General features: G+C 65.6%; 60 protein-coding genes, 1 tRNA gene and 2 rRNA genes (1 of these 63 running past the window's edge). 33 read left to right on the top strand and 30 right to left on the bottom strand.

All coding sequences use genetic code 11. The features are described 5' to 3' along the window. Positions 1-1,169, top strand: partial view of a 3,4-dihydroxy-2-butanone-4-phosphate synthase gene (ribB, locus tag SKA58_RS00680; RefSeq protein ID WP_009820403.1) — the 3' portion only. 121 nt of this gene lie to the left of the window's left edge; 1,169 of the gene's 1,290 nt are visible here — the last part of the coding sequence; the start codon falls outside the window, past its left edge; it ends in the stop codon at positions 1,167-1,169. Positions 1,170-1,180: 11 nt separating this feature from the next. Next, entirely contained in the window at positions 1,181-1,603 is a 423-nt protein-coding gene (gene ribH / locus SKA58_RS00675) for a 6,7-dimethyl-8-ribityllumazine synthase (RefSeq protein ID WP_009820402.1), read from the top strand. Positions 1,604-1,644: 41 nt separating this feature from the next. Here the strand turns inward: ribH and SKA58_RS00670 are convergent, their stop codons facing one another. Continuing rightward, the gene (locus tag SKA58_RS00670) at positions 1,645-2,727 is read right to left on the bottom strand and encodes an alkene reductase (RefSeq protein ID WP_009820401.1); all 1,083 of its coding nucleotides are present in this window, start codon (positions 2,725-2,727) and stop codon (positions 1,645-1,647) included. A 177-nt stretch (positions 2,728-2,904) separates the two neighbouring features. On the opposite strand from SKA58_RS00670, the gene SKA58_RS00665 reads away from it, so the two are divergent. From SKA58_RS00665 to SKA58_RS20450, 6 genes are all read left to right on the top strand, one after another. After that, positions 2,905-3,567, top strand: a complete 663-nt coding sequence (locus tag SKA58_RS00665) for a COQ9 family protein (RefSeq protein ID WP_009820400.1) — start codon at positions 2,905-2,907, stop codon at positions 3,565-3,567. Between the two features lie 82 nt (positions 3,568-3,649). Then, the gene (locus SKA58_RS00660; RefSeq protein ID WP_009820399.1) at positions 3,650-3,919 is read left to right on the top strand and encodes a FeoA family protein; all 270 of its coding nucleotides are present in this window, start codon (positions 3,650-3,652) and stop codon (positions 3,917-3,919) included. Continuing rightward, positions 3,916-5,781 carry a ferrous iron transporter B gene (feoB, locus tag SKA58_RS00655; RefSeq protein ID WP_009820398.1) on the top strand — a complete coding sequence of 622 codons (1,866 nt, stop codon included), beginning with the start codon at positions 3,916-3,918 and terminating at the stop codon, positions 5,779-5,781. The genes SKA58_RS00660 and feoB overlap by 4 nt, the downstream gene beginning before the upstream one ends. 56 nt (positions 5,782-5,837) lie before the next feature. Continuing rightward, positions 5,838-6,434: a single-stranded DNA-binding protein gene (ssb, locus tag SKA58_RS00650; protein ID WP_009820397.1), complete on the top strand. Its 597-nt coding sequence runs from the start codon at positions 5,838-5,840 to the stop codon at positions 6,432-6,434. An 18-nt stretch (positions 6,435-6,452) separates the two neighbouring features. Beyond that, on the top strand, positions 6,453-7,205 hold the full coding sequence (locus SKA58_RS00645; protein WP_009820396.1) for an SDR family NAD(P)-dependent oxidoreductase: 753 nt from the start codon (positions 6,453-6,455) through the stop codon (positions 7,203-7,205). A gap of 71 nt (positions 7,206-7,276) precedes the next feature. Next, positions 7,277-7,408, top strand: a complete 132-nt coding sequence (locus tag SKA58_RS20450; protein WP_009820395.1) for a hypothetical protein — start codon at positions 7,277-7,279, stop codon at positions 7,406-7,408. Between the two features lie 13 nt (positions 7,409-7,421). Here the strand turns inward: SKA58_RS20450 and SKA58_RS00640 are convergent, their stop codons facing one another. From SKA58_RS00640 to SKA58_RS19265, 3 genes are all read right to left on the bottom strand, one after another. After that, complete coding sequence (locus SKA58_RS00640) at positions 7,422-8,300, bottom strand: UTP--glucose-1-phosphate uridylyltransferase (RefSeq protein WP_009820394.1); 879 nt, start codon at positions 8,298-8,300, stop codon at positions 7,422-7,424. Between the two features lie 89 nt (positions 8,301-8,389). Further along, on the bottom strand, positions 8,390-8,851 hold the full coding sequence (locus SKA58_RS00635) for a hypothetical protein (protein ID WP_009820393.1): 462 nt from the start codon (positions 8,849-8,851) through the stop codon (positions 8,390-8,392). Between the two features lie 170 nt (positions 8,852-9,021). Continuing rightward, complete coding sequence (locus SKA58_RS19265) at positions 9,022-9,195, bottom strand: DUF1674 domain-containing protein (protein WP_009820392.1); 174 nt, start codon at positions 9,193-9,195, stop codon at positions 9,022-9,024. Positions 9,196-9,296: 101 nt separating this feature from the next. Here SKA58_RS19265 and htpX point away from each other — a divergent pair, with 101 nt between their 5' ends. The 11 genes from htpX (at position 9,297) to SKA58_RS00580 (ending at position 21,466) form a co-directional block, all read left to right on the top strand. Next, positions 9,297-10,250, top strand: coding sequence for a zinc metalloprotease HtpX (gene htpX / locus SKA58_RS00630; protein ID WP_009820391.1), 954 nt, complete (start codon positions 9,297-9,299; stop codon positions 10,248-10,250). Between the two features lie 126 nt (positions 10,251-10,376). Beyond that, a complete protein-coding gene (locus tag SKA58_RS00625) occupies positions 10,377-11,699 on the top strand; it encodes an RsmB/NOP family class I SAM-dependent RNA methyltransferase (protein ID WP_037541953.1) in 1,323 nt (440 codons plus the stop codon). A gap of 61 nt (positions 11,700-11,760) precedes the next feature. After that, the gene (locus SKA58_RS00620; RefSeq protein WP_009820389.1) at positions 11,761-12,252 is read left to right on the top strand and encodes a hypothetical protein; all 492 of its coding nucleotides are present in this window, start codon (positions 11,761-11,763) and stop codon (positions 12,250-12,252) included. Between the two features lie 90 nt (positions 12,253-12,342). Continuing rightward, a complete protein-coding gene (gene rpe / locus SKA58_RS00615; RefSeq protein ID WP_009820388.1) occupies positions 12,343-13,005 on the top strand; it encodes a ribulose-phosphate 3-epimerase in 663 nt (220 codons plus the stop codon). Beyond that, positions 13,002-14,768 (top strand): heparinase II/III family protein, encoded by a 1,767-nt coding sequence (locus SKA58_RS00610; protein ID WP_009820387.1) that lies wholly within the window; start codon positions 13,002-13,004, stop codon positions 14,766-14,768. The genes rpe and SKA58_RS00610 overlap by 4 nt, the downstream gene beginning before the upstream one ends. Before the next feature lie 51 nt (positions 14,769-14,819). Continuing rightward, positions 14,820-15,386: a DUF1993 domain-containing protein gene (locus tag SKA58_RS00605; protein ID WP_009820386.1), complete on the top strand. Its 567-nt coding sequence runs from the start codon at positions 14,820-14,822 to the stop codon at positions 15,384-15,386. 86 nt (positions 15,387-15,472) lie between these two features. After that, positions 15,473-17,062 carry a bifunctional phosphoribosylaminoimidazolecarboxamide formyltransferase/IMP cyclohydrolase gene (purH, locus tag SKA58_RS00600; RefSeq protein WP_009820385.1) on the top strand — a complete coding sequence of 530 codons (1,590 nt, stop codon included), beginning with the start codon at positions 15,473-15,475 and terminating at the stop codon, positions 17,060-17,062. Between the two features lie 175 nt (positions 17,063-17,237). Beyond that, positions 17,238-17,570, top strand: coding sequence for a UrcA family protein (locus SKA58_RS00595; RefSeq protein ID WP_009820384.1), 333 nt, complete (start codon positions 17,238-17,240; stop codon positions 17,568-17,570). 216 nt (positions 17,571-17,786) lie between these two features. After that, the gene (locus SKA58_RS00590) at positions 17,787-19,310 is read left to right on the top strand and encodes an NAD(P)/FAD-dependent oxidoreductase (RefSeq protein ID WP_009820383.1); all 1,524 of its coding nucleotides are present in this window, start codon (positions 17,787-17,789) and stop codon (positions 19,308-19,310) included. 4 nt (positions 19,311-19,314) lie between these two features. Beyond that, positions 19,315-19,722 carry a GtrA family protein gene (locus SKA58_RS00585; protein WP_009820382.1) on the top strand — a complete coding sequence of 136 codons (408 nt, stop codon included), beginning with the start codon at positions 19,315-19,317 and terminating at the stop codon, positions 19,720-19,722. Then, entirely contained in the window at positions 19,685-21,466 is a 1,782-nt protein-coding gene (locus tag SKA58_RS00580) for a hypothetical protein (RefSeq protein WP_232209340.1), read from the top strand. The genes SKA58_RS00585 and SKA58_RS00580 overlap by 38 nt, the downstream gene beginning before the upstream one ends. Here SKA58_RS00580 and msrB read toward each other — a convergent pair. The 3 genes from msrB to SKA58_RS00565 are packed head-to-tail and all read right to left on the bottom strand — an operon-like array spanning position 21,447 to position 24,119. Next, a complete protein-coding gene (msrB, locus tag SKA58_RS00575; RefSeq protein WP_037541951.1) occupies positions 21,447-21,923 on the bottom strand; it encodes a peptide-methionine (R)-S-oxide reductase MsrB in 477 nt (158 codons plus the stop codon). The two genes, SKA58_RS00580 and msrB, sit on opposite strands and share 20 nt — an antisense overlap. A gap of 19 nt (positions 21,924-21,942) precedes the next feature. Next, on the bottom strand, positions 21,943-23,133 hold the full coding sequence (locus tag SKA58_RS00570) for an ABC transporter permease (RefSeq protein ID WP_009820379.1): 1,191 nt from the start codon (positions 23,131-23,133) through the stop codon (positions 21,943-21,945). After that, positions 23,130-24,119, bottom strand: coding sequence for an ABC transporter ATP-binding protein (locus tag SKA58_RS00565; protein ID WP_009820378.1), 990 nt, complete (start codon positions 24,117-24,119; stop codon positions 23,130-23,132). The genes SKA58_RS00570 and SKA58_RS00565 overlap by 4 nt, the downstream gene beginning before the upstream one ends. Before the next feature lie 43 nt (positions 24,120-24,162). Here SKA58_RS00565 and queG point away from each other — a divergent pair, with 43 nt between their 5' ends. Together queG and SKA58_RS00555 are read left to right on the top strand one after the other, a co-directional pair. After that, entirely contained in the window at positions 24,163-25,203 is a 1,041-nt protein-coding gene (gene queG / locus SKA58_RS00560) for a tRNA epoxyqueuosine(34) reductase QueG (RefSeq protein ID WP_009820377.1), read from the top strand. Positions 25,204-25,317: 114 nt separating this feature from the next. After that, on the top strand, positions 25,318-26,112 hold the full coding sequence (locus tag SKA58_RS00555; protein ID WP_009820376.1) for a hypothetical protein: 795 nt from the start codon (positions 25,318-25,320) through the stop codon (positions 26,110-26,112). A 441-nt stretch (positions 26,113-26,553) separates the two neighbouring features. Here the strand turns inward: SKA58_RS00555 and SKA58_RS00550 are convergent, their stop codons facing one another. Together SKA58_RS00550 and SKA58_RS00545 are read right to left on the bottom strand one after the other, a co-directional pair. Further along, a complete protein-coding gene (locus tag SKA58_RS00550) occupies positions 26,554-26,922 on the bottom strand; it encodes a hypothetical protein (protein WP_037542381.1) in 369 nt (122 codons plus the stop codon). Then, on the bottom strand, positions 26,922-27,578 hold the full coding sequence (locus SKA58_RS00545) for an EI24 domain-containing protein (RefSeq protein WP_037542378.1): 657 nt from the start codon (positions 27,576-27,578) through the stop codon (positions 26,922-26,924). Before SKA58_RS00545 ends, SKA58_RS00550 begins: the two co-directional genes overlap by 1 nt. 107 nt (positions 27,579-27,685) lie before the next feature. Between SKA58_RS00545 and SKA58_RS00540 the strand changes: the two genes are divergently transcribed. Further along, positions 27,686-28,687 (top strand): adenosine kinase, encoded by a 1,002-nt coding sequence (locus tag SKA58_RS00540; RefSeq protein ID WP_009820373.1) that lies wholly within the window; start codon positions 27,686-27,688, stop codon positions 28,685-28,687. A 34-nt stretch (positions 28,688-28,721) separates the two neighbouring features. Here SKA58_RS00540 and SKA58_RS00535 read toward each other — a convergent pair whose 3' ends face one another. Genes SKA58_RS00535 through tsaD form a run of 3 tightly spaced genes read right to left on the bottom strand, consistent with a single transcriptional unit; the run spans position 28,722 to position 32,293 of the window. Continuing rightward, entirely contained in the window at positions 28,722-30,242 is a 1,521-nt protein-coding gene (locus SKA58_RS00535) for a lipopolysaccharide biosynthesis protein (RefSeq protein ID WP_009820372.1), read from the bottom strand. 31 nt (positions 30,243-30,273) lie between these two features. Continuing rightward, positions 30,274-31,245 carry an NAD(P)H-dependent glycerol-3-phosphate dehydrogenase gene (locus SKA58_RS00530; RefSeq protein WP_009820371.1) on the bottom strand — a complete coding sequence of 324 codons (972 nt, stop codon included), beginning with the start codon at positions 31,243-31,245 and terminating at the stop codon, positions 30,274-30,276. A gap of 13 nt (positions 31,246-31,258) precedes the next feature. Beyond that, positions 31,259-32,293, bottom strand: a complete 1,035-nt coding sequence (gene tsaD, locus SKA58_RS00525; protein WP_037542375.1) for a tRNA (adenosine(37)-N6)-threonylcarbamoyltransferase complex transferase subunit TsaD — start codon at positions 32,291-32,293, stop codon at positions 31,259-31,261. Positions 32,294-32,337: 44 nt separating this feature from the next. Between tsaD and hemC the strand changes: the two genes are divergently transcribed. From hemC to SKA58_RS00510, 3 genes are read left to right on the top strand one after another with little or no spacing between them, the layout of a single operon-like run. Next, positions 32,338-33,279, top strand: a complete 942-nt coding sequence (hemC, locus tag SKA58_RS00520) for a hydroxymethylbilane synthase (RefSeq protein WP_009820369.1) — start codon at positions 32,338-32,340, stop codon at positions 33,277-33,279. Then, entirely contained in the window at positions 33,276-33,959 is a 684-nt protein-coding gene (locus SKA58_RS00515; RefSeq protein ID WP_009820368.1) for a uroporphyrinogen-III synthase, read from the top strand. Before hemC ends, SKA58_RS00515 begins: the two co-directional genes overlap by 4 nt. Then, a complete protein-coding gene (locus SKA58_RS00510; RefSeq protein WP_009820367.1) occupies positions 33,956-34,843 on the top strand; it encodes a hypothetical protein in 888 nt (295 codons plus the stop codon). The genes SKA58_RS00515 and SKA58_RS00510 overlap by 4 nt, the downstream gene beginning before the upstream one ends. 7 nt (positions 34,844-34,850) lie before the next feature. Here SKA58_RS00510 and pgeF read toward each other — a convergent pair whose 3' ends face one another. Next, positions 34,851-35,612 (bottom strand): peptidoglycan editing factor PgeF, encoded by a 762-nt coding sequence (gene pgeF / locus SKA58_RS00505; protein ID WP_009820366.1) that lies wholly within the window; start codon positions 35,610-35,612, stop codon positions 34,851-34,853. Positions 35,613-35,743: 131 nt separating this feature from the next. On the opposite strand from pgeF, the gene SKA58_RS00500 reads away from it, so the two are divergent. Next, positions 35,744-37,324, top strand: a complete 1,581-nt coding sequence (locus tag SKA58_RS00500) for an amino acid permease (protein ID WP_009820365.1) — start codon at positions 35,744-35,746, stop codon at positions 37,322-37,324. 40 nt (positions 37,325-37,364) lie between these two features. Here the strand turns inward: SKA58_RS00500 and SKA58_RS00495 are convergent, their stop codons facing one another. After that, the gene (locus tag SKA58_RS00495) at positions 37,365-38,555 is read right to left on the bottom strand and encodes a multidrug effflux MFS transporter (protein WP_009820364.1); all 1,191 of its coding nucleotides are present in this window, start codon (positions 38,553-38,555) and stop codon (positions 37,365-37,367) included. A 266-nt stretch (positions 38,556-38,821) separates the two neighbouring features. On the opposite strand from SKA58_RS00495, the gene SKA58_RS00490 reads away from it, so the two are divergent. Beyond that, positions 38,822-39,118 (top strand): hypothetical protein, encoded by a 297-nt coding sequence (locus tag SKA58_RS00490; RefSeq protein ID WP_009820363.1) that lies wholly within the window; start codon positions 38,822-38,824, stop codon positions 39,116-39,118. A gap of 4 nt (positions 39,119-39,122) precedes the next feature. Here the strand turns inward: SKA58_RS00490 and SKA58_RS00485 are convergent, their stop codons facing one another. From SKA58_RS00485 to SKA58_RS00465, 5 genes are read right to left on the bottom strand one after another with little or no spacing between them, the layout of a single operon-like run. Beyond that, positions 39,123-40,256, bottom strand: a complete 1,134-nt coding sequence (locus tag SKA58_RS00485) for a GNAT family N-acetyltransferase (protein WP_037542373.1) — start codon at positions 40,254-40,256, stop codon at positions 39,123-39,125. Further along, positions 40,249-40,971 (bottom strand): glycerophosphodiester phosphodiesterase family protein, encoded by a 723-nt coding sequence (locus SKA58_RS00480; RefSeq protein ID WP_037541945.1) that lies wholly within the window; start codon positions 40,969-40,971, stop codon positions 40,249-40,251. The genes SKA58_RS00485 and SKA58_RS00480 overlap by 8 nt, the downstream gene beginning before the upstream one ends. After that, the gene (locus tag SKA58_RS00475) at positions 40,955-41,416 is read right to left on the bottom strand and encodes a RidA family protein (protein ID WP_009820360.1); all 462 of its coding nucleotides are present in this window, start codon (positions 41,414-41,416) and stop codon (positions 40,955-40,957) included. The genes SKA58_RS00480 and SKA58_RS00475 overlap by 17 nt, the downstream gene beginning before the upstream one ends. Further along, positions 41,413-42,066, bottom strand: a complete 654-nt coding sequence (locus SKA58_RS00470; RefSeq protein WP_009820359.1) for a hypothetical protein — start codon at positions 42,064-42,066, stop codon at positions 41,413-41,415. The genes SKA58_RS00475 and SKA58_RS00470 overlap by 4 nt, the downstream gene beginning before the upstream one ends. Next, positions 42,063-42,362, bottom strand: coding sequence for a DUF3572 domain-containing protein (locus SKA58_RS00465; RefSeq protein ID WP_009820358.1), 300 nt, complete (start codon positions 42,360-42,362; stop codon positions 42,063-42,065). Before SKA58_RS00465 ends, SKA58_RS00470 begins: the two co-directional genes overlap by 4 nt. Before the next feature lie 62 nt (positions 42,363-42,424). On the opposite strand from SKA58_RS00465, the gene SKA58_RS00460 reads away from it, so the two are divergent. Both SKA58_RS00460 and SKA58_RS00455 read left to right on the top strand, forming a co-directional pair. After that, complete coding sequence (locus tag SKA58_RS00460; RefSeq protein ID WP_009820357.1) at positions 42,425-42,787, top strand: response regulator; 363 nt, start codon at positions 42,425-42,427, stop codon at positions 42,785-42,787. Between the two features lie 144 nt (positions 42,788-42,931). Beyond that, the gene (locus tag SKA58_RS00455) at positions 42,932-44,797 is read left to right on the top strand and encodes a PhoX family protein (RefSeq protein WP_009820356.1); all 1,866 of its coding nucleotides are present in this window, start codon (positions 42,932-42,934) and stop codon (positions 44,795-44,797) included. Positions 44,798-44,977: 180 nt separating this feature from the next. Here the strand turns inward: SKA58_RS00455 and rpmG are convergent, their stop codons facing one another. After that, positions 44,978-45,145 (bottom strand): 50S ribosomal protein L33, encoded by a 168-nt coding sequence (gene rpmG / locus SKA58_RS00450; RefSeq protein ID WP_007687342.1) that lies wholly within the window; start codon positions 45,143-45,145, stop codon positions 44,978-44,980. A 188-nt stretch (positions 45,146-45,333) separates the two neighbouring features. Here rpmG and SKA58_RS00445 point away from each other — a divergent pair, with 188 nt between their 5' ends. From SKA58_RS00445 to SKA58_RS00435, 3 genes are all read left to right on the top strand, one after another. Further along, positions 45,334-45,648, top strand: coding sequence for a hypothetical protein (locus SKA58_RS00445; RefSeq protein WP_009820355.1), 315 nt, complete (start codon positions 45,334-45,336; stop codon positions 45,646-45,648). A gap of 10 nt (positions 45,649-45,658) precedes the next feature. After that, on the top strand, positions 45,659-46,225 hold the full coding sequence (locus SKA58_RS00440) for a TMEM165/GDT1 family protein (RefSeq protein ID WP_009820354.1): 567 nt from the start codon (positions 45,659-45,661) through the stop codon (positions 46,223-46,225). Positions 46,226-46,327: 102 nt separating this feature from the next. Then, on the top strand, positions 46,328-46,819 hold the full coding sequence (locus SKA58_RS00435; RefSeq protein ID WP_009820353.1) for a Dps family protein: 492 nt from the start codon (positions 46,328-46,330) through the stop codon (positions 46,817-46,819). 70 nt (positions 46,820-46,889) lie between these two features. Here the strand turns inward: SKA58_RS00435 and SKA58_RS00430 are convergent, their stop codons facing one another. From SKA58_RS00430 to SKA58_RS00400, 7 genes are all read right to left on the bottom strand, one after another. Then, complete coding sequence (locus tag SKA58_RS00430; RefSeq protein ID WP_009820352.1) at positions 46,890-47,360, bottom strand: GreA/GreB family elongation factor; 471 nt, start codon at positions 47,358-47,360, stop codon at positions 46,890-46,892. 53 nt (positions 47,361-47,413) lie between these two features. After that, positions 47,414-49,240 (bottom strand): cobaltochelatase subunit CobT, encoded by a 1,827-nt coding sequence (cobT, locus tag SKA58_RS00425; RefSeq protein ID WP_009820351.1) that lies wholly within the window; start codon positions 49,238-49,240, stop codon positions 47,414-47,416. Then, a complete protein-coding gene (locus SKA58_RS00420; protein ID WP_009820350.1) occupies positions 49,237-50,013 on the bottom strand; it encodes a tyrosine-protein phosphatase in 777 nt (258 codons plus the stop codon). The genes cobT and SKA58_RS00420 overlap by 4 nt, the downstream gene beginning before the upstream one ends. Further along, a complete protein-coding gene (locus tag SKA58_RS00415) occupies positions 50,010-50,432 on the bottom strand; it encodes an OsmC family protein (RefSeq protein ID WP_009820349.1) in 423 nt (140 codons plus the stop codon). The genes SKA58_RS00420 and SKA58_RS00415 overlap by 4 nt, the downstream gene beginning before the upstream one ends. A 39-nt stretch (positions 50,433-50,471) precedes the next feature. Beyond that, positions 50,472-51,479, bottom strand: a complete 1,008-nt coding sequence (cobS, locus tag SKA58_RS00410; RefSeq protein ID WP_009820348.1) for a cobaltochelatase subunit CobS — start codon at positions 51,477-51,479, stop codon at positions 50,472-50,474. A gap of 87 nt (positions 51,480-51,566) precedes the next feature. After that, on the bottom strand, positions 51,567-52,859 hold the full coding sequence (locus tag SKA58_RS00405; RefSeq protein ID WP_009820347.1) for an Hsp70 family protein: 1,293 nt from the start codon (positions 52,857-52,859) through the stop codon (positions 51,567-51,569). Positions 52,860-52,923: 64 nt separating this feature from the next. Then, complete coding sequence (locus SKA58_RS00400) at positions 52,924-53,541, bottom strand: J domain-containing protein (protein WP_037541938.1); 618 nt, start codon at positions 53,539-53,541, stop codon at positions 52,924-52,926. A 45-nt stretch (positions 53,542-53,586) separates the two neighbouring features. On the opposite strand from SKA58_RS00400, the gene SKA58_RS00395 reads away from it, so the two are divergent. Beyond that, on the top strand, positions 53,587-53,874 hold the full coding sequence (locus SKA58_RS00395) for a BolA family protein (protein ID WP_037541937.1): 288 nt from the start codon (positions 53,587-53,589) through the stop codon (positions 53,872-53,874). A gap of 233 nt (positions 53,875-54,107) precedes the next feature. Here the strand turns inward: SKA58_RS00395 and SKA58_RS00390 are convergent. From SKA58_RS00390 to SKA58_RS00380, 3 genes are all read right to left on the bottom strand, one after another. After that, positions 54,108-54,184, bottom strand: a tRNA-Met gene (locus tag SKA58_RS00390). A 205-nt stretch (positions 54,185-54,389) separates the two neighbouring features. Continuing rightward, positions 54,390-54,504, bottom strand: a 5S ribosomal RNA gene (gene rrf / locus SKA58_RS00385). A 131-nt stretch (positions 54,505-54,635) separates the two neighbouring features. Next, positions 54,636-55,469, bottom strand: a 23S ribosomal RNA gene (locus SKA58_RS00380); the annotation flags it as partial.

The raw sequence follows: 55,469 nt of genomic DNA, 5'->3' as shown, positions 1-55,469 counted from the left end.
ACTGGAATCCCACGGCCGACACGCTGGGCAAGCTCGAAGCCTATCTGATGAAGCGCGAAGGCGGCACCGCGCTCGCCAGCCCCGAGGAAATCATCAACGAAGCGCGCAACGGCCGCATGTTCATCTTGGTCGATGACGAGGATCGGGAAAATGAAGGCGACCTCGTCATTCCCGCGCAGATGGCGACGCCCGATGCGATCAATTTCATGGCGACTCATGGGCGCGGGCTCATCTGCCTCGCCATGACGCGCGACCGGGTCGAACATTTCGGCCTGGAACTGATGAGCCGCAACAACGGCACCCGGCATGAAACCGCCTTCACCGTATCGATCGAGGCGCGCGAGGGAGTCACCACCGGCATCAGCGCCGCCGACCGTGCCCGCACCATCTCCGTCGCGATCGACGGGTCGAAAGGGCGCACCGACATCGTGACGCCGGGCCATGTCTTCCCGCTGGTCGCCAAGGATGGCGGCGTGCTCGTGCGCACCGGTCATACCGAAGCGGCGGTCGATGTGGCCCGGCTCGCCGGTCTCAACCCGTCCGGCGTCATCTGCGAGGTGATGAAGGATGACGGGACCATGGCGCGGCTGGACGACCTCATCCCCTTCGCGCGCAAGCACAGGATGAAAATCGGCACCATTCGCGATCTCATCGCCTATCGCCGCCGCCACGACCATATGGTCGAACGCCGCGCCGAAACCAGCTTCACCAGCAAATGGGGCGGCGAATGGAAAGCGATCAGCTTCTACAATCGCGCGACCCGCACCGAACAGATGGTGCTGCAAAAGGGCCATGTCCTGCCCGACCAGCCGACCCTGGTGCGCATGCACCAGCTGTCGCTGATGGACGATATCTATGGCGCGCAAGGCAAACGCAACGACCTGCTCGCTCGTTCGATGGAGCTCATCGGTCACGAAGGATCGGGCCTGGTCGTCCTGCTGACCGGTTCGGACGAAGGCGATTTCTTGTCAAAGTCGATCCTGCGCTATGCGGCCAAGGGCGCATTGCCCAGCGACATGGACGAATTGCGCAACTATGGCGTGGGCGCGCAGTTGCTCGCGGAACTGGGCGTGCATGACATGGTCCTGCTGACCAACAGCCAGCACAGTCTGGTCGCGCTTGACGGCTATGACCTGGCCGTGGTTGGGCAGCGTTCGATCACAGTGTAAGGATTATCGACATGGCCAAATTCCTGATCGTCGAGGCGCGCTTCTACGACCATCTCAACGACCTGCTGATCGAAGGGGCCAAGGCGGCGCTGGACGAACAGGGGCACCGCTATGAGGTGGTGACAGTGCCTGGCGCGCTTGAGATTCCCGGTGCCGTGGCGATGGCCGCGGAGACCGGCCGCTATGACGGCTTTGTCGCGATCGGCGTCGTGATTCGTGGCGAAACCTATCATTTCGAAGTGGTGTCGAACGAAAGCGCGCGCGGCCTGATGGCGCTCAGCATGGACGGCATCGCCATCGGCAATGGCATTTTGACCGTCGAAAATGAGGAGCAGGCGCTCGTGCGCGCGCGCCCCGATCAGAAGGACAAGGGCGGAGAAGCGGCCAAGGCCGCCATCGCCATGCTGGCCCTGCGCGACCGCTTCGGGGCATAAGCAGGAAAAAAGGGGCTCCGTCGCAGGAGCCCCTCTTCATCTCACGCCACCTTTTCCAGTGCGGGATAGTCGGTGTAGCCCTCCGCCCCCTGGGTGTAGAAGGTCTTGGGGTTCCACTCGTTGAGCGGCGCGTCGATGCGCAGCCGCTCAACCAGGTCGGGATTGGCGATAAAGGGCCGGCCAAAGGCGATGCCGTCCGCCACCCCGCTGTCGATCGCGGCCTGCGCACTGGCCTTCGTATAATCGCTGTTGAGGATCAGCGGCCCCTTGAAATGCTGGCGGATGAGCGGCGACTGGCGCGGCACCTCGCTGCTGCCATAGGTGCCGGTCGGTGTCAGTTCGCGCAGTTCCAGAAACGCGATGCCCAGCGCATCCAGCGCCTGCGCCGCGACCGGGAACAGGCTTGCCGGGTCGCTGTCGTCCGTGCCCTGCGTCTCGCCATTGGGCGACAGGCGCACCGCAGTCCGGTCCGCGCCGATCGCATCGACAACGGTGCCGGTCACTTCCCGCAGCAACCGCACGCGATTGTCCGCGCTGCCGCCATAGTCGTCGCTGCGCTGGTTGACGCCGTCGCGCAGGAATTCATCGATCAGATAGCCGTTCGCCGCATGGATCTGGACGCCGTCGAACCCGGCCGCGATCGCGTTGCGGGCCGTCTGAGCATAGGTGTCAAGCAAATGCGAGATTTCGGAAACCTCCAGCGCGCGAGGCGTGGGATAATCCTTGTTGCCCTCATAGGTATGCGCATGGCCCGGCGCTGCAATCGGGCTGGACGACACGGCATCTTCGCCCGTCACGGCCGGATGCACCAGCCGGCCCATATGCCACAGCTGCGCGACGATGCGACCGCCGGCCTCATGCACGGCGTCAGTGACCGGCTTCCACCCTTCGACCTGCTCCTGACTCCACAAGCCCGGCGCATAGGGCCAGCCCAGCCCTTGCCGCGAAATGCCCGTCGCTTCGCTGATGATGAGGCCGGCCGAGGCGCGCTGGCGATAATAATCGACCATCAGCGGCGTCGGCACATGATCGCGAGTCGCGCGGGCGCGGGTCAGCGGCGCCATCAGAATGCGGTTGGGCGCGGCAATCGCGCCAAGCTGGATAGGATCGAACAGGCTGGTCACTCAAACAATCTCCTTCGTCACATTGGTTTCATATTGAAACCAAGATGGATGCGTCCCGCCACTTGGGGAAGGGATTGCCCCGCTTCAACCCTTGGCGCTGTCTTTTCCTCGAACCCTGGCTAACGAACGGCCCGGCAAATGGTTGTGCGCCGTGCGCGCGCGTCCTAGATTGGCGGCATGAGCGATACCCAGGACCTCACCCTTGACGAGATTCGCGCGCTGCTGGCGCCGGTCCTCCCCCGTCACGCCGCCTTCGATGGCTGGCGGCCACAGGCAGTGGCCATGGCCGCGCAGGAAAAGGGTGTGGACGTCGATATTGCGCAGCTCGCCTTTGCCGATGGCGCGATGGGCATGATCGACGCGTGGTTTGCCAGCATCGACGCGGCCATGCTGGACGCCCTTCCCGCCGAAGGTCTGTCGGCCCTCTCGATCCGCCGCAGGATCATCGCGCTGGTCGAAGCGCGGCTGGCCCTGCTCGCCTCCGACCGGGACGCCTTGCGCCGGGCGCTCGCGATCCTGGCGATGCCGACCCATGTCGTGCAGGCGGGCAAGCTCGGCTGGCGCGCTGCCGACGCGATGTGGCGGGCGGCGGGTGACAGCACCACGGACCTCAACCATTATTCAAAGCGCATGACGCTATCGGCCGTCTACGCCTCTACCCTGCTCGTCTTCGTCAATGACGACAGCGCCGATCATGCCGACAGCCGCGCCTTCCTCGCCCGCCGGGTCGAGGATGTGATGCGCTTTGAAAAGACCAAGGCGAAATTCCGCAACGCGGGCGGTGGCGAGCGGCTCAGCCTCGCCCGCTTCGTGGGTCGCCTGCGTTATCCCGCCATCTGATCGGGTCCCCCAATCGATTATGCTGGCCATCGCGCATCGGTATTGATAGTCACTCGCAAAATCGTTTGATGAGTGTCTCTCCTTGCGCCTGACTGACCTGCCGCTGCGCCAACCCGCTTATGTCGACCTGATCGACTGGACCAGCCTGCCTGCCAGCGACGCCCAGCGGCTGCGGGAATTCGGTCTGTGCGAAGGCGCCAGCGTAGAAGCGCTGCACCATGGCGGCTTGCTCGGCCGCGGGCCGATCGCCTGCCGCGTCGGTCGCATGACCATCGCGATGCGGCGCGCCCATGCCGCCGCCGTCACCGTGCGCACGGGACCGGAGACTCTCGGATCGGAGTTGGGGGCATGAGCGCCCTGCCGCTGGTGGCTCTGGTCGGCAATCCCAATGCCGGCAAGAGCGCGCTGTTCAATGCGCTGACCGGCGCGCGCCAGAAGCTGGGCAATTATCCCGGCGTCACCGTGGAGCGCAAGGCGGGCCGCCTCTCGCTCACCGACGGCCGGCCGCTCGAACTGGTCGACCTGCCCGGAACTTACAGCCTCGACCCCGCCAGTCCCGATGAACAGGTGACGCGCGATGTCGTCATGGGGCGCCAGGCCGGCGAAAAACGGCCCGATGCGCTGGTCATCGTCGTGGATGCCGCCAATCTCGACAATCATCTGCGCTTCGCCCTCGAACTGATCGCGCTGGGCCTGCCGACCATCGTCGCGCTCAACATGGTGGACCTGGCCACCCGCGACGGGCTGGAGCTGGACGCCGACGCCCTGTCCCGCGAATTGGGCGTACCCGTCATCGCCACCGTGGCGGTGCGCAAGCGCGGCCTGGACCATCTGCGCACCGAGATGGAAGGGCTGCTGAACGGCGCGCCCTCCCCCTATCCCGCCCCGGCGTCCGCCCCGCGTGATTTCGAGGCCACGCGTCAGGAAGCGCGGCGCATCGCCCGCGCAGGCGTCATCCGCGAAACCCCATCGCGTCGGTTGACCGCCGCCGTCGATCGTGTCGCGCTACACCCGCTCGCCGGCCTTGCGTTACTGCTTGCACTGCTGTTCGTCATGTTCCAGGCCGTCTATGCTTGGTCCGAAGCGCCCATCGCAATGATCGAGGGTCTGGCCGAAGCCGCCGCCACGCTGGTCCGCGATGCCCTCCCCGACGGTATCCTGCGCTCCTTTCTGGTCGATGGCGTCATCAACGGCGTCGGATCGGTGGTCGTCTTCCTGCCGCAGATCCTGATCCTCTTCTTCTTCATCCTGATGCTCGAAGCGACCGGCTATATGGTCCGCGCCGCCTTCCTGATGGATGGCATCATGGCGAAGGTCGGCCTGTCTGGCCGCGCATTCATCCCGCTTCTGTCTTCCTTCGCCTGCGCCATTCCCGGCATCATGGCGACCCGGACCATTTCCGATCCCAAGGACCGGCTCACCACCATATTGATCGCGCCGCTGATGACCTGTTCGGCGCGGCTACCGGTCTATGCCGTCATCATCGGCGCCTTCATCCCGGCCCGCGACATCGGGTTTGGCATCGGGCTTCAGGGCTTTGTCCTCTTCTGCCTCTATCTGGCGGGGATCGTCGGCGCGATGTTCGTCGCGCTGATACTGCGCCTCACCGTGACCAAGGGCGCGAGCGGCAGCTTCCTCATGGAAATGCCCAAATATCAGTGGCCACGCCCGCAGGACGTCCTGCTTGGCCTGTGGCAACGCGCTGTGATTTTCCTCAAGCGCGCCGGGACGATCATCTTCACCTCTACCGTCATCCTGTGGCTGCTGCTCAGCTTCCCACGCGTGCCCGACGGCGATCCCGCCAGCCAGGTCGATCATTCCATCGCCGGCCGAGTCGCCAGTGGCCTTAATGTCGTTCTGGAGCCGATCGGCTTCAACCGCGACATATCGCTGGCGCTGATCCCGGCCATGGCGGCCCGCGAAGTCGCGGTGTCGGCGCTCGCCACCGTCTATTCGATCGACGCGGGCGATGATGAAGCCGCGCTGGAACAGAGTCTGGGCGACCGGCTGAAGGGGCAATGGCCGCTGCCAACCGCGCTTGCCTTCCTCGCCTGGTTCATCTTCGCGCCGCAATGCATTTCCACCATTGCGGTGACGCGGCGGGAAACCAACGGATGGAAATGGCCGCTGTTCATGGTCGGCTATCTCTTCGCCCTCGCCTATGTCGCGGCGGGCGTGACCTACTGGACCGCCACGGCTTTAGGTCTGGCTTAACGCTTGAAGGGCTGGAGCCGCGCTCTATAACGGCCGATCAATCTATCGGAGGTAACATGGCAGGCTCGGTCAACAAGGTCATTCTGGTCGGCAATCTGGGCGCCGACCCGGAGGTCAAGAGCTTCCAGAATGGCGGCAAGGTGTGCAATCTGCGCATCGCCACGTCCGAAAGCTGGAAGGACCGCATGACCGGGGAGCGCAAGGAGCGCACCGAATGGCACAGCGTCGCGATCTTTTCCGAAGGGCTTGTCGGCGTCGCCGAACGCTTCCTGCGCAAGGGCTCCAAAGTCTATATCGAAGGGCAGCTTCGCACCCGCAAATGGCAGGACCAGTCGGGCAATGACCGGTACACGACCGAAGTCGTGCTCCAGGGCCTCGGCTCTGTGCTCACCATGCTGGACGGCGCACCGGGCGGTGGCGGTCAAGGTGGCGGCTACGCCGGTGGCGGCGGCGGCCGCTCGCAGGGCGTGAGCGACTGGCAGGGCGGATCGGGCGGCTTTGGCGGCGGCGATTATGATGATTTCGGCGGCGCGTCCGGCGGATCGAGCGGTGGCGGCTATGGCGGCGGCAACCGGTCGCAGGGCGGTGGCAATCGCGGCGGCGCGGGCAGCCCCAATTTCGACAATGATCTGGACGACGAAGTCCCGTTCTGATCCGGCGGGGGACCAGCCATGGCGATCTTTGATGATCTGAACGGCAAGCGCGCGCTCGTCACCGGCGCGTCGAGCGGCCTTGGCCGGCATTTCGCGCTGCTGCTGGCGCGCCACGGCGTCGCGGTCACGCTGGCCGCGCGCCGGCCCGACAGGCTGGAGGCCGTGGCAGCCGAGATCGCCGCAACGGGCGCACAGGCCGACTGCGTGCGCATCGACGTGCGCGATCCCGCCTCGGTGAACGCCGCCTTCGACCGGCCGGCCTTTGACATTGTCATCAACAATGCCGGCGTGGCGCAAGGCGGCCCGGCGCTCGCCATGGATGAAGCGAGTTGGGGCGATGTGATCGACACCGACCTGTCCGGCGTCTTCCGCGTCGCGCGCGCGGCCGGACGGGCCATGGTCGCCGCCCAGCAGGGCGGCAGCATCGTCAACACCGCATCGATCCTGGGTCTGCGCGTGTCGACCTATCTTGCCGCCTATTCCGCGGCCAAGGCGGGGGTGGTCCAGCTCAGCCGCGCGCTGGCGCTGGAATGGGCGGGCCAGGGCATCCGCGTAAACGCACTTTGCCCCGGCTATTTCGAAACCGACATCAATCGCGGTTTCCTCGCCAGCAAATCGGGCCAGGCGATGGTGGCGCGCATTCCCCAGCGCCGTGTCGGCCAGTTTGAGGATCTGGACGGCGCCCTGCTGCTGCTCGCCTCGGACGCGGGCCGCTATATGACTGGCACGGAACTTGTGGTCGACGGCGGCCATATGGTGTCGACGCTATAATCGCCTCACACGATTATCTTGACTGATATAATCGACGCGACCGGTGCCATCGCCGCGCCTATATCATCGACATGTCCAGGATCGAACACAGCATCGCCCTTCCCATCCGTCGCATGGTGAACCCCGCCCAGCTGGCATTGGGGAGCGCCATCGCCGTCAGCGGACTGGCCATCCTGCTGCATGGCGCACTGGCGCTCTCCTGAGCCTGCGCGCCCTCTAGCGCGCCAGTTCCTGCTGGGCGAAGGCGCGAATATGGTCCTTCAGATCCTCGCGCTCCAGCGACAGCGCCAGATTGGCTTCGATATAACCCGCCTTTGACCCGCAGTCGAAACGACGCCCTTCGAACGTCACGCCATGGAAGGGCTGGGTGCCGATCATTGATGCCATCGCGTCGGTCAGCTGGATTTCCCCGCCCGCGCCCTTGTCCTGCGTTTCCAGGATCTTCATGACCTCGGGTTGCAGGATATAGCGACCCGGCACGATCAGGTTGGATGGCGCGGTGCCGAGCTTGGGCTTTTCAACCAGCCCCTTGACCTGCGTCAGCATGCCGTCCCGCGCGCCCGGATCGATGACGCCGTAGCTGGGCGTTTCGTCCATCGGGATTTCCAGCGCGCAAACCAGATTGCCGCCGACCTTGTCATAGGCATCGACCATCTGCTTGAGGCACCCATTGCCCTTCGCGCCCTTCATGAATTCGTCGGGCAACAGGATGGCGAAGGGTTCGTCACCGACGATCTCGCGCGCGACCCAGATCGCATGGCCCAGGCCCAGCGGCTCCTGCTGGCGGATGAAGACGGCGTTGCCGGGCATCAGCCGCGTGCCTTCCAGCGCGCCAAGGTCTTTGCCCCGCTCACGCTGGGTGGCCTCGGTTTCATAGGCAATGTCGAAATAATCCTCGATCGCTCCCTTGCCGCGACCGGTGACGAAGATCATCTGCTCAATCCCCGCCTCGCGGGCCTCGTCCACCGCATATTGGATCAGTGGCCGGTCAACGACGGGCAGCAATTCCTTGGGCACGGCCTTGGTGGCCGGCAGGAACCGGGTGCCAAGGCCGGCAACGGGGAAGATGGCTTTGCGAATAGGCTTGTTGGACATGCTGCTCCATTCTCGCTGCAACGCGGAAAGACGTGCCTGACTTCGCGGGCGCGGCCGCAAAGGTCAAGCATTTGCGCACGCCTAACGCATCACACCGCCAGAAGTCTCTGCGCGACCTCCTCCAGAGCGGAAATTTCGCTGTCCAATTGATCCAGGGAAACATGAATTCGGTTATTGCGCGGATCGCGGCAGGCAAAGCCGCCAGCCTCGGGCTGCTGAAATCCCTGGATGATGAGCGCGCGGAACCGGTCGATCCGCTGCATGTCCCGCTCGATCGCCGATATTTCCATAAGCGCGCTGGCGTTGCGCCGGTCGCGCATCGCGACCATGGTGCGCAATTCCGTCATGAGCTTGGACATGCTGGGCCGGGTGCGCGCGCCCACGGTGCGCACATCGCCCATGCCCTCGCGCATCAGCCCGACCTTGGCCTCCAGGCTCTGTTCCAGCATGGTCCAGGCGCAGATCAGCCGCCCGACTGAACAGAGCAGCGCCGCATCCTCCGGCGCATAATCCGAAACCGGTTTCACATTTACGTCAGATACAAGATGCACACCCACGCCCCATAGTCTCCTTTATGAGGCTGAGTCCTGCACCCCGCAAAGGCGCGAGGCCAGTGTCGGGGCGTCATGCTCCTCGCTTCTGCCGCACGGATCACCGGCAGCCGTGCAGGAAGGGCGGCGAATCGTGCGCGTGTCCCAGCTTTCCAAGGATCGCCGGTCGCTCAGAAATCGATGGCAATGCCCTTGCGCTCCCAGTCGCCATAGCGGACCGGGCTCATCGCCTCGTCATGCGGGGTCGGATTGTCGATCGGATCGGGCTCGGGCACCGGCGGGCTTTTCGACAGATGCCTGGGCGGCGTCACATGCGCGGGACGCTTGCCGTTGAAGGTTCCCATGAAGCGGCCTTTCGATTGGGGGCGGGCAATTGCGGGCAGCGCTGATCCACCCCATATTCATCTCTGCCCCACTATCTGGGCGGGCAAGGAGCATTTGGCAAGTGAACGGCATCAAGACGACGATGTTGCTGGCGGCGCTGACGGCGCTGTTCATGGCATTGGGTTACACGTTGGGCGGCAGCGGCGGCGCGGTGATCGCGCTGCTGGTCGCGGCGGGGATGAACCTCTTCACCTTCTGGAACGCCGACAAGATCGTCCTTAAAATGCACAATGCGCGCGAGGTGGACGAACGCAGCGCCCCCGATTTCTACCGGCTGGTGCAGCAGTTGGCGCAGCGGGCCAACCTGCCGATGCCGCGCGTCTATCTGATCGACCAGGACGCGCCCAACGCCTTTGCCACCGGGCGCGATCCCGACCATGCCGCCGTCGCCGCGACCACCGGGTTGCTGGCGATGCTCAGCCGCGACGAAGTGGCGGGCGTGATGGCGCACGAACTGGGCCATGTGAAGAATCGCGACACGCTCATCATGACGATGGTCGCGACCATCGCGGGCGCCATTTCCATGCTGGCGCAGTTCGGCCTCTTCTTTCGCGGCGGCCGTGACGAAGGCCATGGCAATATCCTCGCCACCCTGCTCGCGGTGATCGTCGCGCCCTTTGCCGCGATGATCGTGCAAATGGCGATCAGCCGTACGCGCGAATATGGCGCCGACCGCGCCGGCGCGGAAATCAGCGGCAATCCCCATGCGCTCGCCTCCGCCCTCGCCAAGATTTCCGGCGCTGCGCAGGCGATTCCCAACCCGGTCGTCGCGCGCAACCCTGCCACGGCGCAGCTCTACATCGTACCGACCCACGTCAGCGAACTCTTCTCCACTCACCCCGCGACCGAAAAGCGCATCGCCGCGCTCCACGACATCGCCAGCGACATGGGAGCGGGTGAAGGGACCGCGCCCAGGCCGATCGCCGATTCCCGCGCCTCGGCCCTGTCGCCGATCGCTTCCACCCCTACGCCTCCGCGCCGCCGCAGCGCGCTCGATCCGCACGGGCGCTCCTAAGGGCGATAATCGCCGTTCGTTTCGAGCGCAGTCGAGAAACGCAATCAAGCAGTGCGCTACCCACGTCTCGACGCGCCAGGCGCGAACGGAGGTTGCTTTTACGCGCAATGGGCCTAACCGCCTTCCATGCCCCCTCGTCCGTCTTCCCGTCCGTCCCGCCCCCGTCCCGATGATGTCCCCGGCCTGCCAGCGCGCCGCGCGGCGTTGCGACTGCTGGACGCCGTGCTGCGCCGGGGCGAGCCGCTCGAACTGGCGCTGCACGGCGCGGCGCAGGGATTGCCGCGGGAGGATCGCGCGCTCACCCATGCCATCGCTGCCGAAGTCTTGCGCCATTTGCCCGATCTCGACGCTCTGATCGACGGCGCGACCCGCCAGATCCTGCCCGACGATGCCAAGGCGCGCATGGTGCTGCGCATCGCGCTCGCCCAGACCTTGCGCATGGACACCCCGCCTCATGCCGCGATCGCGACCGCCCTGCCCCTGGTCGATGGCGGCCCGCGCAAGCTGGTCCATGGCGTGTTCGGCACGGTGACGCGCGGTCAGCCCGCGCTGCCCGATCCGCCAACCCTGCCCGCCGAGGTGCTTGCGCGCTGGAGCGATCAGTGGGGCGCGGCGATGCCGCAGGCGGCGGCCCATGCCTATGCCGTCCGCCCGCCGGTGGACGTCACCCTGCGCGACGCGAGCGAGACAGCGAGATGGACAGATGCGCTGGACGGCGCATCCTTCGCGCCCGGCCATGTCCGCCTGCCCACCCATCCCGTTGACGGCAACGGGGCTATCCCCGCGCTGCCCGGTTTTGCCGAGGGCGCCTGGTGGGTTCAGGACATCGCCGCCGCCTGCCCCGCGCGGCTGCTGGGCAAAGGCGATGGCCGCCAGGCGCTTGACCTGTGCGCCGCGCCGGGCGGCAAGACGATGCAAATGGCCGCCGCCGGATGGCGGGTCATTGCCGTGGACCAGTCGAAGAAACGGCTGGAGCGATTGTCCGAAAATCTGGCGCGCACGGGGCTTGCCGCCGACATCGTGGCGGCGGACCTGCGCCAGTGGCAACCGCTCGCGCCAGTGGACGCCATCCTGCTCGACGCCCCCTGTTCGGCAACCGGCATCTATCGTCGCCATCCCGATGTGCTGCACCGCATCGGCTTGCGCCAGATCGCGGACCTTGCCGAATTACAGGCGCAGTTGCTGGCGCGCGCCGCCGACTGGCTGACGCCGGGCGGGCGCCTCGTTTACGCCACCTGTTCGCTGGAACAGGCGGAGGGCGAGGATCAGATCGCCCGCTTCCTTGACGCCCGGCCGGATTTTGCGTTGGACCCGATCGCAACCAGCGAACTGCCCGAAGGAATGGCGCCCGACCCGCAGGGCTGGCTACGCACCCTGCCCGACACGCTCGCCAGCGCGGGCGGCACGGATGGATTCTTCATCGCCCGGCTTGTCAGGCGCGCACACTGAGCATTAACCATGATGGCGTAAGGCTGCGACAGAATCCCTTCCACCAGCCCAAGGTTCATCCATGCGCCCGATCGAGCCATTGCCCCTTCACCATAGCTGGCCTCTCTATGATCTGCGCGCGCATCTTGCCCCGGTGTTGCTGGACTCTCACATTGCCCGCAACGACGCGGCGCTGGCGGAACGCGGGCTGGGCTTGTGGCGATGCGACTTGACCGACAACCGGCTGGAATGGACCGCCGGCGTCTATGACATATTCGGGCTGGAGCGCGATCTCGACGTATCGCGGCCGCTGGCCGTGTCGCTCTATACCCCGGAATCGCGCGAACCCATGGAGCGGCTGCGCGATTATGCGATCCGGCACAAGCGCGGCTTCACGCTCGATGTCGATATCGATCAGGCCGATGGCCAGGGTCGCTGCGCGATGCGGCTGATCGCCGCGCCCGTGCTCGACGACGCGCAACAGGTCGTCGGGCTGCATGGCGTCAAGCAATTGCTGCCTCATGGCGCGCCCGCCTCGCGACGGCTCGATCCGACCATTTTCGTCATGCTCTGACCCGGCCTCCGGCTCCCGGCCTGATCGGCCCGGACGGTCGGGAAAATCGCCGTTGCCTCCCGCACCGCGCGCCACTAAGGCGGGGGGTTAATGACCCATCCCATCCTTATCTCACCCTCGATCCTGTCCGCCGACTTCGCGCGCCTTGGCGAGGAAGTGCGCGCGATCGACGAAGCCGGTTGCGACTGGCTCCATATCGACGTCATGGACGGGCATTTCGTGCCCAACATCACCATCGGTCCTGCCGTGGTGAAGGCGCTGCGCCCGCACAGCCAGAAGCCGTTCGACGTCCATCTGATGATCTCGCCGGTGGACCCGTATCTCGACGCCTTCGTGCAGGCAGGGGCCGATATCATCACCGTCCATCCCGAAGCGGGTCCGCATATCCACCGCACCGTCCAGCATATCAAGTCGCTGGGCGTGAAGGCGGGCGTGGTGCTCAATCCGGGCACCCCGGCAAAGATGCTCGACTATCTGATCGATGATGTCGACCTCATCCTGGTGATGAGCGTCAATCCCGGCTTCGGCGGCCAGAGTTTCATCGAAAATCAACTGCGCAAGATCGAGGCGATCCGCAAGATGATCGACAAGTCGGGGCGCGACATCCGCCTTCAGGTCGATGGCGGCATCGACCTCAATACCGCGCCCAGGGCCATTGCAGCCGGCGCCGACGTGCTGGTGGCCGGCACCGCGACCTTCCGCGGCGGCCAGAGCGCCTATGCCGACAATATCCGTCAATTGCGGGGCGGGTGAGCGACCCGCGACGCCTGTCGGCCCGCTCGGGCCAGGACCTGCCGCCCGAAGAGGGCGCGGACGGCATCGAGCAGGGCAAGCGCCTCATCCGCGTCGCGGATGACAAGGGGCTGTCGCTGACGCAGAAGATTGCGCACCACGTCTATCTGCTCAGCTGGAAAACGCCGATCCACGGTCGCCGGCTGCGGGGCAAATATCCGCTCAAGCTGCTGGCCGTGCCCGATGACGACATTGTCGGCGACGGCCGCGCCGGGGCGGCGATGCGCGCGGGCTATTTCCTGTTTCGCGGGCAGAAATTGCCGATCGACCGGCTGGACTTTGCCCGGCCGGGCGTGGGGCCGGCCTTTTCCGATTATCTGCATGGCTTCCGCTGGCTGCGCGACCTGTCGGTCAGCGCCTCGCGCGAACAGGGCGCGCCGATTGCCGAAGGCGTCATGCGCAAATGGCTGGCCGTCCATGCCGAAACGCCCAGCGAGCCAGCCTGGCGGGCGGACAATGCCGGCTGGCGGCTGCTGTTCTGGACCGCGCACGCGCCGCTCATCCTCTCGTCCAGCGACCTCGTCTATCGCTCGCTGGTGCTCAACTGCATCGCCCGCACCGCCAGGCATCTGGATCGGGGCGCGGACAAGGCGCCGATGGGCCTGCCGCGCATCGTCGCCTGGTGCGCGATCATCGCGGCCGGGCTGCTGATCCCGGGGGGCGAAACCCGCAGGCAATTTGGCGAGGCGGGGCTCAAGCGCGCGATCGACAGTGGCATCCATGCCGATGGCGGCATCGTTTCGCGATCGCCGCTGGCGCAGATGGAGGCGATCATGGCGCTATCCATGCTGCGCGCCGTCTATGACGTGCGCCGGGAAAAGCCGCCGCTCTTTCTTGGCGATGCGCTGTCCCGCACGGTCCCAGCGCTGCTGGGCCTGACCCATGGCGATGGCGGGCTTGGCAACTGGCAGGGGTCTGGCGCCATCGCGCCGCAGATGGTGGACAGCATGGTGCAGGCCAGCCGCGTGCGCACCCGCCCGCTGCGCCAGGCGCGCGACTGGGGCTATCAGCGGATCGCGGCCGGCGCGACCGTCATTCAGGTGGACGCTGCCCCGCCGCCGGTCGCGCGCCTCGCCGACGCGGGGTGCGCCTCGACCGGCGCGATCGAGATCAGCGACGGGCGCCAGCGGCTCATCGTCAATTGCGGCGGCGCAGGGCTGGAGGGTGCGTGGATCACCGCCGATCTGGCGCAGGGGCTGCGCACCACCGCCGCGCACAGCACGCTGGTGCTCAATGACAGCAACTCCACCGCTCTGCTGCCCGGCGGCACGCTGGGCAAGGGCGTGACCGAGGTCGAGCTCAACCGGCAGGAAATGGACAATGGCAGCCGGCTGGAGCTCAGCCATGACGGCTATGTCCGGCGCATGGGCTATGTCCATCGCCGCCTGCTGATGGTGAGCGGCGATGGCCGCGAAGTGCGGGGCGAAGATATGCTGACCCCCGCTGAACGCCGGCGCAAGCCAGGCCGCCAGCCGGTGCAGATCCGCTTCCACCTCGCGCCCGGCGTCGAACCCACGCTGACCGCCGACAATCAGGCCGCCGTGCTGCGCATCGACCAGGGCGCGCTCTGGCAGTTCCGCACCGGCGCGGGCCTGCTCAGCGTCGAGGACAGCCTGTGGGTCGATGGCGACGGCCATCCCCATCCCACCCGCCAGCTGGTCGTCACCGGCGAAGCCCTGCCCGGCGGCTCCAGCATCGGCTGGCTGTTCAAACGGATGGGCTGAACATCCCCGTCTCACCTCTTCGCTCCCCCGCTCCTGCAAGGACATCGCCGCATGACCCCGACCGACCTGCTCGTCCCCACCTGGCGCCAGATGCTGGGCGCGCTGGCCGACTGGCTTGCCAAGGCCGAGGTGCAGATGCCTGGTGGCAAGGCGGAAACGCTGCTGTCTGCGCGGCTTGCGCCCGACATGTTCCCGCTCGCAACACAAGTACGCTTCGCCTGCGTGCAAGTGTGGGAAGGCGCACATCGCCTGCGCGACGAGCCGCTGCCTGATCGCGTCATGGCGTTGCTGGACGAAGGGCGGCAGGCGGGCGACCAGCCGGGCACCATGGCGGACGCGCGGGCGCGCATCGCCGAAACCCTCGTCCTGCTCGACAGCCTTGCCGCAGACGCGCTGGACCGGGCCGGCGATGCCCCGCTTGCCCATGACCTGCCCAATGGCATGATCTTCGACCTGGCGTCCGACAGCTATGCGCGCGACTGGGCGCTGCCCCAATTTTATTTCCACGTCCTGACCGCCTACGCCATCCTGCGCGCGCAGGGCGTGGAGCTGGGCAAGGCGGACTATGTCGCGCACATGCTGCCCCGCCTGCGCCAGCCCGGCGCGCCGCAGGACTGAACCCGCATCCCAAGGCTGTATTTTTCCGCCGACCCGGCCTAAGGGACGGCCCATTCTTCCTGTCCTGCGATAAGAAAGCCTGCCTCATGTCCGACGTCACCATCAAGCGCGCCCTCCTGTCCGTGTCGGACAAGGCGGGCCTCATCGAACTGGGCCAGGCGCTGGGGAAGCATGGCGTCGAACTGGTGTCGACCGGCGGCACGGCCAAGGCGCTGCGTGAGGCGGGCCTGACGGTCAAGGATATTTCCGACCTCACCGGCTTTCCCGAGATGATGGACGGCCGCGTCAAGACGCTGCATCCCAAGGTTCATGGCGGCCTGCTCGCCGTGCGCAACAACCCGAAGCATGTCGGGTCGATGGAGGAGCATGACATCGGCGCGATCGACCTTGTCGTCGTCAATCTCTATCCCTTCGCCGCCACCGTCGCCAAGGGCGCGGGGCGCGAGGAGATCATCGAGAATATCGACATTGGCGGCCCCTCGATGGTGCGTTCGGCCGCGAAGAATCACGAAAGCGTTGCGATCGTCACCGACCCGACCGACTATGCCCGGCTGATCGCCGAAATGGACGAAAAGGGTGGCGCGACCAGCTACGACTTCCGCCGCATGCTGGCGGCCAAGGCGTATGCCGCCACCGCCGCCTATGATTCGATGATCGCCAGCTGGTTCGCCTTCGCCGATCAGGGTGTCGCCTTCCCCGAAACGCTCAGCCTGTCGAGCACGCTGGGCGCGACGCTGCGCTACGGCGAAAACCCGCATCAATCCGCCGCCCTCTATCTGCCCGTCGGCCCCACCGCGCGCGGCATCGCCCAGGCGCAGCAGATCCAGGGCAAGGAACTCTCCTACAATAATTATAACGACGCCGACGCCGCGCTGGAGCTGGTCAGCGAATTTCGCGACGGCCCGCCGACGGTGGTCATCGTCAAGCACGCCAACCCCTGCGGCGTCGCCACCGGCGACACGCTGATCAAAGCCTATGAAGCCGCGCTCGCCTGCGACAGCGTCTCGGCATTCGGCGGCATCATCGCGGTCAACCGTCCGCTCGATGGCCCCACCGCCGAAGCGATCAGCGGCATCTTCACCGAAGTCGTCGCCGCCCCGGACGCCGATGACGACGCGCGCGCCATCTTCGCGAAAAAGAAGAACCTCCGCCTTCTGCTGACCGGCGACCTGCCCGATCCGACGCGTCCGGGCCTTCAGGTCAAGAGCATCGCGGGCGGCATGTTGGTGCAGAGCCGCGACAATGGCCAGGTCAGCCAGGATGCGCTCAAGCTCGTGACCAAGCGCGCGCCGACCGAACAGGAATTGAAGGACTGCCTGTTCGCCTGGACCGTGGCCAAGCATGTGAAGTCCAACGCCATCGTCTATGCCAGGGATGGCAGCACGGCAGGCGTCGGCGCGGGCCAGATGAACCGCCTCGAATCGGCCCGCATCGCCGCGTGGAAGGCGAAGGATGCGGCGGAAAAGGCTGGCTGGAGCGAGCCGCGCACGATCGGCTCCGCCGTTGCCTCCGACGCCTTTTTCCCATTCGCCGACGGCCTGATGGCCGCGGTCGAGGCCGGCGCGACCGCCGTGATCCAGCCGGGCGGTTCGATCCGCGACGACGAGGTGATCGCCGCCGCCGACAAAGCAGGCCTCGCCATGGTCTTCACCGGCATGCGTCACTTCCGGCATTGAGTCTCATGCAGGTGCGAACGCATCCTGTTCGCACCTGCAAAATCGCGCAAATCCGCCAATTCTTGCCAAGTGGCCTCTTTTCAACCCGCCCTGCCGCGCCTATTTAAGGCGCGACCCTACTTCCACGTCAGACGTGGGGCACAAGACAAGAAAACATGTTCGACAGGAGACAAGGATGAGCATGAAGACGCTGGCGGCCCTTGCCGCCACGATGGCCCTTGCGCTGCCCGGTATGGCCAGCGCCGGCAGCACCAATAATGACGTGATCGTCGATGGCACCAGCGGCACGGAAACGCGGTCGATGACCGTTTCGCTTAGCGACCTGAACCTCGCGAGCGCAGGCGATGTGCGCCGCGCCGATTATCGCCTGATCCGCGCATCCAAGAAAGTGTGCGGTTTCGTCAATGGATCGGTCATCCCCGTGACCGACGATTATCGCAATTGCTATGGCGCCGCGATTGATGGCGCGCGCAGCGATCTCAGCACCCTGACCCAGCGTCTGGGCTGATCGAGCGATCGCAAAAGCGCGCCGGTCGCGCTGGAGCCTTCCCCCGCGAAGGGGACTGCAGGGGGCCGTTCCGCATCGCGCGGGGCGGCCCTTTGGCATGACGGCTGGTCAGGAGCGGCCCACCCATGCGCCACCATGCTTACCGGCGATTAACCACTCCTTAGAAGATTTCCTTCACTCCGGGCGGCACGAAGACCATCGGGGGACCAGACTGCCATGCCGCATACCGATCAGAAGGTGGATGTTGCCATTGTCGGGGCCGGCCCGGCCGGCCTGACCGCCGCCTATCTCCTGACCAAGCAGGGCTATAGCGTCGCCGTGATCGAAAAGGACCCGATCTATGTCGGCGGCATCAGCCGTACGGTAGAGCTGAATGGCTTTCGCTTCGACATTGGCGGCCACCGCTTCTTTTCCAAGTCGCAGCAGGTGGTCGACCTGTGGAACGAGATTCTTCCGCACGATTTCATCCAGCGCCCGCGCATGAGCCGCATCTATTATGAGGGCAAATATTACAGCTACCCTCTGCGCGCGTTCGAAGCTTTGCGGAACCTGGGCATCTGGCGCTCGACGCTCTGCATGGCGAGCTTCGCCAAGGCAAAACTCTTCCCCAATCGTGACATCCGCTCCTTTCAGGACTGGACCGTCAATGCCTTCGGGCACAAGCTCTTCTCGATCTTCTTCAAAACCTACACCGAAAAGGTCTGGGGCATGCCGTGCGACGAAATGTCGGCGGACTGGGCGGCGCAGCGGATCAAGGGCCTGTCGCTCTGGGGCGCGGTCAAGGACGGGCTCAAGCGCAGTCTTGGCCTCAACAAGACGCCCAACGATGGCATGGCGACCAAGACGCTGCTGGAAAGTTTCCGCTACCCGCGCCTTGGCCCCGGCATGATGTGGGACGCGGCGCGCGACTATGTGGTCGCGGGCGGCAACCAGGTGCTGATGGCGCACAGTTTCAAGCGGCTGGAGGAAGACCAGGCGCATGGCACATGGCGGCTGATCGCCGATGGTCCCGATGGCGATGTCACCATCCGCGCCGGCCATGTCATTTCCTCCGCGCCGATGCGCGAACTGGCCGGCCGCATCCACCCCCTGCCCGCCACGCTGCCGCAGGCGATGGATCTTAAATATCGCGACTTCCTGACCGTCGCCTTGATGGTGAAGGGGGATGATATCTTCCCCGACAATTGGATCTATATCCATGACCCGCGCGTGCAGGTGGGCCGGATCCAGAATTTCCGCAGCTGGTCGCCCGAAATGGTGCCCGATCCCACGCTCGCCTGCGTGGGCCTGGAATATTTCTGTTTCGAAGGCGATGGCCTCTGGTCCTCGACCGATGCCGATCTGATCGCGCTGGCGACAAAGGAAATGGCGCGGCTTGGCCTGTGCAACCCCGATGATGTCGTGGGCGGCGCGGTGGTGCGTCAGGAAAAGGCCTATCCCGTCTATGACGACGCCTATGCCGCCAATGTGCTGGCGATGCGCACCGAACTGGAAGCGCGTTATCCCACGCTGCACATGGTCGGCCGCAACGGCATGCACCGCTACAACAACCAGGATCATGCGATGATGACGGCGATGCTGACGGTGCGCAACATCATCGCCGGCCGCCGCGTCCATGACGTGTGGCAGGTCAATGAGGACGCCGAATATCATGAGGCTGGCGCCGAAGGACAGGATGCCGACGCGCAGGCTGCGCTTGCCAGCGTCCGCGCCGTCCCTGCCCGGCTCAAGGCGGCCTGAGACCATGGCCCCCCGCCTCCGGGCGGCGGTCCTGCCGGTCGCGCGCCTGATGTTCGCCCGCTATCTGCTGGCCAGCATCATCGCGCTCGCCAGCGACTTCGCCCTGTTCCTGCTGCTGGACCGCCTCGGCCTGCCGCCGGTCGCGGCGGCGTGCGGCGGCTATGCCGGCGGCCTGCTGGTCCATTGGGCGATCAGCGTCCGCTTCGTCTTCGACACCGGGGCAGGGCCATCACATGGCCAGCGCCTCGCCTTCATCGCCAGCGCGCTGCTGGGCATGGGCATGACCATGGCGATGGTCGGCGCGCTCAGCCTTGTCGGCACCGCGCCCGCGCTCGCCAAGCTCCTGTCCGTCCCGGTCAGCTTCCTCACCGTCTATGCGATTCGCAAATATGGCGTCTTCGCCCGCGCCTGACCTGCGCCGCGCCGCGCTCTGGGCAGGACTCGCCTGGCTGACGTGCTGCGTGGTCCTGATCTGGCTGGCCCATGGCCGCTTTTCGACGCTCGCCTTTCGCGACCCCGATGATGCGATGCGGCTGGTGCAGGTGCGCGACTGGCTGGCCGGGCAATTCTTTTTCGATGTGTCCCAGCATCGGGTGAACCCGCCCCATGGCGGACCGATGCACTGGTCGCGCATCGTCGACATGCCGATCGCGGGCCTCATCCTGTTCCTGCGGCCGCTGCTGGGGGCAGCGAGCGCCGAACTCATCGCCTGCATCGCCGTTCCGCTGCTGCTGCTGGGTGGGCTTGTCACCGCTTTCTTCATCGCCGCACGACGGATCGCGGGCGACGCCGTGGGCCTCGTCGGCGTTGTGCTGCTGCTGACATCGCCCAGCATCCTCGTGCAATTCGCGCCGCTGCGCATCGACCACCATGGCTGGCAGATCCTGCTCGCCGGCGTCGCGCTGATGGGCGCGTTCGATCAACGCCCGGCGCGGGGCGGCGTCATCGCCGCGCTCGCGCTGGCGACATGGCTCCAGATTTCGAGCGAGGCGCTCCCCTATGCCGCGCTGTTCGCCGGCCTGTTCGCGCTGCGCCACTGGATCGACCGGGCTCAGGCGCCCCGCTTCATCGCCTTCGCGGTGACGCTCGGCCTTGCCGCCGCCGCCCTGCTGGCGCTGCTGCGCGGGCCGGGCGCGCTGCTGGCGACGCAATGCGATGCGCTGTCCTACGCCTATGTCTGGCCGCTCCTTGCGCTGGCGGTCATAGCGGCGCTGGCGGGGCGCCTGATCGGCCTGGATACCGCCAGGCGGCGGCTGATCGTCGCCGCGCTGGCCGGCGGCGCAGCGGTCGCGACCTTCCTCATGACCGGCGGCCCCTGCCTGTCGGGTGATCCCTTCGCCGCGCTTGGCCCCGTCGCCTATCGCCTCTGGTATCTCAAGGTCATGGAAGGGCGGCCGATCTGGGCGCAGGATCTTGCCATGCGCGGCGCCATCCTGCTGCCCGCGCTGACAGGTCTTGCCGGCGCGCTGGTGGCGGCATGGCGCGCATCCGGCGTGGCGCGGGCGCGCTGGGCGACGCTCGCGCTGCTGATCGTCGGCGCGACGCTCGTGGCGATGCTGGTGATGCGCGCCTTGTCGGTCGCCCATCTCTTTGCGCTGCCGGGCATCGCCTGGCTGATCGTCCTGCTCTTTCGCCGCGCACAGGCCGCGCCCAGCGCGATCATCCGCGTCCTTGGTTCAGCAGCGCTGATACTGCTATCGCCAGCGGGGCTGAGCGCCGCCTGGATCGCGCTTGCCTCCCACCACCCGGCCGAGGACAAGAGCGCCGCCGCCGACTGCCGCGCTCAATCCATCCTCGCGCGCCTCGACCGCCTGCCGCCCGCCACCCTGTTTGCGCCAATCGACATGGGGCCGGACATATTGCTGCGCACCCGCCACAGCGTCATAGCCACTGCCCATCACCGCAATGTCGCGGGCCTGACCGAAGTCATCCGCGCCTTCGTCGCCGACCCGCAACAGGCGCGATCCATCGTCGCGGGCAGCGGCGCGACCTATCTGGTCGGGTGCGATTCGCTGACGGAACTCCGCTCCTACGCGCGCGAGAACCCTGAGGGGCTGGCCGCCATGGTCCGGCAGGGCCGCGCGCCGGACTGGCTGGAACCGCTGCCGGGTAAGGGACCGCTGCGGGTCTGGCGGATCAGGCGGGCTGGAAGCTGAGCGCCACGCCGTTCATGCAATAACGCTTGCCCGTGGGCTTGGGGCCATCATCGAACACATGGCCCAGATGTCCGCCGCAGCGCGCGCAATGCACCTCGGTGCGCGGATAGCCCAGCGCGAAGTCGCGACGGGTGCCCACCGCGCGCGACAAGGGCGCCCAGAAACTGGGCCAACCGGTCCCGCTGTCGAACTTGGTCTTGCTGCTGAACAGCTTTTGCGCGCATCCCGCGCAGCTAAAGATGCCGGCGCGATGCTCGTCATTGAGCGGGCTGCTATAGGGATGCTCGGTCGCTTCCTGCCGCAACACCTTATAGGCCCAGGGACTCAGCTTCTTGCGCCATTGCGCGTCGGTCAGCGTATAGGCATAGGCCGCCTCCGCCTCGCCCGGCAACAATTGCCACAGCGCCACCGCGCCCACGCCACTGGCGATGCCGCCCAGAAAATGCCGTCTGTCCATGGGCGACGGCATACCGCAATCAGCCTGTCGCCGGCCTGAACAGCTGTTTCCACCAGCGCCCGCCCGACTGCATCACATGCCGCCGGAACAACAGCACGCCCACCCGGATGATCAGCGCCACGAACGCCGCCTGCCATAGCAACGCCAGCAGATGCGGCCACACCGCCGCATCCTGCCCCGCCCGCGCGATCATCGCGAAGGGCGAACTGAATGGGAAGATGCACGCAGCGATCTCGGCCGGCGATCCCATATGGTCGACGGCATAGCTGGCGAAGAAGAAGATCAGCATCTGCCCCATGGTGATCGGCATGTTGAGCGTCTGCACCTCGCGCACCGTCGCGGCCTGCGCGCCGATCCCCAGGAACAGCGACCCCAGCAGCGTATAGGCCATGGTGAAATAGGCGAGCGCTAGCGCCAGGAAGATCGGCCACCCCACCGCCGGCGCGGGCAGCCCCGCGGGCTGCCCGCCCGCCGCCAGGAAAACGGCGAACGCCGTCCCGCCCCAGAAGGCGATGCCCACCAGGCTCATCGCCAGCATCGCCATCAGCTTGCCCAGGAATATCGCGTCGATCGGCACGGCGGCCGCCAATATCTCGATGATCTTGTTCGTCTTTTCCTCAACCAGGTTGGACAGGATCATGCCCGCCAGCAAGATAGTGAGGAAAAATATCACCACCTGCGCCGCCCGCCCGATCAGCAGCCGCGCCTGCGCCTGCGCGCCCAGACTTGTCGCGACTTCCTGCCGCTCGACCGGCACGAACCGCAGCGTCCGCTCCGCCAGCGCAGCCGTCGCCAGCAGGCTTATGTCGCCCTGCAACCGGTCCAGATCTTCCGGCTTTCCCGTCAGCATCGGGCGCGTCAGACTCCCCGAGATGATCGCCACCACCTGCGAATCAGGATTCGCCAATTGCGTGCGGGGATCGGGCGCAAGCGGGGCTTTTTGCAGGTGCGGCAGCGCGTCCGCACCCATTCGCTCGACCAGCCGGTGCTCCGCCCGCAGCATCGCCGCCGTCTCCGCCGGGGCCAGCGCCACGCCCACTGCCGGCCGCAGGTCCGACCGCGAAATCCGCTCGTCCAGCCCGCCAAAGGCAAAGCCGATGACGATCGGCAGCAATGGCCCCAGCAGGAACAGGATGAAGGTGCGCGACAGCACCACGGCGGTGAAATCGCGCCGGGCGATGACGAACGCCGCGCGCCACAATGCCCTCATGCCCGCGCCTCCTTGTCCTTTTCATCGCGCATCTGCCGCGCCACCGCTTCGCCGGCGATCGCGACGAAGGCGTCGTGCAGGCCCGGCCGCTCGATCGACAGGCTCTCGATCCCCGCCCGGTCGTCGATCAGCGCGCGCAGCAGCGGCTCGATCCCCTCGGCCGGCAGGGCGAAATGCCACGCCCCTTCCTGCGCCATCGTATCGGGCGGCAAGGCGCGCCGCCATGCCCCGTCGGTCGCCCGCGTGCGCAGCCGCACCTGCGGTTGCAGGCGGTCGCGCGCCTCGCTGACCGTGCCGTCGAACCGGATGCGCCCTCCCGCGATGATGGCGACCCGCTCGCACAGCCGTTCGGCATGGGCGATGACATGGGTGGAAAACAGGATGGTGACGCCGCGCCGCGCCTGCTCGCGGATCAGCGCCTCCAGCTTTTCCTGGTTGATCGCGTCCAGCCCGGAAAAGGGCTCGTCCAGCACGATAAGGCGCGGCTCATGCACGATCGTGCCGAACAATTGCACCGTCTGCGCCATCCCCTTCGACAGTTGGCGGATCGGCTTGGTTATGGCCGCGCCCATGCCATGATCTTCCAGCAAAGCCTTGGCCCGACGCCGCCCTTCCGCCAGCGGCAACCCGCGCAGCGCCCCCATGAAGGCGATCGCCTCAAACGCCTTCATCGACGGATACAGCCCGCGCTCCTCGGGCAGATAGCCGACCTGCTGCGCCATGCGCAAAGGCTGGCTCGCCCCCAGCAACCGCCGCTCGCCCGCATCCGGGTCGACAATCCCCAGCAAGGTGCGCAGCAATGTCGTCTTACCCGCGCCATTGGGGCCTAAAATGCCGTAGATCGCGCCCGCGGGCACCGCGATGTCGACGCCATCGACCGCGCGGAAGTTGCCGAATGTCTTGACGAGCCCATGGCCTTCGACGGCGAAGACGGGCATGGGGGCCGGAATGGAGGCGGAGGACGGGGCCGGGGTGTCGCCGATCATCCCGCCCTGATAGTCTGGACCCGTGGCCGTGCCTATAGAAACCTTGGAGCAGCGCCTGAAGGCGCAGGCGCAGCAGCTGGGCTTTGCCGCCTGCCGTATCGCCGACGCCGACGCCGCGCCGCAAAGCGCGGCGCGGCTGCGCCAATGGCTGGACGCCGGCTATCATGGCGACATGCTGTGGATGGAGGAGCGCGCCGACCAACGCGGCTCTCCGCGCGGCCTGTGGCCCGCCGTGCGCAGCGTTATCATGCTGGGGATGAGCTATGCGCCGGGCCGCGATCCGCTGGCGCTGGCCGATGCGCCCGACCGCGCGCGCTTTTCGGTCTATGCGCAGGGCAAGGATTATCACGATGTCGTCAAGAAGGCGCTGAAGGCGCTCGCCCGCTGGCTGGTGGAGCAGCAGGCGCGCGAGGGCGAGGCCGGCGGGCTCAAGGTCTTCGTCGATACAGCGCCGGTGATGGAAAAACCCCTGGCGCAGGGCGCTGGGCTTGGCTGGCAGGGCAAGCACAGCAATCTGGTCAGCCGTACCCAAGGCAGCTGGCTGTTCCTGGGGGCCATCTATACCGAACGGGCGCTGACACCTGATGCGCCGGAACGCGACCATTGTGGCAGCTGCACCGCCTGTCAGGCCGCCTGCCCGACCGATGCCTTCCCCGCCCCCTATGTCGTCGATGCGCGCCGCTGCATATCCTACCTCACCATCGAGCATAAGGGGCCGATCCCGCGGGATTTGCGGGAAGGCATCGGCAACCGCGTCTATGGCTGCGACGATTGCCTGGCGGTCTGCCCCTGGAACAAATTTGCCGACCATGCCGCCGCGAACAAGGCGTTCCTCGGCCGAGCCGAACTCGCCGCACCCGACATCGGCGACCTGCTCGACCTCGATGACGCGACCTTCCGCGAGATTTTCTCCGGCTCGCCAATCAAGCGCATCGGCCGCAACCGCCTGGTCCGCAACGCCGCCATCGCCGCAGGCAACAGCGCCGACCCGCGCCTGCTCGCACGCCTACGCCCCCTGTGCGACGATGAAGACCCCGTCGTCGCCGAAGCCGCCGCCTGGGCCATCGCCAAACTCACTACTTGACGGGGGTCTGGGGCCGGCCATCGGGGCGCAACTCTATTGACTCCTCCTGGGATTCGTGCCGCTCTGGCGGCGTCTCGTCGCCGGGTTCACGATCGTCAGTGTGAGTCTTCATCTATGGTCGATCCATTCATCAGCCCACGTCAGCTTTTTGCATGGGCGGATCACAATTTCATCAATATCAAACGACGTCTCAAATCCTTCGATGAGGAGCGGCCTTACACTTACATCGTCGAGCAGGATGCCGAAACAGGAGAGTACATCCATAAGGTTCGCCTCCTTAAATCGATCCCCCCGGAAATCTCGCTTCTCACATTCGACGTCGTCAACGCACTGCGCGCCTCGCTCGATCAATCCATCTTCGCTAGCGGCGTCGTCCTTCTGGGGCGGGAGCCCAATGGAACAAAGTTCCCTTTCGGGGCCGATGAAACCGAAGCCCGAAAGGATGCTTACCGCAAACGCAGTGAAGCAGACCCTGAAATCATCGATAGGGTTTTGAGTTTCCAACCCTACAACGCTGGGGACCGGCTTCTCTTCAATTTGAATAAGCTCAGAAACATGAAACATCACCGGATCATCGCACCCGTTCTCGTTCAAACGGGCAGTATAAAAGTTACCGGCGGCACTTTTGTCAGTGATGGCCCATTCGCTGCTATGTCCATGAACAATGCGGTCGAATGGGATGCTTCTAAAAACGAGCTAACGCTTTTCCGCACCGGAACTCCCAAGTCTCAATACGAGATCGAAATCGGCGTGCGCATATCCTTCACCGACCGAACCGCCTTCCCAAATTCGGATGCGTTGACTGTCCTTCACGATCTCTTTCACAAGGTCCAAAGCGTCTTAGTGGCTATCGAAGAGGAGACGGTGCGGCTCGCAAATGCGCGAGGCATACCTATCACTTTTGATTAAATTTTGTAAAAGTGATAACTCCCCCCGTGGGCGCGGTGGCAGCCCGCTGGGCTGACGCAGCGGTGCCCCAGTCGCGCTTCGCGCCTCCGTTGGAAATGCCAGCCCGCGCCGCCAAACCGCGCCCTCGCCACTTCAGACCCTCTACGTGCCTGACCCCCCCGTCACCCCCGCGAAAGCGGGGACCCATCTCTCCCCGCAATGTTCCATCAGACACAAGGCTGTGCCGCTAAAGGCCCGCCCATCCTATTTTCTTCCAAAATAGGATTTCGCCTGCTTTACCCTTGGCGATGCACCGACACCGCCTTTTCTTGCCCTTCGCGCTGCCTTCCGCTCCCTGCGACCACTGTCGCGTCGCGGTCGCTTCGCAGACGCTTCGGTGTCGCTTCGCACCCCAAAAGGCTCCACGACACTGTGAACTTCGGCCAATCGGAACAGCGCCGCCTATTTGCTCTGGAGCGCGCTCACACAGGCGGCCGGATCGACATCCGCACCGGTGGGATTGCGCGCATCGACATGCGTCACCACCGGTTCCTTGCCGCGCGCAGGGGCGTAGAGATAAGCGTCGAGCACGCAGCGGCCATTGGCGAATTGCAGTTTGCGCACCGTGGTCTCGCGAATGTCGAGCCGGGGCGTGCCGAACAATTGCGTCAGGCGGCGCGCGTCCGATCCCATCAGCGGCCCCTGTTTCTGGAAGGCGCTGGCCGGCGGGCCGGCGGGCGGCGGAGCGTAGCTGCCTCTGGGAACGACCGACCCGCCACAGGCGGCGAGCGGGGCCAGCAGCAGAAACGACAGGAAACGGGGGGCAATCATCATCTGGTCTTCCGGCCGAGCAGCATATGAACCGCCATAGCCGCGCTGAAGATCGGCGCAAGCAGGTTGACCAGCGGCACCAGGAACAGAAGCGCCGAAACGAGCCCCATGAGCCACCGGCTGCCGCGCGGGATTGGCGGCAGCGCGGGATGACGCGGCTCGACCATGTCGGCCATGTCGCGGCCCAGCAGAATGGCGTTGAGCGCCAGGAACAGGCCGATCGTGCCTACGCCCGTCACCAGCAGCGCGATATAGGCGGGCAGCGCCAGCAGATTCCAGCCGATGGCGCGCCCCAACGAGGCAAGCGCCAGCCGGACGCTGCGCCCCCACCCCACCGGCCGCGCCGCGACATGAGGATAATCGGCGCGCTCGACCGCCGCGACGATATCATCGGCAAACAGGCCCATCACCGCCATCGCCGTCGCCCGGAACAGCAGCCATCCCGCCGCGACCAGGGCGATCGCCGTCGCACTTGCCTCGGCCAGGCCCCCGCCGCCCCAGCCCAGCGCCAGCCGCGCGGCATGAAATCCGCTCCACAGGGCTGCGCCCAGCAGCGCGAACAGCAACAGCGTCAGCGCCAAAGTCTTGGCCAACAGGCGCAGCGTCGCCCGCTGGAAGATGGAAGGGAAAGCGCGCAGCGCGGCGGTCAGGATCATGCTTCCGCTATCCGCCGCCCCGGCCCCGCCGTCAATCAGCGCCGTTGCGCCCGCGCCGCCGGCCCGGTAGAGACGGCGCAATTTTATTACCAGCATAAGGATATTGCGTGATCGCTTCCGCCCCCACGCTCGACGTCGTCGCCATCGGCAACGCCATTGTCGATGTTCTCGCCCGCAGCGACGACGCCTTTCTGGCGCAGCACGCGCTGACCAAGGGCGGCATGCAGCTGATCGACGCCGCCATGGCCGAAAGCCTCTATGCCGACATGCCCCAGGCAAAGGAAATCAGCGGCGGGTCGGCCGCCAACACGCTGGCGGGCTTGGCTGCGCTGGGGAAAAAATGCGGCTTCATCGGCCAGGTCAATGACGACCAGCTGGGCGAAGTCTTCGCGCATGATGTCCATGCGCTGGGCATCCGGTTCGACACGCCCGCCATGAAGGGCGACGTGCCCACCGCCCGCTGCCTCATCCTGGTGACGCCCGACGCGCAGCGCACGATGAACACCTTTCTGGGCGCCTCGCAATTTCTGCCGGAAGCCGCGCTCGACCTCGACATGATTCGCTCGGCCGGCATCCTTTATCTCGAAGGCTATTTGTGGGACCCGGAACAGCCCCGCGCGGCGATGCGGGCGGCGATCGAGGCCGCACGCGATGCGGGCCGCAAGGTCGCCTTCACCCTGTCTGACAATTTCGTCATCGACCGGCATCGCGCCGACTTCCTCGACCTCATCGACCAGGGTCTTATCGACATCCTCTTTTCCAACGAGGGCGAAATCCAGTCGCTGGCGCAGGTGGATGATTTCGACAGGGCGCTCGCCCGCTTCGCCGGCAAGGTGCCGGTGCTGGTGTCGACGCGCAGCGAAAAGGGCGCGGTGGCGGTGGTCGATGGCACACGCTATGAAGCGCCCGCCGCGCCGGTCAGCCAGATCATCGACACGACCGGCGCGGGCGACCTGTTCGCCGCCGGCTTCCTTGCCGCCCATATCGAGGGGCGCGATGTTGCCGATTGCCTGAACCTCGGCGCAGCGGCGGCGGCGGAAGTGATTTCCCACTGGGGCGCGCGGCCCGAGGCCGATCTGGTGGTGATCCGCGACCAGCTGTTCGCCTGACCTTGCGCAGCGGAAGGCGCGGCTGGCCCCTGGTTCAGCCCGCCTTCTGCTTGCGGAACAGCGCGCGGTCATCGGGGCCAAAGCCCCAGCGCCAGATGACCAGCGCATAAGCCCCCAAAATCGCCCAGACGCCGACCGCCAGCTCCACCCATTCGAACCGCGGCGGCAGCGCGACAAAGCCCGCCCCCACGATGCAGGCCACCCCCGCCGCGCTCAGCAGCGGCCAGCGCCAGGCGTTGATCGGCGCGCCGAGCAACCGCGAGAGCAGCCGCGCCTTCACCAGCGCACCCAGCGCCAGCGCCAGACACAGCGCCAGAGCCGGGGCGGCCGCCACCCACAGGCCCGGCAGCTCCATCTGCCGGGCGAGCAGGATGAGCGCGAAGCTAAGCGCGGCCTGGCACCCGATCATCACCAGCGAGATCATCAGGTTGCGGTGCCGGGCGATATAGACCAGCGCCGATTCGCTCACCACCGCCGTCGCCGCCACCACTTCGGCCAGCAGCAGGAAGGCGAGCGCGCCGGTCCCCCCGACGAAATGCGGTCCCACCAGCCCCATCACCGCTTCACCCGGAATGCCCAGCGCCAGCGCAATCCCCGCCTGCGCCGCGATGATCCAGAAACCGACCTGGCTCACCTGCTTGGCGATGGCGGCCAGGTTGTTTTCCGCCAGATTGCGGGTGATGACCGGCCCCAATATCGGGTCGAAACTGGTCTTGAGCTTCTGCGGCAGTGACGCGACCTGCTGCGCTACATAATAGATGCCGATCACCGCCGGGCTGACGAACAGGCCCAATATCGCCATGTCGAGCCGGCGCGATCCCCATTCGACGCCGTCGGCCGCCGCCAGCGGCAGGTTGCGCCGCGCCAACCGCCACAGTCGGCCACCATCGGGCCGCCAGCCGCGCGGCACGCCATAATGGCGCATCAGCGGGATGATCGACGCCACCAGCGCCGCGATCATCGACACGGCATAGGACAGGATCAGGCCGTCGCGCGTCGAATAAAAGGCAAAGGCAAAGGCGCCGATGCTGATCGCCCAGGGTTCGATGATCGATCGCGCCCGCACGGTCGCGCCAATGTCGAACCGATAGGCGCAGGCAGCGAGCGCCACATCGGACCCTGCAACCCCGATCACCACCAGCGCCAGCAACCGATCAAGCCCGTTGATGCTGCTGTTGGGGAACATCGCCTGCGGAAAAGCGATCAGGATCGCCGCGCCCAGCAACGACGCCAGGAACGTCACCAGCATCGCGTCGGCAACGACATGATTATGCGGCCGCTCGGTTTGGGCGAGCGCGCCGGCGAGGCCGCGCTTGAGGCCCAGCGTCGCGATCTGGGCGATGAATTCCACCACCAGCACGGCATAAGCGAAACGGCCGAGCGCATCTGCGCCATACCAGCGACCCGCGATGAACAGAAACGGAAGCCGCGCCGCCAGCCGCAGCAGGAAGCCAAAGATATTCGTCCGCCCACCCTTCGCCAGCGCGGCGATATCGTCCCGGTCATCGGGCAAGGACCGGTCGGTCGCGGTCAGCGGCGGTTCGGCCGGCGTCATGACGGGGAAAGGGATGTGGGCACGGGGCGCTTTATTCGGGTCGCAACGGCCGCGCAAGCAGCGCGTCGATTACATCGGATAATGGTGCGGCCTCGGACAGCAGGGCGCAGACCGCCTCCACCACCGGCATTTCGACTCCCGCCGCGCGCGCTGCGTCGCGCAGCACCGGGGCGGTATGCGCGCCTTCGGCCACGGTGCGGCGGTTGGACAACAGCTCTGCCGCGCTTGCGCCCTCGCCCAGCCCCTTGCCGAGCGAGAAATTGCGCGAATTGGTGGACGAGCAGGTCAGCACAAGGTCGCCCAGTCCCGACAGCCCACCCAGCGTTTCGGCCCGCGCGCCACGCGCCAGGCCAAAGCGCGTCATTTCGGCAAAGCCCCGCGAAATCAACGCCGCACGGGCATTGAGGCCAAGCCCCGCGCCCTCCGCGACACCACAGGCGATGGCGAGCACATTCTTGACCGCGCCGCCAATTTCCGCGCCGATGACATCGTCGGACAGATAGGGGCGGAAGGACGGACGCGCGATCCGGGCGGCAAGGCGCTGGCCCAGATCCCGATCTTCGCACGCCAAAGTGACGGCGGTCGGCAGCCCCTTCGCCACCTCATGGGCAAAGGTCGGACCGGACAGAACCGCTATGGGCGATGCCGGCTGCGCCTGCGCCGCGACTTCCGACATGAGCAGGCTGCTGCCCGCCTCGATCCCCTTGGAGCATAACACCAATGGCACGCCGGTCGGGGCCTGCGAGACCACGGCGCGCAGATGTTGGGCGGGACTGACCACCAGCAGCATCTCACAGGCGGCAAGGTCGCCCATCGACCCAGTCGCCCGGACCGAAGGCGATAGCGGGATATTGGCGAGGTAGAGCGGATTTTGATGGCTGGCATTGATCGCGTCCACCACATCCGGTTCCAGCGCCCACAACACCACATCCTGGCGATCGCTGGCCAGCAATTGCGCCAGCGCCGTGCCCCATGCGCCCGCGCCGATGACTCCCGCCTTCATGCCTTTACGCCCCTCATGCCTTGACACCGGCGCCGCGCGCCTTTTCCGCTGCCGGGTCGAGCGGCCAGCGCGGCCGGGCCGGAACGCTCAGGTCATCGACCATGCCGGCAGCATAGCGTTCCGCGCCTGCCCAGGCGATCATCGCCGCATTGTCGGTGCACAGCCACAGCGGTGGCGCGACGAAGGGCAGATTATGGGCGGCGGCCAAGTCTTCGAGCGCGGCGCGGATCGCCTGATTGGCGGCGACGCCCCCGGCGACGACCAGCGCGGTGACGCCCGCGCTTTCGCCCAACGCCCGTCGCGTCCGATCAACCAGGCAATCGATCACCGCCTGCTGAAAGGATGCCGCGATATCCTCGGTCGCATAGTGGCCGGATTGAACCGCACGCATTACCGCGCTTTTGAGACCCGCGAAGGAAAAATGCGGCTCCGCCGTGCCGGCCAGCGGCCGGGGCAAGGGCACCGCCTTGGGATTGCCCATGGCCGCCGCCTTCTCGACCAGCGGCCCGCCGGGATAACCAAGGCCCAGCAGCTTGGCTGTCTTGTCGAACGCCTCGCCCGCCGCATCGTCGATCGTGGTGGCTAGCCGCGCATAGTCGCCCGGCCCCTTCACATGCAGCAACTGGCAATGGCCGCCGGACACCAGCAGCAAAAGATAAGGAAATTGCAGCGTCCGATCGGCCAGCCGGGGCGAGAGCGCATGCCCCTCCAGATGGTTGACCGCGACCAGCGGTTTGCCGGCCGCATGGGCGAGCGCCTTGCCGGTGACGAGGCCGACCATCACTCCGCCGATCAGGCCCGGCCCGGCGGTCGCGGCGATCACGTCCACATCGGCCAGCGTCATCTTCGCGTCGGCCAGCGCGGCTTCGATCAGGGGGCTGAGCGCCTCGACATGGGCGCGCGCGGCGATTTCGGGCACGACGCCGCCATAGGGGCGATGCGCCTCCTCCTGCGTCGCGAGGCGATGCGCCAAAATGCGTCCATCGGCCGTCACCAGCGCCGCTGCGGTTTCATCGCAGCTCGATTCCAGGCCCAGAATGATGGTCATTGCCGCTTCCATCTAATGCCGCTGGTCATTAGAGCAAGCCGGATATGCTTTTCACCCCACAAAGCGACTTTGGCCGACCGCTGCGCCTGGGCACCAGGGGATCGCCGCTGGCGCTGGCGCAGGCTCGCCTGACCGCGCAGGCATTGATCGCCGCCCATGGCTGGAGCGCCGACGCGATCGAGATTGTCACCGTCCAGACCAGCGGTGACCGGATTCAGGACCGGGCGCTCGCGGACATCGGCGGCAAGGCGCTCTGGACCAAGGAACTGGACCGGGCGCTGGTCGCCGGCGAAACCGACCTGTCGGTCCATAGCATGAAGGATGTGGAAACCGTCCGGCACGACATATTCCATATCGCCGCGATGCTGCCCCGCGCCGACCCGCGCGACAAGCTGATAGGCGCGGCCAGTTTTGACGCCTTGCCTCCCAACCCGATCGTCGGCACCAGTTCGCCGCGACGCGGCGCGCAGGTCAAGCGGCTGCGCCCGGACGCCACCATCACGCTGTTCCGGGGCAATGTCGCGACGCGTCTGGCAAAGCTGGCGGCGGGGGAGGTGCATGCGACCCTGCTCGCGGCGGCCGGTCTCGACCGGCTGGACCAGGGCAATGTCGGCACGATCATCCCGGTCGACACGATGCTGCCCGCCCCATCGCAGGGCGCCGTGGGCATCGAAATATTGGCCGGCAACGCGCCTGTCATCGAAGCCGTGGCAGCGATCAATCATCGCGACACGTTCGACACCGTCATGATGGAGCGCGCCGTGCTGCGCGGCCTGGGCGGCACCTGCCATTCACCAATCGCCGCGCTCGCGCTGGTCGACGGCGACGATCTGATGCTGCGCGCCGAGATCATCAGCCCCGACGGGCAGGAAACGGTCAGCGAGAATCTGCGCCTGGCACGCGGCGACTTGGATGCGGGCGAAGCTCTGGGCCGCGCGCTGCTCGACCGCGCCAGCCCGGCCCTGCGCGCCCTGTTCGAGGCGTGAGGCCAATCCTCATCCTGCGGCCGCAGCCCGGCGCCGATCGCACCGCGGACAAGGCGCGGCAACTGGGCCTCCTGCCATCGATCCATCCGCTCTTCGCGCCCCACGCGCGGGACTGGGCCGCTCCACCTGCGCGCGATTTCGACGCGCTGCTGCTGACCAGCGCCAATGGCGTACGCTGCGCGGGCGCAGGACTGGAACAATATCGCGGCCTGCCGACCTATGCCGTGGGGCAGGCCACGGCCGGTGCCCTTCATACCGCGGGCTGGGACGATGTGGCGGCGGGCGACGCGGATGGCAGCGCCATCGCCGCGCGGATCGCGCGGGACGGGCATCGCCGCGTGCTCCACATTGCCGGCACGACCGTCGCGCCGATCGAGGCCGGTCCGCTCGCCATCACCCGCATCGCCGTCTATCATATGGCCGCGCTTCCGTCCGATCCGGCGCTGATTGCGGCAGCAACGCAGGGCGCGATCCTGCTGGTCCACTCGCCGCGCGCGGGCAAACAACTGGCGGCGCAGATGCCGCAAGCCCGGCGCGGCGCGCTGCACCTGATCGCGATCAGCGCCAACGTGCTGGCCGCCTGTGGCGATGGCTGGGCCAGCGCCGCTTGTCCGCCGCGGCCCGATGATGACGAGATGCTGGCTCTTGCCCGCGCTTTGTGCGAAGGACAGCAGCAATGACAGACGAACGGGTCAGCATGGATGGCGACAGCGTGGATGCCGGCACAGTTTCGCCTGCGCCGGCGCGGCGGCGCAGCCTTCTGCCGCTGCTGATCCTTACGCTTCTGGCCTTTGCGCTGGGGGTGGGCCTGACCGTCTGGGCCTGGCCGCAGATCCAGAGCCGCTGGGGGCGGACGCAGAGCCAGAAAACCGCCACACCCACCCCCCGCGCCAGCCTGCCTGCTGCTACCCCGCGCCCGCTCTCGAACGATAGCGCCCAAATGCTCGACGGGCGCGTGGTGCAACTGGAAGAAAGGCTGACCCGCATCACCGTGGAGGCGCAGGCCGCGTCCGCCAACGCCGCCCGCGCCGAAGGACTGCTGGTCGCCTTCGCCGCGCGGCGCGCGCTGGATAATGGCGGGCCGCTCGGCTATATTGAGGGGCAATTACGGCTGCGCTTCGGCCAGGCACAACCGCGTGCCGTCGCCACCATCATCAACGCGGCGCGCGAACCGGTAACGCTCGCCGATCTGCGCGCAGGTCTTGCCAATATCGGCGATGCCCTCGTCAAACCGCCAGCCAGCGCCAGTTGGTGGGACGCGCTGGAACATGAAGCGCGCGAACTTGTCACCATTCGCAAGGCCGATGCGCCCTCACCCCGCCCTGAAGCCGCCTATGATCGCGCGATGCGCTATCTTGATGGCGGCCGGGTCAGCGCGGCGCTGGCGCAGGTCGAACATATGCCTGGCCGGGCGGTCGCGGAAAAATGGGTGCAGATGGCCCGCCGCTACATGGAAGCGCGCCGGGCGCTCGACCTCATCGAAACGGCGGCGATCCTGGAGCCGCGGACCTTGCGCAGCAGCGAAGGCGCGCCGGTCGCGCAAACCTCGCCGCTCGCGCCCTGATCCGTCTTTACGCCGGCAGTCCGATCATCGACATCTGCCGGCCATAGCCAGGCTCGCCCCGATGACAGGCGCGGCGATAGCTGAAGAAGCGGTCCGGCTGGCTATAGGTATCCTCGTCCAGCACCGCGACCCGCACCACACCCGCCGCCGCCAGTCGCGCCGCGACATAGCCGCCGATATCGAATTGCAGGTGGCCGGGCTTGCCTGCTGAAAAGAAGCGCGCGTTGTCCGCGTCCTGCTCCTCGAAGCGATGCGCGAAATCGTCCGTCACCTCATAGGAGGCGCGGCCGATGCACGGGCCGATCGCCGCCACGATCCGCGCCCGCGCCGCGCCCAGCGCCTCCATCGCCGCCAGCGTCGCGTCGGTAACGCCGCCGATCGCGCCTTTCCACCCGGCATGGGCCGCCCCCACCACGCCAGCCGCCGGATCGGCAAACAGCACCGGCACGCAGTCGGCGGTCAATATGCCCAGCAACAGCCCCGGCCGGTCAGTGACGATCGCGTCCGCCTCCGGCCGGGCGTCCATGGCGAAGGGCGCTGTCACCGTCTCCGCGCGCGCCGAATGCACTTGCCGCACCGTGACCAGTGCAGCGCCCGGCAGGACGGCATCGCGCGCCAGATCGCGATTGCGCACAATCGCATCAGGATCATCGTCCGACCCCAGCCCGACATTGAGGCCCGCATAAATGCCGCCGGACACGCCGCCCCGCCGCCCGGCAAAGCCGTGGGGAACGGCATCGAGCAGCGGCGCCTTTATCAATTCAACCATGGCGCCCTTGTGCCTTTCCTGTCATGACCGCGCAACATACTTGCGCGCGGCAGATTAGGCGATAGTCTGCCCTTCCCATAGGCAAAAGGGGTTCGCCGATCGGCGTTCCGGGCTAAGGGAACAATAATCTCATGATATTCGGGCGCGTAAAGCCTCTCGACGCCATATTGGCGACGGCGGAAAAGAAATCACTGCATCGGTCCCTGGGGGCCTTTCAGCTCACCATGCTGGGTATCGGCGCGGTTATCGGCACCGGCATTTTCGTGCTGACCGCCGAAGCCGCGCAAAAGGCGGGGCCGGGCATGATGCTCTCCTTCGTCATCGCCGGCTTCGTCTGTGCCGTGGCGGCGCTCTGCTACGCGGAAATGGCCGCGATGGTCCCGGTGTCGGGATCGGCCTATACCTACAGCTATGCGGTGATGGGGGAAGTCATCGCCTGGATGGTCGGCTGGGCGCTGATCCTGGAATATGCGGTCGCCGCCGGCGCCGTGTCGGTGGGCTGGTCGGGCTATGTCGTGGGCCTCATCGAACATACGTTCCAGATGGACATACCCAATATCCTGACGCGCGGGCCTTATGACGGCGGCATCGTCAACCTGCCAGCCATGCTGATCGCCGCGCTCGTTACCTGGCTGCTCGTCATCGGCACGAAGGAAAGCGCGACCGTCAACGCCGTGCTGGTCGCGATCAAGGTGGCGGCGCTGACGCTGTTCATCATCTTGTCGGTGCCGGTCATGAACATGGACGGTTTCTCGCCCTTCGCGCCGCTCGGCTTTGCCGGCATTTCGGCGGCTGCGGCTTCCATCTTCTTCGCCTATGTCGGGTTCGACGCAGTGTCGACCGCGGCTGAGGAAACCAAGAATCCCCAGCGCAACATGCCGATCGGCCTTATCGGCTCGCTCGCCATCTGCACCGTCTTCTACATGCTGGTCGCCGCTGGCGTCATCGGCACCGTAGGCGCCCAGCCCGTAACGGCCGGCAACATCCCGATCGCGCAGGGCGGCATCGCGCTGGCGCCCGGCTCCACCGAATTGTCCGCGCAGTGCGCCGCGCTGGCCAAGGCCGGAACAGAAGCCGTCACCTGTTCGAAGGAGGCGCTGGCCTGGACCCTGCGTGAAATCGGCTGGCCCCAGATCGGCAACCTGCTCGGCCTCGCCGCCGGCCTGGCGCTGCCCTCAGTCATCCTGATGATGATGTTCGGCCAGACCCGCATCTTCTTCGTCATGAGTCGCGATGGCCTGCTGCCCGACTTCTTCTCGAAGGTGCATCCGGTCTACAAGACGCCGCATGTCATCACCATCCTGACCGGCATCTTCGTCGCGCTGTTCGCCGCTTTCTTCCCGGTCGGCATCCTGGCGGACATCTCCAATTCCGGCACGCTTTTCGCCTTTGCCGCCGTGTCGATCGCGGTCATGGTGCTGCGCCGGACCGACCCGACGCGCAAGCGGCCTTTCCGCACGCCTGCGATCATGGTCACAGCGCCCATCGCGATCATCGGGTGCATGTATCTGTTCTGGAGCCTGGGCAGCGACACCAAGCTGATGTTCGTGGGTTGGGCCACGATCGGCCTGATCGTCTACTTCGCCTATAGCCGCAACCGCAGCCATGTGGGCCGGGGTATCGTCGACGTGGCGGAGGACGACGCTGCCGTACCCCCGCAGCCGGTACCGCCGCTGCCGGGCGCGCCGACGCCGGGCGGAAAGGACGCCTGATCCAGACTGAAGCGGGGCGGGAAACCGCCCCGTTTTCGTTTCAGCGCCCTACCGACTCAACAGGGTCACGCAGCGCGGCCAGATTGGGGCGAGTGAAGAGCTTTCCCCGCTCGGCCCAGACCACGATCAGGAAAGACAGAACCCCGAACACCAGCAATCCTAGGGTAAAGGGCAATGTCGTGCCATCGAACGCCCGGCCAACCAGGCTGCCCAGCGCGGCCGACACAGCCGTCGTCAAAAACGCCTGAAAGGATGAAGCAACGCCCGCGCCCTTGTGGAACGGCTCCATCGAAATGGCGCTGAAATTGGCGGCCGTGAAGGCGACCGTCAGCATGGTGAGCGACTGAAGCGCGACGAACGTGGCCAGCGTTTCCCACCCCTTCAGGATCACGGCCAGATGAATCGCAGCGATCAGGCAGAAGGCGATCAGTGCGGTCTGGCTCATGCGACGCGCGCCAAAGCGCTGCACCAGGCGACTGTTGATCAGGCTGCCGACCCCCATGCAGCCGGCAATGGTGGCAAAGCCGATCGGGAAGATGGTCGCTGCATCGAACACGTCGAAGAAAATCTGCTGCACCGACAGGATGAACCCGATCAGCCCGCCCATCACCACCCCGCTCGCCAGCATATAGCCGATCGAACTGCGCGTGCGCAGGACCACGCCGATGGTCGCCATCAGCCCCCCCACGGTGATCCGCGTGCGGTTCTCCATCGCCAGTGTCTCGGGCATCCGCGCCAGCATCCAGACCAGGATCAGGCTGGCCAATATCACCAGCACCCAGAAAATCCATCGCCACGGCGCCACCCATAATATCGCCTGGCCGAAGCTGGGTGCGATCACGGGGATCAGCATGAATACGGCAAAAATCAGCGACATGACACGCGCCATCGCGTCGCCGCGGAACCGATCGCGAATGATGCTCACGGTAATGACCCGACTGGCGCCGGCAAAGAAGCCGGCAAAGCCGCGGCCCGCCAGCATCATGACGAAGCTTTGCGCGCTGGCGCATAGGACGGATGACGCAATGAACATCGCCATCGCGCTGCCCAGCACCATCTTGCGCCCGAATCGATCGGACAGAACGCCGAACAGCAGCGATCCGATGCCCAGCCCCATGAAATAGACACTGATGATCAGTTGCCGGTCATTGGGCTGCGGAATGGCCAGGTCGCGCCCGATCGCAGGGAGCGCGGGCAGCATCGGGTCGATCGACAGGGCGTTCATCGCCATCAGGCACGCGCATAGCAGCACGAATTCCCGGAAATGAATGTCGCGGGGGGGCGATGAAGGGGATGATGGGATCATGCCGCGGCTATGGGGACTATACGCCGCCCGCGCCACCCCCAAAAAGGGACCCGGCGCTGCGGCCGACTACTCCGCCGGATATGGCAAATATGCCGTTAACCATTTTTTATCCGCTGCTCCGTCATGGTGCACCCAACGTACAAACCAAAGGGTCACATTTTGCTTTAGCGACAGGACAGGGGGTTGGTTTCATGGGTAACAGTTTCAAAAGCGCGCAATTTTTGATGGAAGCCCGGATGTCGCGGGCGGCCTATGGATCGGCGGACGACTGTTTTGACCTTGGCGTCGCCTATAGCTGCGGAACCGGCGGCCTGCCCATCGACCTCGTCGAAGCGCATAAATGGTTCAACCTCGCCGCGATGCGCGGCAGCCAGCAGGGCCAGTCGATGCGCGCGGAAATCGCAGAGGAAATGACAGCACGCCAGATCGCCGAAGCACAGCGCCAGGCCCGCGCGCTGATCGCGCCGCGCCAGGCCCGCGCCGCCTGATGCTCTAACCGCCCTTGCGAAACGGGGTTCGCTGCGCCAGCCATTGCCGGTCGCGCTGCACTTCTTCCCGTTCGGCCTCCAGAAATCCGGCCACCGCGCGCCGGAAGCTGGCATTGGGGATATAATGGGCCGACCATGTCGGTTCGGGCGCATAGCCGCGCGCCAGCTTGTGCCCGCCCTGCGCTCCGGCTTCCACCCGGGGTAGCCCGCGCGCAATGGCCACGTCGATCGCCTGATAATAGCAGAGTTCGAAATGCAGGTTGGGCACGTCCTCGACGCAGCCCCAATAGCGGCCATAAAGTGTATTGCCGCCAATCAGGTTGAGCGCACCGGCAATCGGCGCGCCATTGCGCAGCGCCAGCATCAACAACAGCCTGTCGGCCATCGTCTCGCCCAGGATCGAAAAGAAATCGCGGGTCAGATAGGGCCGCCCCCATTTGCGCGCGCCCGTATCCTGATAAAATTCCCAGAAAATATCCCAATGCGCTTCGGTCAGGTCGCCCCCGGTCAGGTGGATGATATCCAGCCCTTCCACCGCACGGCGGCGTTCCTTGCGAATATTCTTGCGCTTCTCGCTCGACAGCTCGGCCAGGAAATCATCGAAGTCGCCATAGCCGCGATTGGTCCAGTGAAACTGACTATCTTCACGGATCAGCCATCCATTCGCCTCGAACAGCGGCACCTGGTCCGGCGCGACGAAGGTGGCGTGCGCCGATGACAACCCGTTGCGTTCGACCAGCGTCTCGATCCCGGCGATGAGCCCCGGCGCCATCGCCCCATCGCGCAGCAATAGGCGCGGACCGGGTACGGGGGAAAAGGGCGCGGCAAGCTGGATCTTGGGGTAATAGCGGCCACCCGCCCGCTCCCATGCGTCGGCCCAGCCCTGGTCGAACACATATTCGCCCTGGCTGTGGCTCTTGGCATAGAGCGGCGCGGCGGCGGCCATCTGTCCATCGGCATCGTCGATCACCAGCGGCAGGGGCTGCCAGCCGCTCGCTCCCCCAACGCTTCCGGATCGTTCGAGCGCGCTCAGGAAGTGCCAGCTGACGAATGGATTGTCCGCCCCGGCGCAGGCATCCCATTGGTCCTGGGGCAACTCCGCGACACCGTTCGCGACACGCGCGATCACCTCAGCCACGGCCAAGCTCATGGATGATCTGATCGGCGTGACGCGCCGCGCGCGCCTGATCGTCCGGGGTGCGGACCGTCCAGCTCAGCACGGGCACGCCCCGGCTGCGCATCCGCGCGGTAAAGGGGGAAGGCAGATCGCGAATGTCACAGGCCAGAAAATCGGGTTTCGCCAGCCAAAGTGCAAGGGCGCGCTCGGCCCATCGGCGCATCGGCCCCTTATTCTGCTGGCTCACCACCCATCCGCGCAGTTGTCGCGGTCGCTGGAGGACAAACCAGCGGAGCACCAGCGGATTGAACGCCATGACCGCCACCGGCGCATCCGGCCATGCGTCCAGGTCCCGCGCAACCGCCGCCGCGATCTTGGCGACGCGCCAACCGTCCGTCTTGATCTCGACCAGCAGCGGCGTCATTCCGTCGCACAGCGCCAGCAAGTCCGACAGGCGCGGAACAGCGCCGCCGTCGGGCAACCGCGCTCCGTCAAGCTGCGCGCCATCCTGATCCGCGATCGGCCCCGCACGTCCCGTCATCCGCCCAAGATCGTCGTCATGAAAGACGAAGGCGACGCTGTCGCGGCTGATCCGCACATCGCATTCGATGCCATGGCCGGCGGCGATGGCGGCCCGGAACGCCGCCATGCCATTCTCGCTCGCGCCGTTTCCGTGCAGCCCGCGATGGGCAAAGGGCCGTGCGGTCAGGACATCCGTGTCAGGCCGGCCGGACAAGGACGATCGCGTCGATTTCGACCACCGCGCCCAGCGGCAGCACGGGCACGCCCACGGCGCTGCGCGCATGTTTGCCCGCGTCGCCAAAGACATCGACCATCAGTTCCGACGCACCGTTGGCGACCTTTGGCTGGTCGGTAAAGTCGGGCGCGCTGCTGATGAAGGCGCCCAGCTTGACGATGCGCTCCACCCGGTCGAGCGAACCCAGCGCCGCCTTCATCTGGGCGATAAGGTTGAGGCCGCAGACTCGCGCGGCGGCAACGCCATAGTCCAGGTCGCGGTCCTCGCCCAGCCGTCCGGTCATCAGGCCATCGGGCGCCAGCGCGATCTGGCCGCTGATGTGCAGCAGGCCATTGGCCTCCACGGTGGGGACATAGGCGGCGACCGGCGCTGCGGCCTGGGGCAAGGTGATGCCGAGTTCGGCAAGGCGGGCGTCGATGCTCATGACATGGCTCCTGTAGTAACGATATCCTTGGGGGCCGGCCCCTGCGCCAGCCTTTGCATGATCCACGCCTCGGCCGCGACCCAATCGTCGATCCGGGCATGGGCATAAGGCGCGGCGGGAACGCCGGCAGCGATTTCTGCCTCGCCGACCATGTGCAGCCGCCACACATCGGGCGCATGCGTCGCGACCGAATGATGATGTTCGGCCAGATCATCGATGAACAGCGCGATGCTGGGCTGACGATCGGCAACGATGTCGGCCAACGGCCGGCCCTTGCCGCCCTGATTCCAGTGGACCGGAAAATCCAGCCCCAATGCGGCCAGTTGCGCGATCCGCTGCTGATGGTGGCGCTCGCCGATATTGGTCAGCACCTCGATATCAGCGACGCGCGACAGGCGCAGCAGCGCGTCCACCGCGCCCGCGATCGGCGCCTGCCGGTGCATTTCAGTGTCGAAAAAGCCGACGAGCAACTGCCAGACCAGTTCGCGTTCCAGTGGCTCGCCGCTATCCTTGTGGCGCAGCGCCTCGGCAAAGCTGCGGTCATGCATATCGAAATGCACGTCATGCGTCTCGTTCAGCCAATGGCGAAAGGGGACGACCATGTGCAGCAGCACTTCGTCGCAATCGGTGATGATCAGGGGTCGCGTCATCGGATCAGTCTCTCCTGCGCCGCGATCAGCGCGGCGGGGCTGGTGTCGATCGCCTGCGCGCAGGCGATGAGGTCGGGCTCATGGTCGGCCAGGAAGCCCAGCACGGCGGCGAGCACCTGCGGCTCGCCAACGCTCGCGCGCAGCGTATCGGCATCCATACCGGTAAGCGCCAGCAACCGGTCCGCCCGCGCGCCATCCGCCAGTATCCAGCCCAGCGCCAGCAGCGCCAGCATCGCGGGGTCCTGCGCATCCGTAGCGCTGCTATCCGGCTTGCGATTCGGGCTGTCGGGTCGCATGATAGGGCCTTCTGGCGGGGAAGCGGGCGGGGCGCGCTTCACAGGTGAATTGCGGGTGACTGGTGACAAAGCGCGTGCTCGTTGTCGAGGACAACGAACTTAATCTCAAACTTTTTTGCGATCTGCTGCGCGCCCACGGCCATGACGTGCTGCCGCTGCGCGACGGGCGCGACGTGCTGCGAGAGGCGGGCGCGTTCCTGCCCGACCTGGTCATCACCGATATCCACCTGCCCCATGTCAGCGGCTTCGACCTCATCCTCTCGCTGAAAGCGGACGCCCGCCTGTCGCATGTGCCGATCATGGCCGTCACCGCCTATGCGGGCCATGGCGATGAAGACCGGATTCGCGGCGCGGGCGCGGACGCCTATGTGTCCAAGCCGATATCGGTGCTGCGCTTCGTCGAGCAGGTGAACGCCCTGCTCTGACCCGGCTGACAGCCTGTCACCGCAGCGTCACGAAGCTTTCATTTCAAAGACTTCGTTCAGAAGCCCGGCCGTCATACCGCTCTGCCAACCCCTTGCGCCATGGCGCGGCCTTTCGCCGACAGCCTGCACCACAGGGGTAGATTCATGTCTCATCTGACCGACGAGGCGCGGGCGCGCACCCGCGCCGCGCAGCCGACCATCGATTTGGGCGATAACAGCCTGGAGGCGATCGTCGCCGCCAATCCGGCGCGCCGCACCGTTCTGAAAAACGGCCTGTTTGGCCTGTCGATCCTGCCGATGCTCGGCGCGCTCGCGGCCTGCGACGATGATGACGACGACAGCAGCAGCCCGACGCCGACCCCCACTCCGACGCCCACGCCGGCCCCCAGCTACGGCATCACCTTCGCGCCGGTCGCCGCCAATATGAACGACACCGTCACCGTGCCCACCGGCTACACCGTCCAGGTGCTGCTGAAGGCCGGCGATTCGATCGAGCCCGGCACCGCTTATGCCGACGCCTATCCCACCCCCGATCAGGCCGAAAAATGGGCCGGCGGCAACCATGACGGCATGGAATATTTCGAGCTGTCGGGCACCGACGCCAACAGCGGTGGCCTGCTCGCGATCAATTTCGAATATCCCGATTTCAACATCCTGATGGATGGCGATTATGACGCCGACACGGCCACCGCCGCGCAGAAGGCGCTGGCCCTCTCGGCCGTCGGCATCGGCGTGGTCGAAGTCGCCAAGGCGTCGGATGGCAGCTGGTCGGTGAAGGCCGATTCCAAATATAACAAGCGCTACACGGGCAACAGCAGCTACAAGGCCAGCGGCCCTGCTTCGGGCCTGCTGTCTGGCACGATCAAGGGCATGCTCAACAACTGCTCGTCGGGCCGCACCCCCTGGGGCACCTACCTCACCTGCGAGGAAACCACCGACAATTATCTCGATCCCACGCAGCCGGAGGAAAATTACGGCTGGGTGGTCGAAATCGACCCTTATCAGGAACTGGCAGCCCCCACCAAGCGCACCGCGCTCGGCCGGTTCGACCATGAAAATGTCGCCTATATGGCCAATAGCGACCGCCGCGTCGCCTTCTACATGGGGCATGACGGCACCCCGGGCTGCATCTACAAATTCGTGTGCGACCGCGCCTATAGCAGCAGCGACCGCGCGGCGAACACCGACCTGCTCGACCGTGGCACGCTCTATGTCGCGCGCTTCAATGGCGATGGCACCGGCGAATGGCGCGCCCTGGTCCAGGGACAGAACGGCCTGACCGCCGGCGCGTCCGATCCGGGCAATGTCAGCCAGTTCACCACGCCGCCCGAACCCACGACGGTCGACTTCACCAACCAGGCGCAGGTGCTGATCAACACCATCTCGGCCGCGCGCGTTGCTGGCGGCACCGTCATGGACCGCCCGGAATGGATCACGGTCGCACCCGACAACAGCGCGATCTTCGTCACGCTGACCAACAATAGCAGCCGCGCGACCACCGACGCGGCCAACCCCCGGACCCGCAACCGCCACGGCCACATCATCAAGTTCAAGGAAGAAGGCGATTCGCCGCTCGCCACCACGTTCAGCTGGGAAATCTTCCTGCTGGCGGGCGACCCGGAACTGGCGGGCTTTGGCGATAATCTGGAAGGTGATATCAACGGCGACACCTTCTCCAGCCCTGATGGCATCCGCATCGACCCGCAAGGTCGTCTGTGGGTTCAGACCGATCACTCGGTTCCCGGCACGTCGGGCAAACCCAATACCAGCATCGAGGATATTTTCGGTCAAAATGCGATGTTCTACATCGACCAGGAATCCAAGAAATCGATGCGCTTCCTGGTTGGTCCGGAAGGCTGTGAGATCACCGGCCTTGCCTACACGCCCGACCTGACGAACTTCTTCATCAACATTCAGCATCCCACCGGCAACTGGCCGGTCGATGGCAAGGAACCGCGCTCGTCGACCATCGTCGTGCGCCGCAGCGACGCGACGCCGATCGGCAACTAAGCCGACCCGATAGACGTGATCAGAAGGGGCGCTTCCGCAAGGAAGCGCCCCTTTTTTTGTGACGCCCCCGTCGGCGGGACCATCATGAAACGGCAAAAGGCCCGCTCCCTTCTCAGGGCGGGCCTTTTGCATCGGAAAAACCTGCGATCAAACGCGCGGACCGTCGAGGTCCGCAGCAGCTTACTTGATCTTGGCTTCCTTGAATTCGACATGCTTGCGCACGACCGGATCATATTTGCGGAAGCTCAGCTTCTCGGTCTTGGTGCGCGGATTCTTCTTCGTCACGTAGAAGAAGCCAGTGTCAGCCGAGCTGACGAGACGGATCTTGACGGTTGCCGGCTTGGCCATGGCCCTATTCCCTGGTCGTAAAATGCGTAAAAAGAAAAGCGGCCCGTGTCGGACCGCCCCGTTTCAGCGGTGCCCCATGGGACAGATTCGGTTCGCTGTCAAGGCTGAGGCGCATCGACATACAGGCTTTACGCGGCTTTAACGGTCCCGATCCTATCATGGCAGGCCAAGGGATGGGAGTAACGAACATGCGGCATGACCCGATGATGGCGATTCAGGCGGACCTCATGCGCCGCGTCGACAGCCTGGCGGGCGAACGGGGCCATGTGTCGGCGCTGCGTCTGCATGACGAAGTCGACCAGATCCGCCATATCGCCCGCGCCTTCCACCTGGATGAGGTCGAAGGGCTGGCCGGCACGCTCGAAAGCGCCCTGTCGCTCCATGGTCTTGGTCCTGTCGTCCTCTCCTATCTCGACCGGATGCGGGAGGCCATCGGCGCGCACGCCCTGCCCCCGATGATACCCGCGCCCATGGGCGCCGCCGTCGTGCCCCTGCGCGCCTGAGGCGCGCGCCATGGACGCCCTGCTGACCGCCCTGCTCGGCTGCCTGCTGGGGGAAATCGGCGACAAGAGCCAGTTGCTCGTGCTGGCGCTCGCCACCCGCTATGACCGCAATGGCGCGGTCATTGCCGGCATCGTCGCCGCCGCGATCGCCAATGCCGCCATCTCCGCCTTCGCCGGCGCATGGATCGGCCCGATGCTGGGGGCCGACGCCCGGCTGCTCTTCCTGGCGCTGGCGACGCTGTTCCTGGGCGTCGGGTTGATGTGGCGCGTGTCGCCGCCCGACACATTGGATGGCTGGCCGACCGGCCCGTTCCTCACCACCGCGCTCGGCCTTTTCATCCTGGGCTTCGGCGACGGCCCGCAATTCCTGATCCTGGGCATCGCCACCCGCACCGCCGAGCCGTGGCTGGCGGGAATCGGGGGTGCGATCGGCGTCATTGTCGCGCTGGTGCCGGTCGTGCTGCTGCGCGCCCAACTGCTCACCATCCTGCCCGTGCGCGCCATTCGCTGGAGCGGCGCGGGCATGCTGCTGCTGATCGGCGCGGGGCTGGCGCTGGCGGCGACCGGGCTGCTCTGATCGACAATTTCGTTCAGGCTGATCGCCAGAAAAAATGGCACTAACGCGCGGAACGATCATTATATGTGCGAAACCAAATTCTGACGAACAGGAGGACTGCGCATGACCGCTGCCGATCTCAAGACACCCACCGATCTCAAGAGCAACGAAACCAAGTCCGTTGCACAGGCGCTGAACGCTGCGCTGGCGGATAGCTATGCCCTGTATCTCAAGACCAAGAATTTCCACTGGCATGTCTCTGGCCCCCATTTCCGCGACTATCATCTGATGTTCGATGAGCAGGCCACCCAGATCCTGGGCACCACCGACGCGATTGCCGAGCGTGTACGCAAGACCGGCAACACGACGCTGCGCTCGATCGGCGATATTGCGCGCCACCAGACGGTGAAGGACAATGACGCCGATTTCGTCAATCCGTCCGACATGCTGAAGGAACTGCGCGACGACAATCTCGCTCTGGTGGAAAGCTTCCGCGCGGTGAAGGAAGCCGCGACACAGGCCGGCGACAACGCCACTGAAGGCATTGTCGACGACTGGACCGATCAGGCCGAGGAGCGCGCCTGGTTCCTGTTCGAAGCCGCGCGCGGCGCGTAACGGCTCCATCCAGTCAAAAAAGCCCGCCGGACGCTGTCCGGCGGGCTTTTTCATGACGGCAAAAGGCGGATCACGCCTCCGTTACGGGCTCGATGCCGATAATCTCGATCGCATCCGCCTTGCCCGCGAAATCGACCTTCTCGCCAACCTCCGCGTCCATCATCGCGCGCGCGACCGGGGACGAAAAGCTAATCCGCCCGTCATGCGGGTCGGCCTCATCATCGCCGACGAGGACGACGCTCTTGTCCTGCCCGCTCTGGCGATAGGTCACTCGGGTGCCAAAGGCGACCACATCGCCATCGGGCGCCGGCTGCTGCTGCGCGGTCGCCAGCCGGGTGCGCCAGTAGCGCAATTCCCGCTTATGCTTCTTGGCCGCGTCCTCGTCCATGGGTCCGCTGTCCACGGCCTCCAGGTCCGCAACCTTTTCCCGCGTCAGCCGCATTCCTCGCGCCGTGACCCAGTTGGGGCCGGGGGGGATCGGAATTTCGAACGTGGGTTCCTTATGTTCATCGTCGCTCTCACGACGGAAGGCGACACTCATCAGCCTCTCCAATAATAGATTTTCAGGGTGGAAGGGCGACCCGTACCGGTCGCTCAATCCTCGTCGAACAGCCCGGCCAGCTGCTCCACCATCGTGCCGCCCAGTTGCTCGGCGTCCATGATGGTGACGGCGCGGCGATAATAGCGGGTGACATCATGGCCGATGCCGATCGCCACCAGTTGCACCGGCGACCGGTTTTCGATCCAGTCGATCACCTGCCGCAAATGCCGTTCCAGATAGGTGCCGCTATTGACAGACAGGGTACTGTCATCGACCGGCGCGCCGTCGGAAATCACCATCAGGATGCGACGCTCCTCGGGCCGCGCGATCAACCGGCCATGCGCCCATAACAGCGCTTCGCCATCGATATTTTCCTTCAGCAGCCCTTCGCGCATCATCAGGCCCAGATTCTTGCGCGCCCGCCGCCACGGATCGTCCGCCTTCTTGTAGACGATATGGCGCAGGTCATTGAGCCGGCCGGGCATCGGCGGCCGCCCGGCGGCCAGCCAGTCCTCACGTGCCTGACCGCCCTTCCACGCGCGGGTGGTAAAGCCCAATATCTCGGTCTTGACGCCGCACCGCTCCAGCGTGCGCGCCATGATGTCTGCGCTGATCGCCGCGATGCTGATCGGCCGCCCGCGCATCGAACCGGAATTGTCGATCAGCAGCGTCACGACGGTGTCGCGAAACTCCATGTCACGCTCGATCTTGTAGGATAGCGACCGGGTGGGATCGATCACGATCCGCGCCAGCCGCGCCGCGTCCAGCAGCCCTTCCTCCTGGTCGAAATCCCAGCTGCGCGACTGCTGCGCCATCAACCGGCGCTGCAACCGGTTGGCAAGCTTCGTCACCGCCCCCTGGAGGCTTACCAGTTGCTGATCCAGAAACCCGCGCAATCGCGCCAGTTCATCGTCGTCGCACAGATCTTCGGGCGCAACGATCTCATCGAACTTCGTTGTATAGGCCTGATAATCGAATCCGGGCGGCATATCGGACATGGGCCGATTGGGGCGCACGGGCATCATGCCCTCCTCGCCCATATCGTCGGCGCCTTCGTCGCTGTCGGCGTCGAAGTCGTCGCTATACTCGCTCTCGCCCTCCTCGCTCTCGCCGCCTTGGTCCTCGGCGCGCGCTTCGGCGTTCATGTCGCTGTCGCCCGACTCCTCCTCGCCGGATTCGCCCTCTTCCTGCTGGTCCTCCTGATCTTCGCCATCCTCGTCCGATTCCGGTTCTTCGGTATCGGGCGGCACATCGGCGTCGATCAGTTGCAGATGCTCCAGCATCGCGGTCGTCAGCGACTGGAAGGCGCGCTGGTCGTCGATCGCCAGCATCAGCGAATCAAGGTCGGCGCCCGCCTTGTCCTCGATCCACTGATCGACCATGGCGACGCCGGGCGCGGCGTCCTTGGGGATCGCCTGCCCGGTCAGCCGCTCGCGCACCTTGAGCGCCAGGGCGGTGGACAGCGGCACTTCGTCGGCCGAGCGCGCCCGGCGGATCGCATCCGACTTCAGCCGCAGCGCCAGCGCCTCGTTCAAATTGGCGCGCACGCCCGCCATGGATCGCGACCCGATCGCCTCGACCCGCGCCTGTTCGACCGCATCGAACACCGCGCGCGCCACCGCCTCGCCGGGCGCGAAGGACGCATGCACCTTCGCATCATGATAGCGCAGCTTGAGCGCCGACGCGTCCGCGAACCCCCGCGCCAGCGCGACCTGATCGGCCGGCAGGGCGCGCGCGGGCGTCGGCACCTTGATCGCCTTGCCAACGGCATGGGGCGTATCGGCGGTAAAGCCGACCTCGACCTCCAGGTCGCGCGCGATCGAGCGGGCCACGCCCGACAACACATCCTTGAAGGCGTCGATGGGGGACCGTTCGGTCATGATGTCAGCAAGGCCTCGCACAACATGGCGCGCGCGGCGGCATCCACCCCCAGCATCTGTTCCAGATAGGCGTCGACACCGCCATGGTCCTGCTCCAGGGTCTCGAACAGGGCGTTCAGGTAAGCCGTTTCGGCGCGCAGGATCGGCGCCACCACATCGGCCCGCTCGCGCAGCGCGCGGGTCAATCGGGACTCCGTCTGTGCCAGTCGCCATGTCCAGTCGGCATGATCGTTGGTGGCCAGATAATCCTTCAGTATCGCCGCGCGCGGCACGTTCAGCGCAGCCAGGATCAGCATGGCGCCCGCGCCCGTCCGATCCTTGCCGGCGGCGCAGTTAATCAGGATCGGCAGCCGACCAGCCAGCATCTGGGCGAACATCGCCCGATAGGCGTCGGCATGATCCGTGGCGATGGCACGGTAGACCCGCAGCATCGCCTCATGCATGTCGGCGGCCGTCGCCCTGTCCGACCGCAGCATTTCGCTCAGCACGCCACTCTGCTCGCTATAGTCGCGACAGAAATAATCGACCTCATCCCCGTGCCAGGATGTGGGTTCCTCGACCCGTTCATTGGGCCGGCGGAAATCGCAAATGGACCGGATGCCAAGCGCGCGCAGCGCATCCGCATCAGCTTGCGTCAGCAGGGCCATCGTGCCGGACCGATACAGCATGCCGGTGCGCACCTGCCGGCCGTCGCGCGTGCGATGACCGCCAAAATCCCGCAGGTTGAAGGCGCTGGCGAGCGGCAGCGCGGTCAGGGCAGCCGTAGCGTTCACGCGCCCTCCGGATCACCGACACGCGGCACGGCGATCGTCTCAATCTGCGTCTCCACCTCCGCCATCAGCTTGTGCAGCGGACATTTGGCGGCGACCGCGATCAGCTTGTCATGCTGCTCGTCGCTCATCGACCCGGTAACGGCGATGCGCGTGGTCAGCTTGTAGACGCCTTGGCGTTCCTGGCTGTTGTCGCGCACCACGCCGACATGGATATCCTCTATGGGAATGTCGTTACGCTGCGCATACCAGAGCATCGTCATCGCCTTGCACGCGCCCAGCGCCGCATCATACAGGTCATGCGGGTCCGGTCCGGCGTCATGGCCATCGGGCGCGGACATGTCCGCGACGATTTCATGCCCGCGAATGCTGATCCGGTGCGCGGTCCCGCCCTGGGGATCGATTCTCTCGACGACGATCATGCCATGCTCTCCCGATCCCATGAGGGCCGGGGCGAAGGATCAGTTCGCCCGGCTCGCAACGCTTTCCGGCAGGTCCTTGCCGAAAACGCGCTGATAATATTCCGCGACCAGCGCCCGTTCGGCCTCGTCGCATTTGTTGAGGAAGGACAGGCGGAAGGCGAAGCCGACATTCTTGAAGATCAGCGCATTCTGCGCCCAGCTGATGACGGTGCGGGGCGACATGACGGTCGAAATATCGCCGTTGATGAAGCCCTGACGCGTCAGTTCGGCGACCTTGATCATCGCCTCGACTTCCTTGCGGCCGCCTTCATGATCATATTCGCCGGACTTGGCCAGCACCACCTGCGCCTCGGTCGCGGCGGGCAGATAATTCAGGGCCACCACCAGGTTCCACCGGTCCATCTGTCCCTGGTTGATCTGCTGCGTGCCATGATAGAGGCCGGTCGTGTCACCCAGACCTACGGTATTGGCGGTGGCGAACAGGCGGAAATGCGGATTGGGACGGATCACCCTATTCTGGTCGAGCAGCGTCATCTTGCCGTCGGTTTCCAGCACGCGCTGGATCACGAACATGACGTCGGGCCGGCCCGCATCATATTCGTCGAACACCAGCGCAACCGGCCGCTGGAGCGACCAGGGAAGCAGGCCTTCCTTGAATTCGGTGACCTGCTGCCCGTCCTTGAGCACGATGGCGTCGCGCCCGACCAAGTCGATGCGGCTGATATGCGCGTCCAGGTTGATGCGGATGCACGGCCATTTCAGGCGCGCGGCGACCTGCTCGATATGGCTGGACTTGCCGGTGCCATGATAGCCCTGCACCATGACGCGCCGATTATAGGCAAAGCCGGCCAGGATCGCGAGCGTGGTGTCGGGATCGAACACATAGGCGGGGTCCAGGTCCGGCACGCGTTCGTCCGCCTGGCTGAACGCCGGAATCTTCATGTCGACGTCGATGCCGAAGATTTCGCGCGCATCCACTTCGCGGTCGGGCGCTTCCATCAGCGTTTCGGATCGCGTGTCGGGCTGGACGTTGGAAATGTCGGTCATCGGGCACATCATCTTTCTGCGAGTCACGTCCGCCCTAACCCATAGGCAAAGGGCATGTCGATAGAGTGGGGCCTCGACTGCCGTCGATCAAGCAGCCCATTGGGCCAAATTGGCTTCCTCCCCGATCAAGGCCAAACCATGGGCGATCGACGTCAGTTCCCCGCCACTCGCCAGCCGCGCCTCACCAAAGCGCGTGCCAAAGATGCGGCGGATCGCGGGGATCAGCGACGATCCGCCGGTCAGGAACACGCGGTCGATCGCGTCCGGCACGACATCGGCCTTCTTCAGCGCCGCATCCACCGTCGCCTCGATCCGCGCGATATCCGGCGCGATCCATGTCTCGAACTGCGCGCGCGACACCGGCTGCTCGATCTCCAGGCCGCCGCCAGAAAAGCGGAATGTCGCCGTCTCCTGCGATGACAGGGCGCGCTTGAGCGCGCCGACCGCATCATAAAGCGGATAGCCCAGTTCCTTCTCGATCACCGTCATCATCCGCCCGATCGCCACCGGATCGTCCGCCGCCTTTCGCAGCCGCGCCAGTTCCTCCATGGTCCGCCGGTTGCGCATCAGCGCCAGCCTCGACCAGTCGGCAAAATCCGCGAAATAGCTGCGCGGTATCTCCAGCATCTTGCCAAAGCTGCGATAGCCGCCGCCCTTGCCCAACATCGGCAGCACCAGATGATCGAGGATGCGATAATCGAACCGGTCGCCGGCAATGCCGATGCCCGTCGATCCCAGCGGCGTCGCGCGCCGCGCCGCGCCCGGCGCTTCCACCCGCACGATCGAAAAGTCGCTCGTGCCGCCGCCAAAGTCCGCCACCAATATCGTCGCCGCGCGGTCGAGGCGGCTGGCATAGCTGAACGCCGCGCCCAGCGGCTCGTGCACATAATAGATGTCGCTGCCAAATCCCGCGAACATTGCGTCATAGCGCCGCCGCGCCAGCGCCTCATCGGGCCGCGCCCCCGCATATTCGACCGGCCGGCCCACGATGATCCGCTCTGGCCGGGTATCGAGCGCGCCGCCGGCATGGGCGATCATCCGCGCCAGGAACATCTGGCCCAGTTCCTCGAACCGGAACCGCTTTTCGAACACGCTCGCGCTTTCGAAGATCGGGCTGGCTGCCACCGACTTGAAGGATTGCAGGAACCGGCTGTCCTCTGGATAGTCCATATATTCCGCGATCGCCCATGGTCCGGCCTCATGCGCCAGACCGCCCTTCGCTTCCTCGTCGTGCCAGAAACAGAGCGCAGATCGGAACACCGCGCCCGTCGCGCGCGCGCCGACGAAGTCCACCAGCTGCGACTGCCCGTCCCCGGCCAGCGCAACCACGCTGTTGGTCGTGCCGAAATCCAGGCCCAGCGCACGCGGCATCTGCTGCATCTTATGTCTCCGCGAAGAAGGAAGGGTCGGGGGCTATGGCAGCGGCCCTGCGCCCACGCAAGCGTCAGCTGAACACCGCCGCCTTGCGCAAATGGCCATAGGCCGCGATCACCGCCTGCAAGGCGCTCTCATGACTGCGGTCGCCGCCATTATGATCGGGATGGAAGCGGCGCAACAACTCGGTATAGCGGGTGCGCAGCGCCTTGCGATCGGCGTCGATCGGCAAGTCCATCACCGCCATCTGCCGGCGGTCCTCCTGCGACAGAAACTGCCCGTCCTGCCGCATCTGGCTGTCAGCCCGCGCCTTGGCGACGCGTTCCTTGAACCGCGCGCCGATGGCATCGAGCGGATCGGCAAAATCGGCCCAGCGCGGCGGCGGGCTGGTGGCATTGCTGGAAAAGGCGCGGGTTTCCCGCTCCCATCCGGCATAGGGGCGCTGGGCAGCGGCGATTTCCTCCGCGCTCATGCCGCTGAAGAAATTATAGCCCTGGTTGAAGGCCCGGACATGATCCAGGCACAGCCAGCGCCATTGCGGTCCCTCATGGCCAGAACGCTGTCCTTCGGGCACAGGCGCGCGAAACTCGCCCGGTTCGGCGCAGCCTTCCACGGCGCAGGGGCGGCCACTTTCCACGCGGCCGTGGAATCGGTTGAAACGACGATTGGAAAAGGGTTCGCTACTCAAGATCGTCCTGATGGCATGACTGACAAAGCGGACTATATAGGAAACATGACCACAGACCTCAAAGGCCCGATCGCCATTGAAATCGACGCGCGGCTGCGCGCCGCCCTGTCGCCCGAGCATCTCGCCGTCATCGACGACAGCGAAAAGCATCGCGGTCATGCTGGCCATGACGGCTCGGGCGAAAGCCATTTCACCGTCGAGATCATCGCGGAGCGCTTTACGGGCCCGAGCCGGGTCGCGCGGCAGCGGATGGTGAACGCGGCGCTGGCCGACCTGTTGCGTGACAAGGTGCATGCCCTGGCGATCAAGGCACGCGCACCCGGCGAAGCCTGACCGAGAGGACGGGAGGGCGGGCTACTGGCTTGCTGTGCTATCGCCCCCTTCCGAAACGCGCGGACGGTTAAGGCAAAAGGGCCACCAGCGATAAAGTTGGTGGCGGTGATCGCTTGAGCTTGGGGAGGTTGGAATTGGCGCTGTGGCCTTCCGCTTATGCGCCCCCTCATTTGGAGGGGGACGGCAAAGAGCCCACCAAGCTTTTGCTTGATGGGATGATTTTGCCGTTATGTTGGTTGCGGGGACAGGATTTGAACCTGTGACCTTCAGGTTATGAGCCTGACGAGCTACCGGACTGCTCCACCCCGCGGCACCAGAGGTTTGTTGTTCAGGGCGACGGAGACGCAGTCTCCGCGAGCCTGTCCTGAGCGCCTGCTGCAAGCAGGCAGTCGAAGGGGCCGACCGGCCGTCGCGCCTTATGGCGGGGAAGCCAAGGCCACGGATGTGGCCGCCGGCGCCTGAGGCCAACAAAGGACTGTGAATGGGTTTTATGTATCAAAAGCGCGAGCTTCAATGCCTGGCGACGCCCTACTCTTCCGGGGCTTGAGCCACAGTACCATCGGCGCAGTCAGGTTTCACGTCCGAGTTCGGGATGGGATCGGGTGGGTCACTGACGCTATGGTCACCAAGCAATGGAGCTGGCGCTTTTGAATTGGGTTTAATCGATGCCCGTGCGTGTGGGTAATCTGGTATCTGGCTTATGTTTTCTGACCACCATGGCAAGGACAGTTTTATCAGGACTGTCGTTGATGGTGGGGCTCTTAAGCGCGAACAGAGCAATTAGGACCGGTTAGCTCCATGCGTTACCGCACTTCCACATCCGGCCTATCAACGTGATGGTCTATCACGGCTCGATGAAATCTTATCTTGAGGGAGGCTTCCCGCTTAGATGCTTTCAGCGGTTATCCCGTCCATACATAGCTACCCTGCTGCGCCGTTGGCACGACGACAGGTACACCAGAGGTATGTTCAACCCGGTCCTCTCGTACTAGGGTCAACTCCTCTCAAATTTCGACGCCCACGGCAGATAGGGACCAAACTGTCTCGCGACGTTCTGAACCCAGCTCACGTACCACTTTAATTGGCGAACAGCCAAACCCTTGGGACCTGCTCCAGCCCCAGGATGTGATGAGCCGACATCGAGGTGCCAAACGATTCCGTCGATATGAGCTCTTGGGAATCATCAGCCTGTTATCCCCGGCGTACCTTTTATCCGTTGAGCGATGGCCCTTCCACGAGGGACCACCGGATCACTATGACCGACTTTCGTCTCTGCTCGACTTGTCAGTCTCGCAGTCAGGCGGGCTTATGCCATTGCACTCTAACAGACGGTTTCCAACCGTCCTGAGCCCACCATCGCGCGCCTCCGTTACTCTTTAGGAGGCGACCGCCCCAGTCAAACTACCCGCCACAGAGGGTCCCTGCACCGGATAACGGTGCGAGGTTAGACATCAGAAAACAACAGGGTGGTATTTCACCTATGGCTCCACGACAACTGGCGTCATCGCTTCAAAGCCTCCCACCTATGCTACACAGTTCTTTCCTAATGCCACTCTGAAGCTGCAGTAAAGGTGCACGGGGTCTTCCGTCTAACC

The sequence above is a fragment of the Sphingomonas sp. SKA58 genome, assembly GCF_000153545.1.
In the GTDB taxonomy this organism is placed as follows: Bacteria; Pseudomonadota; Alphaproteobacteria; order Sphingomonadales; family Sphingomonadaceae; genus Sphingobium; species Sphingobium soli.
The sequence above is the reverse complement of the archived record's forward strand: the minus strand, read 5'-3'. Positions and strand labels throughout refer to the sequence as shown.

Coding starts and splice junctions, on each gene's coding strand:
- ribH (WP_009820402.1), top strand. CDS start 1,181: ATGGCCAAATTCCTGATCGTCGAGGCGCGCTTCTACGACCATCTCAAC.
- SKA58_RS00665 (WP_009820400.1), top strand. CDS start 2,905: ATGAGCGATACCCAGGACCTCACCCTTGACGAGATTCGCGCGCTGCTG.
- feoB (WP_009820398.1), top strand. CDS start 3,916: ATGAGCGCCCTGCCGCTGGTGGCTCTGGTCGGCAATCCCAATGCCGGC.
- ssb (WP_009820397.1), top strand. CDS start 5,838: ATGGCAGGCTCGGTCAACAAGGTCATTCTGGTCGGCAATCTGGGCGCC.
- SKA58_RS00645 (WP_009820396.1), top strand. CDS start 6,453: ATGGCGATCTTTGATGATCTGAACGGCAAGCGCGCGCTCGTCACCGGC.
- SKA58_RS20450 (WP_009820395.1), top strand. CDS start 7,277: ATGTCCAGGATCGAACACAGCATCGCCCTTCCCATCCGTCGCATGGTG.
- SKA58_RS00640 (WP_009820394.1), bottom strand. CDS start 8,300: ATGTCCAACAAGCCTATTCGCAAAGCCATCTTCCCCGTTGCCGGCCTT.
- SKA58_RS19265 (WP_009820392.1), bottom strand. CDS start 9,195: ATGGGAACCTTCAACGGCAAGCGTCCCGCGCATGTGACGCCGCCCAGG.
- SKA58_RS00625 (WP_037541953.1), top strand. CDS start 10,377: ATGCCCCCTCGTCCGTCTTCCCGTCCGTCCCGCCCCCGTCCCGATGAT.
- SKA58_RS00620 (WP_009820389.1), top strand. CDS start 11,761: ATGCGCCCGATCGAGCCATTGCCCCTTCACCATAGCTGGCCTCTCTAT.
- rpe (WP_009820388.1), top strand. CDS start 12,343: ATGACCCATCCCATCCTTATCTCACCCTCGATCCTGTCCGCCGACTTC.
- SKA58_RS00605 (WP_009820386.1), top strand. CDS start 14,820: ATGACCCCGACCGACCTGCTCGTCCCCACCTGGCGCCAGATGCTGGGC.
- purH (WP_009820385.1), top strand. CDS start 15,473: ATGTCCGACGTCACCATCAAGCGCGCCCTCCTGTCCGTGTCGGACAAG.
- SKA58_RS00595 (WP_009820384.1), top strand. CDS start 17,238: ATGAGCATGAAGACGCTGGCGGCCCTTGCCGCCACGATGGCCCTTGCG.
- SKA58_RS00590 (WP_009820383.1), top strand. CDS start 17,787: ATGCCGCATACCGATCAGAAGGTGGATGTTGCCATTGTCGGGGCCGGC.
- SKA58_RS00585 (WP_009820382.1), top strand. CDS start 19,315: ATGGCCCCCCGCCTCCGGGCGGCGGTCCTGCCGGTCGCGCGCCTGATG.
- SKA58_RS00580 (WP_232209340.1), top strand. CDS start 19,685: ATGCGATTCGCAAATATGGCGTCTTCGCCCGCGCCTGACCTGCGCCGC.
- msrB (WP_037541951.1), bottom strand. CDS start 21,923: ATGGACAGACGGCATTTTCTGGGCGGCATCGCCAGTGGCGTGGGCGCG.
- SKA58_RS00570 (WP_009820379.1), bottom strand. CDS start 23,133: ATGAGGGCATTGTGGCGCGCGGCGTTCGTCATCGCCCGGCGCGATTTC.
- SKA58_RS00565 (WP_009820378.1), bottom strand. CDS start 24,119: ATGATCGGCGACACCCCGGCCCCGTCCTCCGCCTCCATTCCGGCCCCC.
- SKA58_RS00555 (WP_009820376.1), top strand. CDS start 25,318: ATGGTCGATCCATTCATCAGCCCACGTCAGCTTTTTGCATGGGCGGAT.
- SKA58_RS00550 (WP_037542381.1), bottom strand. CDS start 26,922: ATGATTGCCCCCCGTTTCCTGTCGTTTCTGCTGCTGGCCCCGCTCGCC.
- SKA58_RS00545 (WP_037542378.1), bottom strand. CDS start 27,578: ATGATCCTGACCGCCGCGCTGCGCGCTTTCCCTTCCATCTTCCAGCGG.
- SKA58_RS00535 (WP_009820372.1), bottom strand. CDS start 30,242: ATGACGCCGGCCGAACCGCCGCTGACCGCGACCGACCGGTCCTTGCCC.
- SKA58_RS00530 (WP_009820371.1), bottom strand. CDS start 31,245: ATGAAGGCGGGAGTCATCGGCGCGGGCGCATGGGGCACGGCGCTGGCG.
- tsaD (WP_037542375.1), bottom strand. CDS start 32,293: ATGACCATCATTCTGGGCCTGGAATCGAGCTGCGATGAAACCGCAGCG.
- hemC (WP_009820369.1), top strand. CDS start 32,338: ATGCTTTTCACCCCACAAAGCGACTTTGGCCGACCGCTGCGCCTGGGC.
- SKA58_RS00510 (WP_009820367.1), top strand. CDS start 33,956: ATGACAGACGAACGGGTCAGCATGGATGGCGACAGCGTGGATGCCGGC.
- pgeF (WP_009820366.1), bottom strand. CDS start 35,612: ATGGTTGAATTGATAAAGGCGCCGCTGCTCGATGCCGTTCCCCACGGC.
- SKA58_RS00500 (WP_009820365.1), top strand. CDS start 35,744: ATGATATTCGGGCGCGTAAAGCCTCTCGACGCCATATTGGCGACGGCG.
- SKA58_RS00495 (WP_009820364.1), bottom strand. CDS start 38,555: ATGGCGATGAACGCCCTGTCGATCGACCCGATGCTGCCCGCGCTCCCT.
- SKA58_RS00490 (WP_009820363.1), top strand. CDS start 38,822: ATGGGTAACAGTTTCAAAAGCGCGCAATTTTTGATGGAAGCCCGGATG.
- SKA58_RS00475 (WP_009820360.1), bottom strand. CDS start 41,416: ATGAGCATCGACGCCCGCCTTGCCGAACTCGGCATCACCTTGCCCCAG.
- SKA58_RS00470 (WP_009820359.1), bottom strand. CDS start 42,066: ATGACGCGACCCCTGATCATCACCGATTGCGACGAAGTGCTGCTGCAC.
- SKA58_RS00465 (WP_009820358.1), bottom strand. CDS start 42,362: ATGCGACCCGACAGCCCGAATCGCAAGCCGGATAGCAGCGCTACGGAT.
- SKA58_RS00455 (WP_009820356.1), top strand. CDS start 42,932: ATGTCTCATCTGACCGACGAGGCGCGGGCGCGCACCCGCGCCGCGCAG.
- rpmG (WP_007687342.1), bottom strand. CDS start 45,145: ATGGCCAAGCCGGCAACCGTCAAGATCCGTCTCGTCAGCTCGGCTGAC.
- SKA58_RS00445 (WP_009820355.1), top strand. CDS start 45,334: ATGCGGCATGACCCGATGATGGCGATTCAGGCGGACCTCATGCGCCGC.
- SKA58_RS00440 (WP_009820354.1), top strand. CDS start 45,659: ATGGACGCCCTGCTGACCGCCCTGCTCGGCTGCCTGCTGGGGGAAATC.
- SKA58_RS00435 (WP_009820353.1), top strand. CDS start 46,328: ATGACCGCTGCCGATCTCAAGACACCCACCGATCTCAAGAGCAACGAA.
- SKA58_RS00430 (WP_009820352.1), bottom strand. CDS start 47,360: ATGAGTGTCGCCTTCCGTCGTGAGAGCGACGATGAACATAAGGAACCC.
- cobT (WP_009820351.1), bottom strand. CDS start 49,240: ATGACCGAACGGTCCCCCATCGACGCCTTCAAGGATGTGTTGTCGGGC.
- SKA58_RS00415 (WP_009820349.1), bottom strand. CDS start 50,432: ATGATCGTCGTCGAGAGAATCGATCCCCAGGGCGGGACCGCGCACCGG.
- cobS (WP_009820348.1), bottom strand. CDS start 51,479: ATGACCGACATTTCCAACGTCCAGCCCGACACGCGATCCGAAACGCTG.
- SKA58_RS00405 (WP_009820347.1), bottom strand. CDS start 52,859: ATGCAGCAGATGCCGCGTGCGCTGGGCCTGGATTTCGGCACGACCAAC.
- SKA58_RS00395 (WP_037541937.1), top strand. CDS start 53,587: ATGACCACAGACCTCAAAGGCCCGATCGCCATTGAAATCGACGCGCGG.